The 57,671-nt window shown below is 67.4% G+C and carries 47 protein-coding genes (1 of these 47 running past the window's edge); 21 read left to right on the forward strand and 26 right to left on the reverse strand.

Going from position 1 to position 57,671, the window contains the following annotated elements:
• Nucleotides 1–1,318: sensor domain-containing protein (locus A5645_RS13735; protein WP_065129894.1), on the forward strand; the 1,318-nt coding region annotated here is incomplete at its 5' end.
• 7 nt (nt 1,319–1,325) lie between these two features.
• Here the strand turns inward: A5645_RS13735 and abmR are convergent.
• Nucleotides 1,326–1,904, reverse strand: a complete 579-nt coding sequence (gene abmR, locus A5645_RS13740; RefSeq protein WP_065129895.1) for an ATP-binding transcription factor AbmR — start codon at nt 1,902–1,904, stop codon at nt 1,326–1,328.
• Nucleotides 1,905–2,168: 264 nt separating this feature from the next.
• Nucleotides 2,169–3,293 carry an adenylate/guanylate cyclase domain-containing protein gene (locus tag A5645_RS13745; protein ID WP_253866999.1) on the reverse strand — a complete coding sequence of 375 codons (1,125 nt, stop codon included), beginning with the start codon at nt 3,291–3,293 and terminating at the stop codon, nt 2,169–2,171.
• Between the two features lie 42 nt (nt 3,294–3,335).
• Here A5645_RS13745 and A5645_RS13750 point away from each other — a divergent pair, with 42 nt between their 5' ends.
• Entirely contained in the window at nt 3,336–3,836 is a 501-nt protein-coding gene (locus tag A5645_RS13750; RefSeq protein WP_065129949.1) for a DNA-deoxyinosine glycosylase, read from the forward strand.
• On the opposite strand, the gene A5645_RS13755 is transcribed toward A5645_RS13750, so the two are convergent.
• Complete coding sequence (locus A5645_RS13755) at nt 3,837–5,225, reverse strand: amidase (protein ID WP_065037773.1); 1,389 nt, start codon at nt 5,223–5,225, stop codon at nt 3,837–3,839.
• Between the two features lie 55 nt (nt 5,226–5,280).
• Between A5645_RS13755 and A5645_RS13760 the strand changes: the two genes are divergently transcribed.
• Together A5645_RS13760 and A5645_RS13765 are read left to right on the forward strand one after the other, a co-directional pair.
• On the forward strand, nt 5,281–5,709 hold the full coding sequence (locus A5645_RS13760) for an HIT family protein (protein ID WP_065037772.1): 429 nt from the start codon (nt 5,281–5,283) through the stop codon (nt 5,707–5,709).
• Nucleotides 5,710–5,843: 134 nt separating this feature from the next.
• Nucleotides 5,844–9,806 (forward strand): bifunctional diguanylate cyclase/phosphodiesterase, encoded by a 3,963-nt coding sequence (locus A5645_RS13765; protein WP_065129896.1) that lies wholly within the window; start codon nt 5,844–5,846, stop codon nt 9,804–9,806.
• On the opposite strand, the gene A5645_RS13770 is transcribed toward A5645_RS13765, so the two are convergent.
• From A5645_RS13770 to A5645_RS13780, 3 genes are read right to left on the reverse strand one after another with little or no spacing between them, the layout of a single operon-like run.
• Complete coding sequence (locus A5645_RS13770; protein WP_065037770.1) at nt 9,807–10,838, reverse strand: LLM class flavin-dependent oxidoreductase; 1,032 nt, start codon at nt 10,836–10,838, stop codon at nt 9,807–9,809.
• Nucleotides 10,839–10,897: 59 nt separating this feature from the next.
• On the reverse strand, nt 10,898–12,028 hold the full coding sequence (locus A5645_RS13775; RefSeq protein ID WP_065129897.1) for an FAD-binding protein: 1,131 nt from the start codon (nt 12,026–12,028) through the stop codon (nt 10,898–10,900).
• Nucleotides 12,029–12,043: 15 nt separating this feature from the next.
• Entirely contained in the window at nt 12,044–12,871 is an 828-nt protein-coding gene (locus A5645_RS13780) for a uracil-DNA glycosylase (protein WP_065129898.1), read from the reverse strand.
• A 72-nt stretch (nt 12,872–12,943) separates the two neighbouring features.
• Here A5645_RS13780 and tap point away from each other — a divergent pair, with 72 nt between their 5' ends.
• From tap to A5645_RS13800, 4 genes are all read left to right on the forward strand, one after another.
• The gene (tap, locus tag A5645_RS13785) at nt 12,944–14,203 is read left to right on the forward strand and encodes a multidrug efflux MFS transporter Tap (protein ID WP_065129899.1); all 1,260 of its coding nucleotides are present in this window, start codon (nt 12,944–12,946) and stop codon (nt 14,201–14,203) included.
• Between the two features lie 10 nt (nt 14,204–14,213).
• Entirely contained in the window at nt 14,214–15,581 is a 1,368-nt protein-coding gene (locus tag A5645_RS13790; RefSeq protein ID WP_065129900.1) for an FAD-binding oxidoreductase, read from the forward strand.
• Between the two features lie 103 nt (nt 15,582–15,684).
• Nucleotides 15,685–16,920, forward strand: a complete 1,236-nt coding sequence (locus tag A5645_RS13795) for a cytochrome P450 (RefSeq protein WP_065129901.1) — start codon at nt 15,685–15,687, stop codon at nt 16,918–16,920.
• The gene (locus A5645_RS13800; protein WP_065129950.1) at nt 16,920–17,540 is read left to right on the forward strand and encodes a TetR/AcrR family transcriptional regulator; all 621 of its coding nucleotides are present in this window, start codon (nt 16,920–16,922) and stop codon (nt 17,538–17,540) included. Before A5645_RS13795 ends, A5645_RS13800 begins: the two co-directional genes overlap by 1 nt.
• 48 nt (nt 17,541–17,588) lie before the next feature.
• Here the strand turns inward: A5645_RS13800 and A5645_RS13805 are convergent, their stop codons facing one another.
• From A5645_RS13805 to A5645_RS13825, 5 genes are read right to left on the reverse strand one after another with little or no spacing between them, the layout of a single operon-like run.
• Nucleotides 17,589–18,860, reverse strand: coding sequence for a lysine N(6)-hydroxylase/L-ornithine N(5)-oxygenase family protein (locus A5645_RS13805; protein WP_065129902.1), 1,272 nt, complete (start codon nt 18,858–18,860; stop codon nt 17,589–17,591).
• Nucleotides 18,847–19,653 (reverse strand): GNAT family N-acetyltransferase, encoded by an 807-nt coding sequence (locus A5645_RS13810; protein WP_065129903.1) that lies wholly within the window; start codon nt 19,651–19,653, stop codon nt 18,847–18,849. Before A5645_RS13810 ends, A5645_RS13805 begins: the two co-directional genes overlap by 14 nt.
• 38 nt (nt 19,654–19,691) lie before the next feature.
• Nucleotides 19,692–21,221 (reverse strand): DHA2 family efflux MFS transporter permease subunit, encoded by a 1,530-nt coding sequence (locus A5645_RS13815; RefSeq protein ID WP_081288345.1) that lies wholly within the window; start codon nt 21,219–21,221, stop codon nt 19,692–19,694.
• Nucleotides 21,222–21,263: 42 nt separating this feature from the next.
• The gene (locus A5645_RS13820; protein ID WP_065037764.1) at nt 21,264–22,406 is read right to left on the reverse strand and encodes an acyltransferase family protein; all 1,143 of its coding nucleotides are present in this window, start codon (nt 22,404–22,406) and stop codon (nt 21,264–21,266) included.
• On the reverse strand, nt 22,406–24,121 hold the full coding sequence (locus A5645_RS13825) for a DEAD/DEAH box helicase (RefSeq protein ID WP_065129904.1): 1,716 nt from the start codon (nt 24,119–24,121) through the stop codon (nt 22,406–22,408). Before A5645_RS13825 ends, A5645_RS13820 begins: the two co-directional genes overlap by 1 nt.
• 72 nt (nt 24,122–24,193) lie before the next feature.
• Between A5645_RS13825 and A5645_RS13830 the strand changes: the two genes are divergently transcribed.
• Together A5645_RS13830 and A5645_RS13835 are read left to right on the forward strand one after the other, a co-directional pair.
• Nucleotides 24,194–24,781 carry an LppP/LprE family lipoprotein gene (locus A5645_RS13830; RefSeq protein WP_065129905.1) on the forward strand — a complete coding sequence of 196 codons (588 nt, stop codon included), beginning with the start codon at nt 24,194–24,196 and terminating at the stop codon, nt 24,779–24,781.
• Between the two features lie 41 nt (nt 24,782–24,822).
• The gene (locus A5645_RS13835) at nt 24,823–28,224 is read left to right on the forward strand and encodes a TM0106 family RecB-like putative nuclease (protein ID WP_065129906.1); all 3,402 of its coding nucleotides are present in this window, start codon (nt 24,823–24,825) and stop codon (nt 28,222–28,224) included.
• A gap of 8 nt (nt 28,225–28,232) precedes the next feature.
• On the opposite strand, the gene A5645_RS13840 is transcribed toward A5645_RS13835, so the two are convergent.
• The gene (locus tag A5645_RS13840; protein ID WP_253867001.1) at nt 28,233–30,014 is read right to left on the reverse strand and encodes an MFS transporter; all 1,782 of its coding nucleotides are present in this window, start codon (nt 30,012–30,014) and stop codon (nt 28,233–28,235) included.
• Nucleotides 30,015–30,174: 160 nt separating this feature from the next.
• On the opposite strand from A5645_RS13840, the gene A5645_RS13845 reads away from it, so the two are divergent.
• The 4 genes from A5645_RS13845 (at nt 30,175) to A5645_RS13860 (ending at nt 36,669) form a co-directional block, all read left to right on the forward strand.
• Nucleotides 30,175–30,930, forward strand: a complete 756-nt coding sequence (locus tag A5645_RS13845; RefSeq protein ID WP_065037759.1) for a hypothetical protein — start codon at nt 30,175–30,177, stop codon at nt 30,928–30,930.
• 128 nt (nt 30,931–31,058) lie between these two features.
• On the forward strand, nt 31,059–34,781 hold the full coding sequence (locus tag A5645_RS13850) for a multifunctional oxoglutarate decarboxylase/oxoglutarate dehydrogenase thiamine pyrophosphate-binding subunit/dihydrolipoyllysine-residue succinyltransferase subunit (protein ID WP_065129908.1): 3,723 nt from the start codon (nt 31,059–31,061) through the stop codon (nt 34,779–34,781).
• A gap of 154 nt (nt 34,782–34,935) precedes the next feature.
• On the forward strand, nt 34,936–35,769 hold the full coding sequence (locus A5645_RS13855) for an SDR family NAD(P)-dependent oxidoreductase (RefSeq protein ID WP_065129909.1): 834 nt from the start codon (nt 34,936–34,938) through the stop codon (nt 35,767–35,769).
• Nucleotides 35,770–35,838: 69 nt separating this feature from the next.
• Nucleotides 35,839–36,669: an SDR family NAD(P)-dependent oxidoreductase gene (locus tag A5645_RS13860; protein ID WP_065037779.1), complete on the forward strand. Its 831-nt coding sequence runs from the start codon at nt 35,839–35,841 to the stop codon at nt 36,667–36,669.
• Between the two features lie 3 nt (nt 36,670–36,672).
• On the opposite strand, the gene A5645_RS13865 is transcribed toward A5645_RS13860, so the two are convergent.
• From A5645_RS13865 to A5645_RS13875, 3 genes are read right to left on the reverse strand one after another with little or no spacing between them, the layout of a single operon-like run.
• Nucleotides 36,673–37,521, reverse strand: coding sequence for a glycine betaine ABC transporter substrate-binding protein (locus A5645_RS13865; protein ID WP_065129910.1), 849 nt, complete (start codon nt 37,519–37,521; stop codon nt 36,673–36,675).
• Nucleotides 37,518–38,714 carry an NAD(P)-dependent malic enzyme gene (locus A5645_RS13870; RefSeq protein ID WP_436405499.1) on the reverse strand — a complete coding sequence of 399 codons (1,197 nt, stop codon included), beginning with the start codon at nt 38,712–38,714 and terminating at the stop codon, nt 37,518–37,520. The genes A5645_RS13865 and A5645_RS13870 overlap by 4 nt, the downstream gene beginning before the upstream one ends.
• 50 nt (nt 38,715–38,764) lie before the next feature.
• Entirely contained in the window at nt 38,765–39,754 is a 990-nt protein-coding gene (locus A5645_RS13875) for a malate dehydrogenase (protein WP_065037754.1), read from the reverse strand.
• 189 nt (nt 39,755–39,943) lie between these two features.
• Here A5645_RS13875 and corA point away from each other — a divergent pair, with 189 nt between their 5' ends.
• Nucleotides 39,944–41,044 (forward strand): magnesium/cobalt transporter CorA, encoded by a 1,101-nt coding sequence (gene corA, locus A5645_RS13880; RefSeq protein WP_065129952.1) that lies wholly within the window; start codon nt 39,944–39,946, stop codon nt 41,042–41,044.
• Nucleotides 41,045–41,131: 87 nt separating this feature from the next.
• Here the strand turns inward: corA and A5645_RS13885 are convergent, their stop codons facing one another.
• From A5645_RS13885 to A5645_RS13910, 6 genes are all read right to left on the reverse strand, one after another.
• On the reverse strand, nt 41,132–41,719 hold the full coding sequence (locus tag A5645_RS13885; RefSeq protein ID WP_065037753.1) for a suppressor of fused domain protein: 588 nt from the start codon (nt 41,717–41,719) through the stop codon (nt 41,132–41,134).
• Nucleotides 41,716–42,888: an ABC transporter ATP-binding protein gene (locus A5645_RS13890; RefSeq protein ID WP_065129912.1), complete on the reverse strand. Its 1,173-nt coding sequence runs from the start codon at nt 42,886–42,888 to the stop codon at nt 41,716–41,718. The genes A5645_RS13885 and A5645_RS13890 overlap by 4 nt, the downstream gene beginning before the upstream one ends.
• Before the next feature lie 4 nt (nt 42,889–42,892).
• Complete coding sequence (locus tag A5645_RS13895) at nt 42,893–43,717, reverse strand: carbohydrate ABC transporter permease (RefSeq protein ID WP_065129953.1); 825 nt, start codon at nt 43,715–43,717, stop codon at nt 42,893–42,895.
• A 4-nt stretch (nt 43,718–43,721) separates the two neighbouring features.
• Nucleotides 43,722–44,603 carry a carbohydrate ABC transporter permease gene (locus A5645_RS13900; protein ID WP_065129913.1) on the reverse strand — a complete coding sequence of 294 codons (882 nt, stop codon included), beginning with the start codon at nt 44,601–44,603 and terminating at the stop codon, nt 43,722–43,724.
• Nucleotides 44,600–45,940, reverse strand: coding sequence for an extracellular solute-binding protein (locus A5645_RS13905; RefSeq protein WP_081288347.1), 1,341 nt, complete (start codon nt 45,938–45,940; stop codon nt 44,600–44,602). The genes A5645_RS13900 and A5645_RS13905 overlap by 4 nt, the downstream gene beginning before the upstream one ends.
• Before the next feature lie 69 nt (nt 45,941–46,009).
• Nucleotides 46,010–46,525: a YflT domain-containing protein gene (locus tag A5645_RS13910; RefSeq protein ID WP_036357647.1), complete on the reverse strand. Its 516-nt coding sequence runs from the start codon at nt 46,523–46,525 to the stop codon at nt 46,010–46,012.
• 117 nt (nt 46,526–46,642) lie between these two features.
• Here A5645_RS13910 and A5645_RS13915 point away from each other — a divergent pair, with 117 nt between their 5' ends.
• From A5645_RS13915 to A5645_RS13935, 5 genes are all read left to right on the forward strand, one after another.
• A complete protein-coding gene (locus tag A5645_RS13915) occupies nt 46,643–47,107 on the forward strand; it encodes a DUF4190 domain-containing protein (protein ID WP_065129954.1) in 465 nt (154 codons plus the stop codon).
• 51 nt (nt 47,108–47,158) lie between these two features.
• Nucleotides 47,159–48,466 (forward strand): magnesium transporter MgtE N-terminal domain-containing protein, encoded by a 1,308-nt coding sequence (locus A5645_RS13920; protein WP_065037749.1) that lies wholly within the window; start codon nt 47,159–47,161, stop codon nt 48,464–48,466.
• Complete coding sequence (locus A5645_RS13925; RefSeq protein ID WP_065037748.1) at nt 48,463–48,969, forward strand: DUF1003 domain-containing protein; 507 nt, start codon at nt 48,463–48,465, stop codon at nt 48,967–48,969. The genes A5645_RS13920 and A5645_RS13925 overlap by 4 nt, the downstream gene beginning before the upstream one ends.
• A gap of 115 nt (nt 48,970–49,084) precedes the next feature.
• Nucleotides 49,085–50,569: a lytic transglycosylase domain-containing protein gene (locus A5645_RS13930; RefSeq protein ID WP_065129915.1), complete on the forward strand. Its 1,485-nt coding sequence runs from the start codon at nt 49,085–49,087 to the stop codon at nt 50,567–50,569.
• Between the two features lie 51 nt (nt 50,570–50,620).
• Nucleotides 50,621–51,766, forward strand: a complete 1,146-nt coding sequence (locus A5645_RS13935) for an Mrp/NBP35 family ATP-binding protein (RefSeq protein WP_065129916.1) — start codon at nt 50,621–50,623, stop codon at nt 51,764–51,766.
• Nucleotides 51,767–51,864: 98 nt separating this feature from the next.
• On the opposite strand, the gene tatB is transcribed toward A5645_RS13935, so the two are convergent.
• The 4 genes from tatB to sigE form a co-directional block, all read right to left on the reverse strand.
• Nucleotides 51,865–52,269 (reverse strand): Sec-independent protein translocase protein TatB, encoded by a 405-nt coding sequence (tatB, locus tag A5645_RS13940; RefSeq protein WP_065129917.1) that lies wholly within the window; start codon nt 52,267–52,269, stop codon nt 51,865–51,867.
• Nucleotides 52,270–52,375: 106 nt separating this feature from the next.
• Complete coding sequence (gene htrA / locus A5645_RS13945; RefSeq protein WP_065037744.1) at nt 52,376–53,890, reverse strand: serine protease HtrA; 1,515 nt, start codon at nt 53,888–53,890, stop codon at nt 52,376–52,378.
• A gap of 150 nt (nt 53,891–54,040) precedes the next feature.
• Nucleotides 54,041–54,433 carry an anti-sigma E factor RseA gene (gene rseA / locus A5645_RS13950; protein ID WP_065037776.1) on the reverse strand — a complete coding sequence of 131 codons (393 nt, stop codon included), beginning with the start codon at nt 54,431–54,433 and terminating at the stop codon, nt 54,041–54,043.
• Nucleotides 54,434–54,586: 153 nt separating this feature from the next.
• On the reverse strand, nt 54,587–55,291 hold the full coding sequence (gene sigE / locus A5645_RS13955; protein ID WP_414467446.1) for an RNA polymerase sigma factor SigE: 705 nt from the start codon (nt 55,289–55,291) through the stop codon (nt 54,587–54,589).
• A gap of 278 nt (nt 55,292–55,569) precedes the next feature.
• Here sigE and A5645_RS13960 point away from each other — a divergent pair, with 278 nt between their 5' ends.
• Nucleotides 55,570–56,247, forward strand: a complete 678-nt coding sequence (locus tag A5645_RS13960) for an O-methyltransferase (protein WP_065037742.1) — start codon at nt 55,570–55,572, stop codon at nt 56,245–56,247.
• Between the two features lie 17 nt (nt 56,248–56,264).
• Here A5645_RS13960 and A5645_RS13965 read toward each other — a convergent pair whose 3' ends face one another.
• Nucleotides 56,265–57,671, reverse strand: partial view of a PPE family protein gene (locus tag A5645_RS13965; RefSeq protein WP_065129918.1) — the 3' portion only. It continues 708 nt past the right edge of the window; only the last 1,407 of its 2,115 coding nucleotides appear in the window; its start codon lies beyond the right edge, outside the window; its stop codon occupies nt 56,265–56,267.

Below are 57,671 nucleotides of genomic sequence, written 5' to 3' on the forward strand. Positions count from 1 at the left end.
GTTTTCCAACGACGAGGTCACCTACCGCGCCGACATCTACGCCCTGGCCTGCGTGCTCTACGAATGCCTCACCGGCGGACCGCCGTACCGCGCCGACAGCGCCGGAATGCTGGTGACGGCGCACCTGATGACCCCTGTCCCGCAGGTCAGCACGCAGCGCGCGGGCATCCCCAAGGCCTTCGACGCGGTAATCGCCCGCGGCATGGCCAAGAACCCCGAGGACCGCTATTCCAGCGCCGGAGACCTGGCCCTGGCCGCTCACGAAGCGCTGAGCGACCCGGACCAAGATCACGCCGAGAAGATCGTTCGTCGCAGCCAGGAAGCCACGCTGCCCACCCCGCCATCGGCGGGCTCGCCGCCCACCATGGCGGCAACCATGGCGGCTCCCCAGCCGCCGCCCGCGCCGGCAAGCATGCCGCAGTACGGGCCGGGCCAGTCCGGACCGTTGCCGCAGCAGCACCCATCCGGACCGCCCGGCTGGGGGCCCGCAAGCGGCCCGATTCCCAGCGCGAGCCAGCCCCCACCCCCGCCGCAGTATCAAGGCGGCGGCTGGGGCGGCGGCCCGCCCGGGGCGCCGGTACCACCGCAACATTCCGGCCAGTCGTGGCAACAGGGCCAGCCCACAAAAAAGCGCAATCCCTGGCCCATCGTCGCCGCCGTGGCCGTCGTGCTGGTCCTGATCGTGGGCGGGGTGGGCATCTGGATCGCGAATCAGCCGGACGACAAGCCGAAGAAAAAGCCCATCTCCGAGGAACGGCTGAGCTCGCTGCTGTTGAGCGCATCGGAAATCAACTCCGTGATGGGCTCGGCGACGATGACACCCGGCAAAGCCATCACCACGGTGGACAACACCGCGATGACCCTGTCGATCCCGGACTGCCAGGGTGCGATGTACACCAGTCAGGGCGCGGTGTACGCCGGCAGCGGCTACACCGGACTCCACGGGCTGGTGTTGTCCGAGCCCGGCGACGACTACGACCACTGGGTCAACCAGGCCACGATCAGCTTCCCCACCGCCGCAAAGGCCGAGGCTTTCATGGACACCTCGCTGGGCAAGTGGAAGAACTGCGCCGGCAAGACGGTCACGGTCACCAACAAGGGCAAGACCTACCGGTGGACGTTCCACGAGGTGGACGGCGCGCCCCCGGAGATCAGCGTGCTGGATGTCCAGGAGGGCGCCAACGGGTGGGAGTGCCAGCGGGCGATGGCGGTGGCCAACAACATCATCATCGACGTCAACGCGTGCGGGTACCAGATAACCGATCAGGGCCACCGGATCGCCGACAAGATCGTCGCGAAGGTGGACAACGAGGATTAGGCGACCGCTAGCCGGACAGGTCGGGGCCTTGCGCCCGCAGGTCGTCGACTGCGGACATCGCGCTGCGCAGCTTGGCCAGCCATTCCTCGGTGTGCTCGCCGACCAGCTTGACCGACCACGCGAGCGCGTCGGCACGTGATCGGGCGACGCCGGCGTCTACCAGTGTGTCGAGCACCTGGCGTTCCGGTTGCTTGAGTCGCGTCATGACCGGAACCGCGATGTGGGTGAACAGAATCCGCTTGCCGCCGACCTCGACTCCCCAGGACACCTTCCGCCCGTAGCGGTCCTGGGCCTCCTCGGCGATGGCCATCCGCTCCGGGCGGGTGTCCTCGCGGAATCGCGATACCCGGCCCTCGGCGCGGGCGGGACTCTCGTCGCCCGCGGCGCCCTCTGTGGCCGGCACCGCCGCTAATTTGCCGACCACCGTGATTTCCTCCCGGTCGACGATCACGGTCGGGTCCCCGTCGAACCAGCCCTCCGGCAGCCGTCCGGCGAACCAGTCCGCTGCATCGCCGGCGTCGGGTTGCTCTGCTTGTTGCCAGCCGCCGGGGCGTCCGCCGCGCCGGCCGTGGTGATGAATTTTCATGATTACATGATTACATGATTACATCCATTACAGAAGAATGTTCGCCGCCGGCGAATCCACGCCGTCCACGGTCCCATCGCCCACCGTTGGCCAACCGTTGCTATCGGGCCAGCACAGTTGTATTTTTGGTAGCGAAGCAGGCCCGGAAGCGACCGAATCTAAAGAGCCGGAAGACGGGTAAAAACCGGCCGCGTCAGACCCGCGTAAGACGGAGTCAGCAACGCCCCGCAGAGTCGCGCCGGGCCTGCCCATGTGTGCAGGCGGTCAGCCTTCGGTCCCTCGCCGGACCCGGTAGAGCTTCGATTCGCCCTTGATCCCTTTCAGGCGCCGACCGCCGGCGAACGACCACTCGAAACCGGCGTCATCGCCCTGCGCTTCCAGGGCATCCTTGACCGATTCGGCGACGAGCACCGTGCCGGGCCGGGCCGCGCCGGTGACCCGGCTCGCCGCATTGACCGGACTGCCGAACCAGTCGCCGGCCCGGCTGACCGCCATGCCGGACGCGGCGCCGGCTCGCAGCCGGGGAAAGGCGTCGTCGGTATCGACCACCTCGACCAGCTTCAAGATCGCGTCCAGCAGGGGCGCCGGATCCGGGCAGATCAGCATCACCGCGTCGCCGATGGTCTTGATGAACCGCACCGGCGGTGTGGTGAGATCGCGGGCCAGGTCGGCCAGGCGGCCGGCGAGCTGACCCAGCTCCTCGGCCGAGACCGCCTCACCGAGCTTGGTGAATCCGACGAGGTCGGCGAAGGCGACGGTGACCGGGCGGGCGCCCGGCAGCGGCTTGCCGGCCGCGCGCTCGCCGGCATTGACCGCTTCGGTCTCCATCATGTGGCGCAGGTGCAGCAGCAGCATCTCGTGCATCATCGGGCCGAGCAGCGGCGCCAGCGCGCCGACCAGCACCTTGGATCCCTGCGCGATCTGCACCTCCGTGGCGCCGGGTCGCAGGATGGTCGCCAGCGCGGCGTATCGCATGACCTCTGCCGCGTGCGAAAGCCCGTCGGACAGGACCCGCACGACCGCGAGCACTTGTTCGGGATCCACCCCCAGCTCGACGAACCGCTGGGCGTAGGCGGCGGCCTCACCGTCGGCGCGCATGTGAACCGCTGCGTCCGGGTCGTCCACACTGGCCAGGCCGACGGCCCGCTGGACCCGCTGCAGCAATTCCAAATCGATGCCGTGCCGCTCGCTGATCTCGCGCGCCGACACGTAGGTGCCGTCGTCGCCGAGCAGATGCCGAGACGCCAGCAGTAGGGGCGGGTTGGCGCTCCGGATCTCCTCAGCGGTGATGCCCTGCTCGAGCAGCCACTTCACCAGCTCCGCACGCTCGGCGCGGGCCGAGCCCTCCAGGCCCTCGAGGAGGTCGTCGATGTTCGGGTGTTCCGCCACCTGTCCCACGTTAGAGTGCCCGCCCGTCATCATGTGGAGGTGATGGAGACACCGTTGCTGCAGGGACTGCCGCCGGTCATCGACACCGACGCCGGCCTGCTGATCCTGGGTTCTTTTCCGAGTGTTCGTTCGCTGGCAGCCGGTCAGTACTACGCCAATCCGCGCAACGGGTTTTGGCCGATCGTTGCCGAGGTTCTCGGATTCGACTGCGCCGCAACTTATTCCCGGCGCCTGGCGGTATTGCAGACGCACGGTGTGGCCTTGTGGGACGTGTTGCACAGCTGCCGCCGCGCCGGTAGCGCGGACTCCGCGATCGACCCGAAGAGTCTGGTGATCAATGACTTCGGCGCGTTGTTCGCCGAACACCCGGCGATCACCCGGGTGTACTTCAACGGCGCGAAGGCTGCCGCCCTCTTCGAGAGGCTCGTACGGATGACCCCGCCGGGGGTCAGTTTCGTGCGGCTGCCATCGACCAGCCCAGCGAACGCGATCCCGAAGGAACGAAAGCTGGCCGCCTGGAGGGTGATCGGCCAAACCGGCTGATCAGGACACCGGCGGGCGTCGGTGCACCCAGGGTCGGGCGGCTTCGATCTGCGCGGACAACGACAGCAGCGTGGCCTCGTCGTAGGGCCGGCCGACCAGTTGCACCGACATCGGGAGCCCTTCGTCGTCGAAGTCCCATGGCACCGACGCGACCGGTTGTCCGGTGAGGTTCCAGATCTGTTGGTACGGAACCCGTTGCGCCACAAGCATCAGCGTCGACACGCCACCGCGGCGCTGGTAGGCGCCGATCCGGGACGGCCCCGTCGCAGTGCCCGGCGTGATGACGACGTCGACGTCTTCGAAGATCGATTGAATGCGGGCATTGAGCCCCGCCTCGGCGTTGCGCAGGGCCGCCATCCGCCGATCGGAGAAGAACGAGCCGAGGTGCGCGATGGCGCGGGTGCGCTTTTCGAGCAGCTCCGGATGGGCCTGCGCGTCGGCGTCGTCGCAGATGCCCCGAAGAAATCGGGGCAGATAGTTTGCGTACAGCGAAGCGGGATAGTGCGGATCCCGGATGACCACCTCGTGTCCGAGATCGCGCAGCAAGGCGCCCGCTTGTTCGACAGCTATGAGCTGCGCCTTGCCGACCCTGACCGGCAACGGCGTCGGCACCTTGGTGCTCAACGCAATTCGCAACTGGCCGGGAGGTCGGGTAGCCGCGGCGGCAAACTCCCCTTCCGGACCGGGCACCGTGCTGGTCGCATCCAGGATCAGCGCCGCATCCATCACCGATCGCGCGAGCGGGCCGTTGACGCTCAAGCCCTGCCACGCGCCGTCGTGCGGTTCCAGCGAGATCCGGTCCCGGTGCGGCTTGAGCCCGAACAACCCGCACCACGTGGCCGGGATCCGAATGGAGCCACCGCCGTCGGATCCCAGCGCCACCGGAGCCAGACCGGCCGCGACCGCCGCGGCGCTACCGCCGCTACTGCCCCCGGGGGTACGACGAAGATTCCACGGGTTGCGGGTCGCCCCGAACGTCATCGACTCGGTGAACGGCATGATCATCAGCTCCGGCACGGCGGTCTTACCGATGATCACCGCTCCCGCGGCACGTAGCCGGCGGACCACCTCGGCGTCGTCGGTCACCGGTGGGCCGTGCGCTGCACTGCCGTAGGTCGTCACCTCACCGGCGACGTCGACGTCGTCCTTGATCGCGATCGGCACCCCTAGCAGCGGCCGCCGCTCGCCGGCGTCGATGCGTCGCTGGGCGATGTCGGCTTCGCGGCGAGCGCCGTCGTAGCGCACCACGCGGTAGGAGCGGAGTTCGCTGTCGAGCCGCTCGATCCGTTCGAGGTAGACCTCGAGTAGCACCGGTGCGGTGATTTCACCGTCCGCCAGCATGCGCGCCTGTTCGGCGGCGCCGGCGAACGCGAGATCGCTAGGGTCCACTGCCGCAGCGTATCCCGCCCAGCCGGGACGCCCGCACGGCCCGTACCGTGGCGATATGTCCTGCGTTTTCTGTGCGATCGCGACCGGCGAGGCCCCGGCCATCCGAATTTTCGAAGACGACGGCTACCTGGCGATCCTCGACATCCGACCGTTCACCCGAGGACACACGTTGGTGGTGCCCAAGAAACACAGCGTCGACCTGACCGACACCCCGGCCCAGACGCTGGCCGGCATGATCACCATCGGCCAACGGATTGCGCGGGCGGCGCGCGCCACCGAACTGGCCGATGCGACGAACATCGGGATCAACGACGGCCGCGCGGCCTTCCAGACCGTGTCGCACATTCACCTGCATGTGCTCCCCCGGCGCGAGGGTGACAAGCTCTCGGTCGCCAAGGGGTTGTTGCTGCGCCGCGACCCGGACCGGGAGGAAACCGGCCGGATCCTGCGTGAGGCGCTTGCCGGCATCGACGCCGGCCAGTAGCCGATCCGGGCGCCGGATCCGTTGCCCGTAGTAACGCCAGACGGTCGAGCAGCGGTTTATCCTGAGTGGACGCGCGGTGAAGCTTCCCTTCTACTTCGCCTAGGCGTGCACTGCGTGCGAGCTGGAGCGGGGTAATGAAGCGCTGGACGGGACGACCGCGCCCGCTCTCCGGGCTGGCCCCAGGGACCGTTTGGGCCGTCGTCGCCGGATACGGTCTGGCGGCGGCGCTAGTGGGTGCTTCGTCCTGGTTCGGTTGGCACGGCCCGTATGCGACCCGGCCGGTCATCGGAGTCGTGACGGTCATCGGCTTGGCGTTCGCCGCCGGATGCGCCGCGCTGGCGGCCCGTCACGCGCAGGGCCGTCGCCGCGCCGGCTGGCTGGCCATGTCGGTGGCTCTCGCCGGGTGGGCGGTCGGTGAAGTCATCTGGGCGGTCTATGACGTGCGACCGGAAGTCGACCACGCCAGCCATCCGGCATCGGCCGAGATCGTGCTGCTGCTGTACCCGGTCGGGGCCTTCACATCGTTGCTGTTGCTCTCCGGTCCCGTCGGCCACAATCTGCGGCGACTGTTCCTCGACGGCGTCATCGTGGCGACGTCGCTGTTCGTGGCGTCCTGGGTGTTCGTCCTGGACCGGTTGTTGCGCGAGGGGAGCACTTCCGGGCTGACCACTCTCGTGCACATCTTTGCCGACGTGTCCCTGATGACGACGGCGATCCTGGCGCTGTCCCGGGGCCGTCCCGGCGGGCGACTGAGCGTCAACCTGGTTGCAGGCGCGGTCGTCACCATCGGTGTCGCCGACATCTTGGTGGTGTTCCAGACCGGGGTGGGCAGCTACCACACCGGCGAATTGGTCGACGTGACCCGGGTGGCCGGGTTGGGCATGCTGGCACTGGCCGGACTGATCAGCGTCAACGAAACTCCCACTGCCTCGGCGCAGGAGACCTCCTCACGGTTACGCCTGTGGTTGCCGTACATCCCGGTGCTGCTGGCGGCCGCGGTCGGGTTGGGCCACGCGCTGCGCCTGATGCGGCACGGGCCGCTGCTGATCGGGGCGGGAATCCTGGTGGCTGCGGTGCTGGCCCGTCAGTTCGTGGTGCTGGTGGAAAACCAGGGCCTGCTGGCCGAGGTGGCCCGGGAGGCCTTCCGGGACAGTCTGACCGGCCTGGCCAATCGCGCCAACTTCCTGCACAAGCTGGAGCAAGCCGTCGCCCGTCGCGGCACGGATGCCGCGCCCATCGCGGTGATGTGCCTGGATCTGGACAATTTCAAGTCGGTGAACGACGCACTCGGCCACCCGGCGGGCGACGAGCTGTTGGTGCGGGTGGCGGGGCGGTTGACGACCGCCTTGGGTGAGGCCGGCACCGTCGCGCGGTTGGGCGGAGACGAATTCGCCGTGTTGATCGAGGGTCCCGTCGAGGACGCCCAGGCCGCGGCGCAGCGGGTCCTGGAATCCTTCGAGGCGCCGATAGTGATCGACGGTGTCCCCTTGGCGGTCCGGCCGAGCATCGGGTTCACGATGGCCGCCACCGAATCCAGTTGCACCGTGGACGAATTGTTACGGCACGCCGACCTGGCCATGTACGCGGCCAAACGTGAGGGCGGACAATGTATCCGCAGCTTTGTGCCGGATCTGCCGCTGCCCTATGCGCTGCCCGAACTTGCCGGATCGGCGGACTTCAAAAGCAACCTCGAGAACGAATTCGACAGCGGCCGGATTCACCGGGGCGCCTTCGGTGCCGCGACCAGCTCGGCGAATATCACCGCACTCGCGCGCACCATCAGGCCGCCCACACCGGCACCCAGGCATACTCCCGACCAGCCGCCCAGCGTTCGATGGCCACCGGTCTGGGTTCGGATTTCGTTGGTGTGCTTGGCGATCGGGGTGATCGTTTTCGCACAGTCCTGCCTCCCGGACCCGCGCGCCGATCACAGCCCGTTCTTCGCCAACGTCTTGTACCCGGGGATGAACGTGTTCGCCGCGGCATTGATCGCGATCCGCGCCTACCGGGTCAAGGCGGACCGTGCGGCATGGACGGTCATCGCGATCGGCATGGTGTGCTCGGCGCTCGGTGACGTCCTGTATGTCAGGTTTGTGCCGGACGGGCAATCCCCGTCCATCGCAGACCCGGCGTATCTGGCCTTCTATCCGCTGGCCTATATCGGTCTGCTGTTGCTGATGCGGACCCGCCTCAAGCGGGTGCCCCTCCCGGTCCGCCTGGACTCGGTGGTGTGCGGGTTGGCGATGGCCGCGGTGGCCGCGGCGTTAGCCGCCGGACCCATCCACGCGGCCACGGTCCGGGCCCCTGCCACCGTTCTCGTCGGCCTGGTCTATCCGTGGGGTGATCTGGTGCTCACCGCCCTGGCGGCGGGGATGCTGCCGATCCTGGGTTGGCGCAAGGAATTTCGCTGGGGCCTGCTGGTTGCCGGGTTTCTGATGATCGCGGCCGCGGACACCGCGTATCTGTTCGAGACCTCGGCCAGCGATTACCGGGTCGGCACCATGCTCGACGCTTTCTGGCCCGCCTCGTCGCTGCTGTTGGCAACGGCCAGCTGGGCGCCTTGGTCATCGGTGCCACCCCTGCCCAGACGCGGACTGGGTTCCTACGTCACGCCGGTGACGTGCACCGTTGTCGCACTTGCCGTTACGGCTGTGGGCCGGCATTCCGCGATCGCGCCGACACTCGCCGCGCTGAGCCTGGTCGCGGTCGCCGCCCGGTTCTCGGTGACCTTCCGCGAGGTGAGCATCCTGGCAGAGACACACAAGCAGGCCATGACCGACGAGCTGACCACCCTGCCAAACCGGCGCTCGCTGGCCACCGCGCTGACCGAGGTGCCCGTCGATGCACCGGCGAGCCCGATCGTCGGACGGACTGTCACCCGGGCGCCGGCTCGTCGCGCGCTGTTGTTGTTGCAGCTGTACGAGTTCGACGAGATCAACGATACGGTCGGTTACCACTTCGGCGATGAGCTGTTGTGCCAGATCGCTAATCGGCTGTCCCACAACGTGCGTCGCGACGATCTCTTGGCCCGCGCCGGTGACGATGAGTTCGCGGTGCTGCTCGCCGAGGGTGCGGACCTGATCGCCGCCCGCGCACAGGCCGGCCGGTTGCTGGAGGCGTTGAGCGAGCCATTTGCGTTGGACCCGATGACCGTTCAGGTCGACGGGCGGATCGCGATCGCGCTCTACCCCGACCACTGCGATCATCCGCAGGAGCTGCTGACCCGCGCCGAGATGGCGCTTCCGCACGCCAGGTCGGCCAAAAGCAAGATCGCCGTGTACGACTCGGCGTTCGAGCTGTACCGCGACAACGACCCGAACCTGATCGAGGAACTGCGCGCCGCGCTCGTCGAAGGCACCGAGCTGGTCTGTCACTACCAGCCCAAGATCAACGCGGCCGATGGCAGTGTGCACAGCGTCGAGGCGCTGTTGCGCTGGCACCATCCCAGCCGCGGGTTGCTGCTACCGGAGGAGTTCCTGCCGGCGGCCGAACGCGCCGGCCTGATGCGCAAGGTGGCCAACCGGACCGTCAACCTCGCCCTCGAGCAGGCCCGCGCCTGGCGTGAGCAGGGCATGCCGCTGACCGTCGCGGTGAACTTGTCCACGACGAATCTGCTCGACCTCGACCTGGTCGGCACCGTAGAGCAGCTGCTGCAGACCCACGGGCTGCCCGCCGACGAGCTGATCATCGAGATCACCGAGAGCACGCTGGTCGACTCGGCGCGATCCCGCAGCACCGTCGCCGCGCTGCAGCGCCTGGGAGTCCGAATCTCGTTGGACGACTACGGCACCGGCTGGTCTTCGCTGGCAAGACTTCAGGACGTTTCGGTCGACGAACTCAAGCTCGACCGCATCTTCGTGGCACGGTTGGCCCACGATCCGCGTTCGGTGGCGATCGTGCGGTCGACGGTGGCGCTGGCGGCCAGCCTCGGCGCGGATCTGGTGGCCGAGGGAGTCGAAGACGATTCGACGCTGCGTGCGCTGCGGCAGTACGGCTGCACAATCACCCAGGGGTTCGTCCACAGTCCGCCGCTACCGGCGGAGGATTTGCAGCGCTGGATCCGCACGCACGCACCGGCTGTGACACGGACCGACTAGCTAGAACAGCTCCTTGGCCAACAGCTCCAGCGTCGCCACCCGGGCCGGGGCGGTCGCGGGATCGGTGCCGCGGCGAGCCGACGCAACCGGGTGCACCATCACCTCGTCGACGTCGAACCGTTCGGCGAGGGCCCGTAGCTGTTCGGCGGCCTCAGCCGGCGAGCCGACCACGGCCCGCGCCAACCCGCTGTCCACGATGTGCTGCTGCGCGGGTGTCAATCGTTCCAGCTGAGCGTCCTCGACGAGCTGCACCGGACCCAACGGTTGCCCGGTCCGCAGCCGGGCCATCATCTGCAGGTTTGGCAGCATCAATTCGGTTGCCTCGTCCCGTGTTTCGGCGACGACGGCGTTGACCGTCAGGAAAGTCACCGGCTCGGAGGCCAGGTCGCTGGGCCGGAAATGTTTGCGGTAGTGCTCCAGCGCCTCCTCGGTGCCCCGGCCGGAGAAGTGGTGGGCGAACACGTATGGCAGCCCCTTGGCGGCGGCCAGCTGCGCGGAGTACATCGAGGATCCCAGCAGCCACAGCCGGGGTTCGCTGGCCGCGGCCGGGGTCGCCTTGAGGGTGTAGTCCCCCGAGCGCAGCGGCACCCGCACACCGCGCGTGCCCATCAGGGCAACGACGTCGTCGAGGTAGGCCGGGAAGTTCTCGATGTCGCGATCGTCGCGACCCCCTCGCAGCGCGTACGAGGTGACCGGGTCGGACCCGGGCGCGCGACCGATGCCCAGGTCGATACGACCGGGCGCGGCGGCCTCCAGCAGCGCGAACTGTTCGGCCACCGCCAACGGCGCGTGGTTGGGCAGCATTACTCCGCCCGATCCGAGCCGTAGGTGGTCGGTCTGCGCGGCGAGGTAGGCGATCAGTACCGGCGGGCTGGTGGCGCCCACCGAGGGCATGTTGTGGTGCTCGGCGACCCAGTAGCGCGTGTATCCCAGCCGGTCGGCGGTCTGCGCCAGCGACACAGTGGCCGCCAGCGCGTCGGCGGTCGACTGGTCGGAGCGCACCGGGACCAGATCAAGAACTGAAAGACGCACGCAAACACCAACAACTTTGCCCGCGAGAAGCTTCCCGGCCCCGCCTTGCTAGTTGAGCCTCAGTAGTTGAGCGGGGCGATCGAGGTGATGATGAGTTCGAACTGTTCCTGCGAAATGGGCGCCCCACCGGGAATGTTGTCGCTCGCCAGGAACTGGGTGCGCTCAGCGTAGCTGTGGAACCGCTTGAAGTAATTGGTGAAGGCCAGACCATGGTCGAGCAAACCGCCGTACCTGGCCACCTTGAGCTCGCCGGCCAGAATGTAAGCCCCCAGCAGGGCCACGCTGGTGCCCTGCCCCGCCAACGGCGAACAGCAGTAGGCCGCATCGCCCACCAACGCCACCCGGCCGATAGACCAGTGATCCATCACGATCTGCGACATTTCGTCGAAATAGAAGTCCGGCGCCGAGCGCATGTACTCCAGCAGTTGCGGACGCACCCAGCCGTCGTCGGCGATTCGCCGTTCCACCTCGGCGAACTGGGCCGGGGTGTCGCGGTAGTCGATCCGCAGCTCGGTGTCCATGAAGCCCAGCATCGCGCGGGCCTCGGTGTTGTCCCGCGCGCTGTAGACCCCTGCCATGCTGGTGTCGCCGTAATGCCAGGTCTGCCAGTAGTCCAGGTCCAGGAAATTGGGCACGGTGAAGATCGCTGCGAACGTCCCCAGCCTCTTGATGAATCGCTCTTCGGGGCCGAACACCAGCCGGCGCACATTGGAATGCAGGCCGTCTGCCCCGATGACCAGGTCGAAGCTGGCCGCGGGAGCGCGCTCGAAGGTCACCTCGGCCGCTGGACCGAGATTCTCGATCGCGGTGATGGTGTCGTCGAAGATGAACTCGGTGGTTGACCGGCACGCCTCGTACAACAATTCGACGAGGTCGTCGCGCAGCAACTCGATGTCGGGATTGTTGATCGGTCCGCCCGTCGGCGTGGATTCGGTGTCCCGGGACAGCTCGTTGCCGTCGCGGTCCACCACCGAGGCGCCCCGGATCCGCGTCTTCTTCCCTTCGGCCGCCGCCAGCAAACCCATGCGGTCCAGCACCGTGAGCGCCGGACCCCGCACGTCGATAGCCTGGCCGCCCGGCCGCAGCCCCGGGTGGCGCTCCACCACCGTCACCGAATAGCCGTTTTGGCCAAACCAATACGCGGCGGTCAAGCCCGCGACACTGGCGCCGGACACCAAGATGCTTGTCAAGACGCGACCCCGTCCCTAGCCGATTCCCGCAAGCTGCTTCGCCTCCCGGAAGATGTCGTCAAGCATTGCCGGAGTCAACCTACCGGTGAACATATTTTGCTGGCTCGGGTGGTAGCAGCCGAGCAACCGCACGCCGGAGGGCAGCGGCGCGACCACCCCGTGGCCGAACTTCGGCTTGCGCACTCCGGCGGCCACCGGCAGGCCCAGAGCTACCTGCCAGCCGAAGCCGCCGAGCGCGACGATCACCCGGACATGCTCGGACACCAGGTGCCATTCGGCCGCCAGCCACTGCGAGCACGTCGTCCGCTCGGCAGGCGTGGGGGCGTTCGCCGGCGGGGCGCACCGAACCGGCGCCGATATCCGAATGTTGTTGGCCGACAATCCATCAGCCGCGTCAACGCTGGTCGGCTGATTCACCAGGCCGGCGCGGTACAGCGCCGCATACAACTGGTCGCCGGACCGGTCACCGGTGAACATCCGTCCGGTCCGGTTGGCGCCGTGCGCGGCGGGCGCCAGCCCGACGATGAACAACCACGGCCGCTGCGACCCCCAACCCGGCACCGGACGTCCCCAGTAGGGCTGGTCGAGGAACGCCCGGCGTTTGACGACGGCGACCTCCTCACGCCAGCTGACCAGCCGTGGACATGCTCGGCACACGCTGACCATCGCGTCGAGTTCGGCGATCGACCGTGCCTTGCGCGCGAGCGCGCCGACCTGTGCCGCGTCGGCCGCGACCGGGGTACGGTCGGTCGCCAGGTCACCCGGCCAGCCGCTGCCGGGGGCGACCGGCGAACCGAATGCCTGGCCGGTATTCGGATGCTTGAGCACACGAACATCCTGCATTCCGAACGGGACCGCGCAAAAAATCGGTGGTTCGCGCTTCGGGTTTGGCGCTACATTCAGCCGCGATATCCCATGAGAAACACCAGCCGAGCGCCGGCCTTGCTGATCCTGTTCGCCACGCTGCTGTCGTGCGCGGGCAATGGCATTTCGCTCGTCGCGTTTCCCTGGCTGGTGCTGCAGGGTCAGGGCAGTGCCGGGCAGGCGTCGATCGTGGCCGGTGCGACGACGTTGCCGCTACTGTTCTCGACGCTGATCGCGGGCACCGCGGTGGACTACTTCGGCCGTCGCCGGGTGTCGATGGTTTCCGACGCGCTCTCGGCCGCATCGGTGGCGGCCGTCCCGCTGGTCGCGTCGGCATTCGGGGTGGAAGCGGTGAACGTGGCTGTGCTGGCCGTGCTGGGCGCCTGCGGCGCGGCGTTCGACCCGGCCGGGATCACGGCCCGTCAGTCGATGCTGCCCGAAGCGGCGGTCCGGGCGGGCTGGTCGCTCGATCGCATCAACAGCGTCTACGAAGTGATCCTCAACGTGGCGTTCGTAGTGGGTCCGGGCTTCGGCGGCCTGATGATCGCCACGGTGGGTGGCGTCACCACGATGTGGGTCACCGCCGCGGCATTCGCGTTGTCCATCCTGGCGATCGCGGTGCTGCGCCTTGAGGGCGCCGGCCGGCCACACCACGCGACGCGGCCGCAGGGGCTGGTGTCCGGGGTGGCCGAGGGGTTGCGTTTCGTGTGGAGCCTGCGGGTGCTGCGGGCGCTGGCACTGATCGACCTGACGGTGACGGCGCTGTACCTGCCGATGGAAAGCGTGCTGTTCCCCAAGTACTTCAGCGATCGGCAGCAACCGGCGCAGCTGGGCTCGGTGCTGGTGGCACTGTCCATCGGCAGCCTGCTCGGCGCGCTCGGCTATCTGCTGCTCGCGACCTACCTGTCGCGCCGCACGATCATGCTGACGGCGGTGCTGAGCTTCGGCACCGCCACGGTAGTGATCGCATTGCTGCCGCCGCTGCCGGTGATCCTGGTGCTGTGCGCGCTGATCGGGTTGGTCTACGGACCGATCCAGCCGATCTACAACTACGTGATGCAGACTCGCGCGCCGCACCATTTACGCGGCCGGGTGGTCGGAGTGATGACGTCGATGGCCTACGCCGCCGGCCCGTTGGGCTTGCTGCTGGCCGGTCCGCTGACCGATGCGGCGGGTATACAGGTGGCGTTCTTCGCGCTGGCGCTGCCGATCCTGGTCGCCGGACTGATCTGTATCCGGGTGCCGTCGCTGCGGGAACTGGACCGCGAGCCGGAGTTCGCAGCCGAAACTCCCACCTCGGCAAGGGACTAGCATCGGCCCGGTGAACGCGGATCTACTGGCCGGCCTGATAGCCGAGCTACCCGAGGGGATGGTGGTCACCGATCCCGCGATCACCGACGGTTACCGCCAAGACCGTGCGCTGGACCCGGCGGCCGGGAAGCCGCTGGCCGTGGTGCGCCCGAACCGCACCGAGGAAGTGCAGGCCGTGCTGCGCTGGGCGTCGGCCAACAGGGTGCCCGTGGTGACCCGTGGCGCCGGCAGCGGACTGTCCGGCGGGGCAACCGCGGTGGACAACGGCATCGTGCTGTCGACGGAGAAGATGCGCGACATCACCGTGGATCCGGTCACCCGCACCGCCGTATGCCAGCCGGGACTGTTCAACTCCGAGGTGAAGAAGGCCGTCGCCGAACACGGCCTGTGGTACCCGCCCGACCCGTCCTCCTACGAGATCTGCAGCATCGGCGGCAACATCGCCACCAACGCCGGCGGGCTGTGCTGCGTCAAGTACGGCGTCACCACCGACTACGTCCTGGGCATGCAGGTGGTGTTGGCCGACGGGACCGCGGTGCGGTTGGGCGGGCCGCGCCTGAAGGACGTGGCCGGGCTGTCACTGACGAAGCTGTTCGTGGGTAGCGAGGGGACGCTGGGCGTGGTCACCGAGGTGACGCTGCGGCTGTTGCCGGCGCAGAACGCGTCCAGCATCGTGGTGGCCAGTTTCTCGTCGGTGGAGACTGCCGTCGACGCGGTACTCGGGGTCAGCGCCCGGCTGCGCCCGTCGATGCTGGAGTTCATGGACCAGGTGGCGATCAACGCGGTCGAGGATCACCTGCGGATGGACCTCGACCGCAACGCGGCGGCCATGCTGGTCGCCGGATCCGACGAGCGCGGCCGCGCCGGCAGCGACGACGCCGAGGTGATCGCCGCGGTTTTCGCCGAAAACGGTGCGACAGAAGTGTTTTCCACCGACGATCCGGACGAGGGCGAGTCCTTTGTGGCGGCGCGGCGGTTCTGCATTCCGGCGGTCGAGGCCAAGGGCTCGCTGCTGCTGGAGGACGTCGGGGTGCCGTTGCCGGCGCTGGGCCAGCTGGTCACCGGCATCGCGCGCATCGCCGACGAGCGGGACCTGATGATCTCGGTGATCGCCCACGCGGGAGACGGCAACACCCACCCGTTGCTGGTGTTCGATCCCGCCGATGCCGCCATGGCCGAGCGCGCGCAGTTGGCGTACGGCGAGATCATGGACCTGGCCGTTGGGCTGGGCGGCACCATCACCGGCGAACACGGCGTCGGCCGGTTGAAGCGGCCGTGGCTGGCCGACTACCTCGGGCCCGAGGTGATGGACCTGAACCGGCGGATCAAGGATGCGCTGGACCCGTTGGGCATCCTCAACCCCGGGTCGGGGATCTAACTCCTCGCCCAGCGTGCATTCCGCGACGCTTCCGCGGCGTGTCGCGTCGCGGGCCGCACACTCGACCGTTGACATCTAATGGCATCTGTCGTAGCAATAAGACATGACGTCCACATTGTCTCACCCGGTTCGGTTTCAGCTCGCCACCGCCGAGACGTGGTCCGAACCCTGGCCGATGTACCGGGCGCTGCGTGATCACGACCCGGTGCACCACGTAGTGCCGCCGGGCCGCCCCGAACACGACTACTACGTGCTATCGCGGCACGCCGATGTTTGGGCGGCCGCGCGCGATCACGAGACGTTCTCGTCGGCACAAGGTTTGACGGTCAATTATGGCGAGTTGGAACTGATCGGGCTGCAGGACAACCCGCCCATGGTGATGCAGGACCCACCCGTGCACACGCAGTTCCGCAAGCTGGTGTCCCGTGGTTTCACTCCGCGGCAGGTTGAGGCAATCGAGCCGAAAGTGCGCGAATTCGTCGTGGAGCGGCTCGAGAACATCCAGGCTCGGGGTGCCGGCGACATCGTCACCGAGTTGTTCAAACCCCTGCCGTCGATGGTCGTCGCGCACTATCTGGGTGTGCCCGAGGAGGATTGGGCGCAATTCGACAGCTGGACCCAGGCGATCGTCGCGGCGAATACCGCCGAGGGCGGCATCGCGGCTTCATTGGGAACGGCGGGCGAGGCCGTCGGGACGATGATGGCCTATTTCACCGCGCTGATCGAACGGCGCCGGACCGAGCCCCAGGACGACACCATCTCGCACCTGGTCGCGGCCGGGATGGGCGCCGACGGCGACGTCGCCGGCATCCTGTCGATCCTGGGGTTCACGTTCACAATGGTGACCGGCGGCAATGACACCGTCACCGGAATGCTCGGCGGCTCAATGCCATTGCTGCACTCACGGCCCGACCAGCGCCGGCTGCTGGTGGACGATCCCGGCCTGATCCCCGACGCGGTCGACGAGCTGCTCCGGCTCACCTCGCCGGTGCAGAACCTGGCTCGCACGACCACCCGTGACGTGACCATAGAAGGCACCACCATTCCGGCCGGGCGCCGGGTGTTGCTGCTGTACGGGTCGGCCAACCGGGATGAGCGCCAATACGGCGACAACGCCGCCGAACTCGACGTCACCCGCCGGCCACGCAACATTCTCACGTTCAGCCACGGCGCCCACCACTGCCTGGGTGCCGCAGCGGCGCGGATGCAATCCCGGGTGGCGCTGGGCGAATTGCTCTGCCGCTGCCCGGATTTCGAGGTCGATGTGCCTGGCATCGTGTGGTCGGGCGGGCCATACGTCCGGCGGCCGTTGTCGGTGCCGATCAGGGTGCCGGGCTGATGCCGGGTGATTGGCTCGCCGAGCGCCGCACCGAGGTCGCCGCTGACCGCATCCTCGACGCCGCCGAGGCGCTGTTCACCGAACGCGACCCGGCATCCATCGGCATGAACGAAATCGCCAAGGCCGCCGGATGTTCCCGCGCGACCCTGTACCGGTACTTCGAGAGCCGCGAGGCGCTGCGGATTGCGTACGTGCACCGGGAGACGCACCGCATCGGCCGCCAGATCCTGCAGCGGATCGACGATGTGCGGGACCCGCACGAGCGGCTGATCGCCAGTATCACCGAGACGTTGCGTGCGGTTCGCGACAGTCCGCCGCTGGCGGCGTGGTTCGGCGCGGCCCGACTTCCAATCGCGGGCGAACTGGCAAGTCACTCCGACGTCATCACCGCGGTGGTGGCTTCATTCCTGGGTTCGTCCGGTCCCGACGATCCGGCCGCCGTCGAACGGCGGGCCCGCTGGGCGGTACGGGTGATCATCTCGCTGTTGATGTTTCCCGGTGCGGATGAGGCACAGGAGCGGGCGATGATCGAGGAGTTCGTGGCGCCGGTAGTAGCGCCGAGCTGGGGGCACCTCCCGCGTCCGGGGCTACGCGAAAGCCCCTATTCGGTGCCAGAATAGGGGCTTTCGCGTCTGCTCGCGCAGGTGGCCGGCCGGCCCGGCTGGAGCTCAGCTGGCAGCGCGGGGGCCGCGTGCGATGCCGCGCGCCGGAGCGAACGCCGCCGCGATCTCCCCCGCTCGCACCGCGACATTGGACAGCAGCGACGACGCGAGGCCGTGCGTGTGTTCGACCGAACCGTTGAGGAAGATGTCGCCGGGCGCGCCCGACTTCGCCACCAGCCGGTAGTCCCGGGTGACGGCGGGCCGCCCAGTGGAGTCGAACTCGTAGCGACTGGACAGCTCACCCAAAAAGCCCCGAATATCCAGCGGGGCGTAGCCCGTCGCGTAGATCACCGCATCGCAGTCCAGGGTCTCCTGCTCATGGCTGACCAGATGCGTGATGGTCAGCAGCACGCCACCGGCATATTCCTGGGCCGCAATGGCCTCAGACGCGTTATGGATGATCAGCCGCCGTTCGCCGCTGACCCGTTCGGCGTATTCGCGCGAATAGAGGTCCTCGATCAACTCCAGATCGACCGCCGAGTAGTTGGTGGAGCGGTGATAGTCGAGCAGACGCTTGCGTAGCGGCTCATCGGCCGCATAGAAGTCCTCGACGGCCGACGGGTCGAAAATCCGGTTGGCATAGGGATTGTCGTCGGCCTGGCTGTAGCCGTAGCGGGCGAAAACCGCACGCACCTCGGCATCCGGATATTGCCGATGCAGGTAGCCGACCACCTCCGCGGCGCTCTGCCCGGCACCGACCACCGCGAATCGCCGGAAGGCCGCCTGCCCGAGCCCGGCGAGTCCGTCGAGCAGCTTGTGACTGTGCCACTGTCGTGCCGTCGCGGCCACCCCGTCCGGCAACACGGGCTGCAGGCCGGTACCCAACACCAGTGCCTCCGCCCGGATCACCCAGTCGGAGGCGGTCCGAACCACGAAACCGGTTGCCTCGGCGCCGACTTCGACGACGCGCTGACCGTAACGCACATCGGCCCCATCCTGGGCCGTAACCCGGGCCGCCGCCCACTCCAGATAATCGTGGAACTCCAGCCTGCTGGGAAACAGCGTGTGTCTGCCGATGAATTCGACCAACCGGTTCTGCTCGCTCAGATAGTTCACGAAGGTGAAATCGCTCTGCGCGTTACGCAGTGTGACAAGGTCTTTGAGGAACGGCACCTGCATGCGGGCACCGGGCAACAACATTCCGCGGTGCCAGCCGAATCGTTGCTGCGCTTCGGCGAACACCGCGCGCGCACCGCGCTCGGCGAACGCGATGGCCAGGGCGAGATTAGACGGTCCGAAACCGATGCCGAGTAGATCCGTTCGCTCAGGAGTGGACATGCGCGCGGGTCAGCCGTTCCAGGTACCGTTCGTGCATCATCGACCGATTGATCAGCACCACGAAGTCGGCCATGTCGAAGTCTGGATCGTAAGATGGCTCGCCACAGATCATTCCGCCGACCCGCAGCGATCCCTGCACCATCGGCGGAACCCGCACCCGCCCCGGGTCGGGTAACTCGTCGAGGCTCAAACCGTTGACCCGCACCGGGTTTCGCGGAGTCACTCGGTATTGCGGCGGTGCCGGCCGGACTCGGAACGCCGTGTCCCGGACACCGCGCACCAATGCTCCACGCGGCCCGCCGCCCTCCATCCGGACCGACAAGCACCCGACACCCCACTCGTGGCCGGTGATCTCCTGGTAGCGCAGGATCCCAGCCCACAGCAAACCCATCACCGCGCCGTTGCGATGGTCGGCGTGCACGCTGGCCCGGCCGAGTTCGACCAGGCTGGAACGCAATTCGTTCACACCGCCGATGTCGAAGATCGTGTCGGCGAAGATCCCACCGGCCGCCTTGGCGCCGTCGGGCGGCAGCAACCGGTAGCAACCGACCACCTGCCCGGTCGCGGCGTCCTTCGCCAGCAGGTGGTCGCTGTATGGATCGAATTGGTCGACGTCGATCATCTGCCCGGTCAAAGGCCCGCGGATGGCCTGTGGCAGCGTCGCCCCCATCTCTTCGGCAAAAGTCTGATAGCGCAACCGTTGGGCGGCCTCGATGTCGGCCGGATCCGTCGAGATCACCACGCTGTAGCGGCCGGTATCGGTCGCCGGAATCAGGATCGCGTCACCCAACATGGTATTGCGAAGACTACCCCGCAGCTACGCTCAGCAAATCAGGAATCCGCCGCCGGACCGGACCCGTGCTCCCGCCGCGCGCCGATGCCGATCAGAACCGCGGCGACCACGGCCGCCACAGTTGCGGCGATCGCCGCGGCTGCCAGGGCGGCTTGCATGCCGTCGGCGCTGGCCTGGCGGGCAACGCGCGCGATCGCCGGCAACGCCGGCCGCAGGCTATCCGGCAGGTAGTCGAGTACCCGAAGGCCCGCACCCGCCGACAACCGGTCGACGAGTTGCGCAACGCCGGCCTGGCTGCCGCCGCGTATTGCGCCCAGGCCGTCAGTCGCCGAGTCGGCCGCGTGCCGGCTGAACAGCGCACCCAACCCGGCGACCCCGGCCAGGATGCCAACCTGGCGAACGGTGCTCACCGCGCCGGTTGCCATCCCGGCATCGGCGTCCGGCACGAATTGCAGTGCGATGTCTGACGTCAACGCGAACAACCCGCCCAGCCCGAGGCCGGCCACGATGGAGCCGGCGATGAAGTGGGTCCACTCGGTGTCCGCGGTGACACCGGTCATCAGCCACAGACCGGCCGCGATCAGGATGACCCCGGCGGGTATCGACATCCAGGCCGGGAAGAAGCGGGCGGCGGCCATGGCCAGCGGGGCACCCAGCACGCAGGCGACGGTCAGCGGTAGCGCCCGCAGGCCGGTCTGAAAAGGGCTGTAGCCCAATGTGTTCATCAGGTACAGGGCCAGGTAGTTGGTCGAGGCGATCAGCGTTCCGGCCGCGGCGAAAGCGGCCAGTGACACCCCAGCGAAGCCCGGTCGGCGCACCACCCGAAGATCCAGCATCGGCGCGCCCACCCGCGATTCCCACCAGCCGAAGAACAACAACCCGACCAGACAGCCCGCACCGAGGATCACGATCAGGGGGTCGGTCCAGCCGCGGTGGTTGCCCTCGATCAACACATAAACCCCGGCGAAGAGGGCCGCCGAGAACACAGTCGTGCCGATCAGGTCGAGCGGGCGGCTCTGTGCCGCTTGGGTTTCCGGGACGAAACGCACCGCGAGCGCCAAGGCCAATATACCGATCGGCAGATTGATCAGGAAGATGGATTCCCACCCGAACGCACCCACCAGCGCGCCGCCCAGCAGCGGCCCGACAGCAGCGGCGGCGCCCATCACGCCGCCGTAGATTGCGATCGCGATGCCCCTGCTCCGCTGTTCGGGGAAGGCTGCACCCACCATCGGCAGTGACACCCCGAGCAGCACCGCCCCGCCCGCGCCCTGCACCGCCCGCGCCAGGTTCAGCGAATCGATGCTGCCGGCCAAGGCGCAGCCCGCCGACGCGACCGTGAACACCACCATGCCGATCAGGTAGAGCCGGCGGCGGCCAAGCCGGTCGCCGAGGGTGGCAGCGGTCAGTAGCAGCCCCGCCATCGGCAGCGCGTACGCATCCACTACCCACTGCAGCCCGCTCAGTTCGGCATCCAGCGAGGCCTGGATGTTGGCGAGGGCCGCCGAGACGATGGTCATGTCGAGCAACAGCATGAACACGGCCAGGCAGACGGCGGTCAGGGTCAGCCGCGGATGAACCGAGGTGCCCGGCTCCCCGGCAGACACCGGCTAACCGTCCCTGACGCGGGTCAAGCGATGCAGCAGCCAGGCCAGCGGGATGGTGACCACCAGCGTCGCGACGAACAGGTAAAGCATCGGTCCGGTGTAGACGTGCGCCCGCACGATGTAGACCATCGCGAATTCCATCGTCACCAAGTGGATCAGGAAGATCTCATAGGAGATTTCACCAAGCCATACCATCGGCCGGCTGGCCAGCAGTCGCGAGTACCAGCCGCGATCCCCCAACCCGAGCGGCGCTACCGCCAGCGTGGCGATCACCGCGTAGAAGCAGGTCTTCCACAGCGCCTCGGGCAGCGACGCCGGCGAGGTGGTGGGCGCACCGGCGATCGGGGTGGAAACGATGAAGTAGCAGACGACGGCGAGCGGGATGGCGACCGCCGCGTAGCAACGCACCTCCATCGCTTGCAGCACGGCCAGCAGCATGCCGCCCAGGAACCAGGCCAGATACGTCGGCAGCCACAGCCGTGCGCCGTCGGGAAAGAAGTGGTCGGTGTGCACCAGGACCAGCCAGCCCGGGCTGATCAACGTCAACGCCGAAATCGCGGCCAGCAGCAACTTCGGTTGCCACCGACGCCGGCAGATCAGCACCAGCAGCACGTATGCCAGCAGCGGCAGCACCACGTAGAAGGCCGCTTCGACCGCCAGGCTCCACATCTGGGTCAGGCCCTGGTGCAGATACTTGCCCAGGTAGCCGTCGGTGTAGATCTGGGTCAGGGTGAGGTTGCGGATCAGGCCCAGCAAGCTGTGCCCGGGATTTGGTCCCGCCTCGCGGTAGTGATAGAGCACGTAGGCGAACAGCACGGTGAGGACGTAGGCGGGCATGATGCGCCGAACCCGGTGCCAGGCATAGCGTTTCACCGACGGCCACGGGCTGCCTGTGGCGGCCGATTTAACCCAGGGGCGAAACAGCAGGAAACCGGACAGCACGAAGAAGATCGGCACGCCGATCTCCATGCGGGCACCGACCAGGCCCCAGTAGCCGTGGGTGTACTTGCCGGTGGTGTAGGCGGCGTGGGTACCGACGACCAGCAGGGCGGCGACGGCACGGACGCCGGTCAGCGATGCGACCCGATCGACGTGCGAGGTCTGCTCGAGACCGCCTTGCGCGTCTCGTTCTTCGGAAAGGGTCATCAGCTGTGTTTCCGGCGTGGTCTGCCGCCGGCCTCGCGGGGCGTTCGGCGATTCGGCTTGTCGGAGCTGCGATCGGGCCGCAGATTGATCAGCACACCCGAGATACGGGTTTGCTCAAGCTTTTTCAATGTCGCTGTGGGTAGCTTGACCGGAAGCTCGACCAGGGAGAAGTCGGGGCCGATGGCGATGTGCCCGAAATCGCTTCGGTGCAGACCGCCTTCGTTGGCAATGGCTCCGACGATCGCACCGGGTCCGATCTTGTGCCGTTTACCGACATCGATCCGGTACGTCGTGAAAGGCCTTGTCTGTCTCGGTTTTTCGGGCCGGTCCCGGCGCTGGTCGCGGTCGCGGGAGTCCCGTCGTTCCGGGGGCGGGTCGGGCGCCAGCAGGAACGCCTCGCCGTCGCGGGACTGCAACGCCAGCGCCGCGGCGATGTCGGCCATCGGCACGTCGTGCTCACGTTCGTAGTCCTCGACGAGCCGGCGGAACAACTCGATTCCCGAACCGCCCAGCGCCTCGGTGATGGAATCGGCGAACTTCGCCACCCGCTGGGCGTTGACGTCCTCGACGGTCGGCAGCGGGGTCTCGGTGAGTGCCTGGCGGGTGGCCTTCTCGATTGCCTTGAGCAGGTGGCGTTCCCGCGGCGAGACGAACAACAGCGCGTTACCCGAGCGCCCGGCCCGGCCGGTGCGCCCTATCCGGTGCACGTAGGACTCGGTGTCGTGTGGGATGTCGTAGTTCAGCACGTGCGAGATCCGCTCGACGTCCAGGCCGCGGGCCGCGACATCGGTGGCGACCAGGATGTCCAGCCTTCCGTCACGCAAGGCTGCAATGGTGCGCTCGCGCTGGCCCTGCGGGATGTCACCGTTGATCGCGGCCGCCGAAAGACCCCGGGCGCGAAGGCGTTCGGCCACCTCCTCAGTGGCCTGCTTGGTTCGCACGAAAACGATCATCGCCTCGAAAGGCTCGACCTCGAGCACGCGGGTCAGTGCGTCCATCTTGCGCGGCCCGGCGACCTGGATATAACGCTGCGTAATGTTCTCGGCCGTCGCGGTTTTGGCCTTCGAGGTCACTTCCAGCGGGTCGTGCAGATACTTCGTGGTGATTTTGCGGATGGCCGGCGGCATGGTCGCCGAGAACAGCGCCACCTGCTTGTATTCCGGGGTTTCGGCCAGGATCCGGTCAACCTCTTCGGCGAAACCCATGGTGAGCATCTCGTCGGCCTCGTCGAGCACCAGGTAGTCCACCCTCGACAGGTCCAGCGTCCCGCGTTCCAGATGGTCGATTACCCGGCCGGGGGTCCCCACCACCACCTGTGCGCCCCGGCGCAGGCCCGCCAACTGCACCCCGTAGGACGCCCCGCCGTAGATGGGGAGCACATTGAGCCCTCGCAGGTGCGCCCCGTAGCGGCTGAACGCCTCTGCCACCTGCAGGGCCAACTCACGGGTGGGCGCCAGGACGAGCGCTTGGGTGAGCTTGCTGGTGACGTCGATTCTGGACAGGATGGGCGTCGCGAAGGCCGCCGTCTTGCCGGTACCGGTCTGCGCCAGGCCGACGACGTCCGACCCAGCCAGCAGGGCCGGGATGGTCGCGGCCTGGATGGCGGTCGGCGATTCGTAGCCGACGTCAGCGAGCGCCCGCACCACATCCGGATGAATATGCAGGTCGGCGAAGGTCTCGGGGTGCGTCTCGGACGCGTCATCAAGGTCAGCCATCGGACTTTGAAGTCTAGAGCGTGCCGAAGAGGTGGCCGTGCCTGCGGCACGCGCGGGACGGGCCACGGTACCGTGCCCGGTGTGTGGTTGCCCCCTAGCCATGCCGCGCCACTGGCCGCCTTATCAGCAGTGGCATTGGCCGTGGCGTTAGCCGGATGTGGTTCCGGAGATTCGACAGTTGCCAAGACGCCGCAGGCCACCAAGCCGCCGACAACCGCGCCAAGCACGTCGAACGCGCCGTCCTCGGTAGCTGCCCCGCCCCCGAGCGGCGCCCCGCCGCCTGATCCGTGCGCGGTCAACCTGGCCTCGCCGACGATCGCCAAGGTGGTTTCCGAACTACCGCGGGACCCGCGCAGCCAGCAGCCCTGGGATCCGGAGCCGCTGGCCGGCAACTACAACGAGTGCGCACAGCTGTCGGCGGTGATCATCCGCGCCAACACCAACGGTGGCAATCCGACCACCCGGGCGGTGTTGTTTCACCTCGGGAAGTTCATCCCGCAGGGTGTGCCCGACACTTATGGGTTCACCGGGATTGACCCCTCCCAGAGCACCGGAGACACCGTCGCGCTGACGTCCGCAAATGCCGTTGGCCTGAGCAGCATGGTGAGGCTCCGATGGAACGGCAGCGGGGTCGAGCTGATCGGCAACAGTCGCGGCTGAGTACCGGCTGCTTGTCACACCCCTGCCCTACAGTTGCTGCTGTGTTCGTCACCGACGGCAGGGTCATCTACAGCGCATCGGACCTCGCGTCCGCAGCGCGGTGCGAATACGCCCTGCTGCGAGGCTTCGATGCCAAGCTGGGTTGGGGCCCCGCGGCGCCCACCGATGATGAAATGCTCGTTCGCACTGCGGCTCTCGGCGATGCACACGAACGCCGCCGGCTTGACCGGCTGCGCGCGCAGTTCGGCGGTGAGGTCGTGGTCATCGGCCGGCCCGCCTTCACGCCTGCCGGGCTGACGGCCGCCGCGGCGGCCACTCGGCGGGCCATCGCGGACGGCGCCCCGGTGGTGTACCAGGCGGCGATGTTCGACGGCCGGTTCGTGGGTTTCGCCGACTTCCTGGTCCGCGACGCCGATCGATACCGGGTCACCGACACAAAGCTGGCCCGCTCGGCCAAGGTCACCGCGCTGTTGCAGCTGGCAGCCTACGGTGACGCGCTGACCGCGGCGGGCGTGCCGATCGCCGGCGATGCCGAGCTGGAACTCGGTGACGGCAGGGTGGTGCGCTACCGGCTGGACGAGCTGATCCCGGTCTACCGGTCCCAACGGGCTCGGCTGGAACTGCTGCTCGACGAGCACTATGCGGCAGGGCGCGCGGTGCGTTGGGACGACGAGAGGGTGCAGGCCTGTTTCCGTTGTCCACTGTGCGTGGAGCAGGTGCGGGCGGCCGACGATCTACTACTCGTCGCCGGCATGCGAGTCACCCAGCGGGAGAAGCTGATCGAGGCCGGTATCGGCACGGTCCGGGAGCTCGCCGAGCACACCGGCACCGTACAGACCATGTCGGCCAGCGCATTCGGAAAGCTATCCGCACAGGCCAAGTTGCAAATGCTGCAGCGGGCCACCGGTAGGCCGCAGTTCGAGGTCGTCGACCCGCAACCGCTGGCCCTGCTGCCCGAGCCGAACCCGGGTGACCTGTTCTTCGACTTCGAGGGTGACCCGCTGTGGACCGCAGATGGCCGGCAATGGGGACTGGAATATCTATTCGGTGTGCTGGAGGCCGGACCGTCCGGAGCCTTCCGCCCGCTGTGGGCCCACAACCGCAATGACGAACGCGCCGCCCTCACCCAATTCCTGGCGCTGGTCGCCAAGCGCCGCCGCCGCTATCCCGACATGCACATCTACCACTACGCGCCTTACGAGAAGACTGCGCTACTGCGGCTGGCCGGACGCTACGGCGTCGGTGAAGACGAGGTGGACGACCTGCTCCGCAACGGTGTCCTGGTTGACCTTTATCCGTTGGTACGCAGGAGCGTTCGAGTAGGTGCGGAATCCTTCAGCCTCAAGGCGCTGGAGCCTCTGTATATGGGCGACCAACTGCGCTCCGGTGATGTCACCACCGCCACCGACTCGATCACGTCCTACGCACGGTACTGCGAACTGCTGGCCGAGGACCGCGCCGACGAGGCGACCACCGTCCTCAAAGAGATCGCCGAATACAACCACTACGACTGCCTGTCGACCCGCAAGCTGCGGGACTGGCTCGTCATCCGCGCCTTCGAATCCGGCGTTACGCCGCTGAGCGTGCAACCGGTTCCAAAGCAGGACACCATCAAGGACCAGGACCAGCTCGCATCGTCGTTGCGAAAGTTCACCGGCGACGCGGCCGTCGATGACCGCACTCCCGAGCAGATGGCGGTAGCGCTGGTCGCCGCCGCCCGCGGCTATCACCAACGCGAAGACAAGCCGTTCTGGTGGTCACATTTCGACCGGTTGAACTACCCCGTGGACGAGTGGTCGGACAACACCGATGTTTTCGTCGGCGAGGCGGCCGTCGACGTCGACTGGCACACGCCCCCGCGGGCCCGCAAGCCGCAGCGGCGGGTGCGTCTGACCGGCGAGCTGGCGCGCGGCGACCTCAACAGGCATGTGTACGCGCTGTACGAGCCGCCCGCTCCGCCGTCCATGACCGACGATCCCGAGCGCCGGGCGGCAGCGCACGCCGATGTCATCGAAGTCGACGACCCGAGTTCACCCAGCCAAGCCGTCATCATCGAACGAGCGGGCAAGGACGGCAACACTTTTGACCAGTTGCCTTTTGCGCTCACCCCCGGCGCGCCGGTACCGACGAAGCCGTTGCGGGCATCGATCGAAACGACGGCGCAAGCCGTGGCCGCCGAGTTGCCCCGACTGCCGCGCGCCGCCCTGATCGACCTGCTGCTGCGCCACGCCCCACGCACCCGCCACGGGGCACTGCTGCCGCGCAGCACCGACACCGTCGCGGACATCACTGCGGCAACGCTCAGCCTGGACTCGTCCTACCTGGCGGTGCACGGACCACCCGGCACCGGCAAGACGCACACCGCCGCCCGAGTGATCAACCGACTGGTCACCGCCCATTGCTGGCGTGTCGGTGTGGTCGCGCAGTCACACGCGGTGGTGGAGAACGTTTTGGGCTGCGTGATCGAGGCCGGCCTGGACCCAGCGGTGGTCGCCAAAAAGGGCGGCGATCGGGCCACTGTGCGTTGGCAGCAGATCGACCATACCGCCTACCCGGCCTTCATCGCCGACCATGCGGGCTGCGTAATCGGCGGCACCGCTTGGGATTTCGCCAACGGCACCCGGGTACCACCGGGCAGCCTGGACCTGCTGGTGATCGACGAAGCGGGCCAGTTCTGTCTGGCCAACACCATTGCGGTGGCGCCCGCCGCGCGCAATCTGTTGTTGCTGGGTGACCCGCAGCAGTTGCCTCAGGTCAGCCAGGGCACCCACCCCGAACCGGTCGACATCTCCGCCCTGGAATGGTTGGTCGACGGTCAGCGCACGCTGCCCGACGAACGCGGGTACTTCCTGGACCGCTCCTACCGGATGCATCCCGACGTGTGCGCCGCGGTCTCGGCGCTGTCGTATGAGGGCAGGTTGCATTCCCACACCGCCCAGACCGCGGCCCGCCACCTGGCCGGGTACCGAGCTGGGGTGCAAGTGCTTTCGGTTCGCCACCAGGCGAATTCGATCGAGAGCCCCGAAGAGGCGGCGGCCATCGCGGTCGAGATCGAGCGGATTCTCGACCGCCCGTGGACCGACGAGAACGGCACCCGGCCGCTGAAAACATCGGACGTCATGGTGCTGGCGCCCTACAACGCACAGGTGAAACGGATCCGAGACCAGCTGTCCTCGGCCCACCTGCACGGCGTCCGCGTCGGCACCGTCGACAAGTTCCAGGGTGGACAGGCACCGGTGGTGTTCATCTCCATGACGGCTTCGTCGATCGAGGATGTACCGCGCGGAATCTCATTCCTGCTCAACCGAAATCGGCTCAATGTCGCGATCAGCCGGGCACAGTATGCGGCGGTGATCGTGCGATCGGAAGTGCTGACTCAATATTTGCCCGCTACCCCGGCGGGGCTGGTCGACCTGGGCGCGTTCCTTGCGCTTACCGAGTAAGGGCGACGTCAGCCCGACCAGTGCCAGCCGTCGGAATCGTCGGGATCCGGCTGCCCGTGGTAACCCCCGACCGGGCGATACCGCGGCTCGTCATGCAAGTGCGAGCCGTTGTGGGCCGGCCTGACCGGATCAGACAGCGCGGTGCGCCCGGTCGCCACGGGGGCGGCGACGCGCGCGTAGCGGACCCGCGTCACCACGGGGTCGTCGTCCGCGCCGTCGGGCAGCGAAGGACCGGCGACCGGGTCGCGCTCCAGGATGTATTCGACGTATTCGTCGTCGTCGTAGCCGTCGTCCGGGTCCGCACCAAGCGCGTAGCCGGCCAGGTTGTCCGCGGATCCCTTCGCGCCGACCAAGAACAGCGCGGCGACGATCCCGAACAGCGCGATGAACGCCGGCAGCAGCATCGACTGAGCCATCGCGGCCGAGAACGGCTCGCGCAGGAACTCCGGCAGCTGCAGGCCCGCGTCCTCACTTGCCGAGGTGGCTGAGGTGGCCGCGCCGAGCGGCATCTCGGCGCTGATGCACGCCGTCATGAAGGCGGCCATGCCGGCGCTGCCGAGCACCGCGCCTAGCTGCCGGGTGGCGTTGTAGACCCCCGACCCCGCGCCGGCCTGCTCCGGTGGCAGGTTGCGCGTCGCGGTGGCGGCCAGCGGCGACCAAACGAAGGCCATGCCCACACCCAGCGTGATGAACGGCAGCACCAGCCGCCAGACCGGCGTGCCGGGCTCCAATTCGAACGACAGCCAAGTCATCGAGACCGCCAGCGCCGAGAACCCGAAACCCAGCACCGGCACCGGGTGGGTCTTGTCGATTATCAAGCCGACCAGGGGCGCAAGCAGACCGCTGCTGATCGCCACCGGCGCCAACAGCAGCGCCGAACGGGTGGGCGACAGCCCGCACACCGACTGGGCGTAGAAGGTCAGCGGCAGCATCATCGCCGTCGACGCGAACGAGATGATGCCAACCCCGATGTTGCACAGGCTGAAATCCCGGTCGCGGAACATGTTGAGCGGGACCAGCGGTGCCCGGTGGTTGACCGCCTGCCAGTAGATGAACACCGACATGAAGCCGGCGCCGGCGACGAGCACCGCCCAGATCCACGGCGCCCAGTCGGCCGACTGACCTTCCTGCAGGCCGAACACGAGCAGGAACATGCCCGCCCCCGACAGGGCGACGCCGATCAGATCGAACCGCTGGGTGCGCACCGGCAGTTCCGGGACAAGCCAGATCGCCAACGCCAACGCGAGGACGCCGACCGGCACGTTGACGAAGAAGATCCACTGCCAGCCCAGGCTGTCCACCAGCAACCCACCGGCCAACGGCCCGACCAGGCTGGCGACGCCCGCGGTGGCGCCCCACATGCTCATTGCCGACCCCCGGCGCTGGGCCGGGAAGATCCGGGTGATCGTCGACAAAGTCTGGGGGGTAAGGACTCCCGCGCCGATGCCCTGCACCACCCGTGCCGCGATCAGCATGCCCGCGCTGCCCGACAGCCCGCACCACACCGACGCGAGGGTGAAGACCACCAGCCCGATCAGGTACAGGTTCTTCGGGCCGAACCGGTCACCCAGCCGCCCGGCGATTAGCAGTACCACCGCGTACCCCAGTAGATAGGCGCTGGTCACCCAGACCACGGTGCTGTAATCGATCCGCAGCGCGGTCATGATCGTCGGATTGGCAACGGCGACGATGGTCGAGTCGAGCATGATCATGAAGAAGCCGAGCATCATCGCCCAGAGCGCGGCCCACGGCTTCCCGGCAAGGCCGTCACCGGCCGCCCGACTGCTCATGTACCGCACCGCACGCATTATTCCCGTTTGCTGATCGGCCGCGCTCTTCGGCCGCACGGAAAGCGCCGTCGCAGCCGGTTTGGGGGAAGGCCTTCGGGCCGGCACGAATTTTGCTGGACGCGCGTTAGCCTGAAGAGAAGCCATCCCCAAGAGAGGCACCATGAGCGCTCGACGAAACAAGTCGCTACCCGACTCGCAGGAGGCCGGCGGCAACGGCAAGCCCAAACGGTCGACCCGGGCTCTGGCGCAGGTCATCGAACGCAGTTCGCGCGTTCAGGGCCCGGCCGCCGAGGCCTATGTGGCGCGGTTGCGCCGCGCGCACCCCGCCGCCAGCCCGGCCGAGATCGTCGGCAAGCTGGAGAAGCGCTTCCTGCACGTGGTGACCGCCAGCGGCGCCGCGGTCGGCGCCACCGCGACGTTGCCCGGTATCGGCACGGTGGCCGCATTGTCCGCGGCCGCCGGTGAGACCGCGGTGTTCCTGGAAGCCACCGCGCTGTTCGTGTTGGCGTTGGCTTCGGTGTACGGCGTTCCCCTCGATCATCGGGAGCGGCGCCGCGCGCTGATCCTGGCGGTGCTGGTCGGGGACAACAGCAAGACAGCGGTGGCCGAACTGATCGGCGGCGGGCGCACCACCGGCGGCTGGGTGTCGGAAAGCATGGCTTCGCTGCCGCTTCCCGCGGTCTCCAAGCTCAACACCCGGATGTTCAAGTACTTCGTCAAGCGCTTCGCCCTCAAGCGCGGGGCATTGATGTTCGGCAAGCTGATGCCGGCCGGCATTGGAGCGATCATCGGCGCGATCGGAAACCGCATGGTCGGCAAGCGGCTGCTGCGCAACGCCCGATCCGCGTTCGGCCCGGCGCCGGCACGCTGGCCGGTCACCCTCCACCTGCTGCCCAGCGTGCAGGACGCCAGCTAGTTGGTCTTGCTGGCGAACGGCGGTCGAAGCGCTAGCCTTTATGGGTCCGAACTGACGGTGTGAGGCGCGCCCCGGTTTCGGGATTGCAGGACTCGAGACGAACAGAAGAATTGAGGCGAACAGCGGCCGTGGCCAACATAAGTTCACCATTCGGGCAAAACGAGTGGCTGGTCGAGGAGATGTACCGCAAGTTCCGCGACGATCCCTCATCGGTCGACCCGAGCTGGCACGAGTTCTTGGTCGACTACAACCCCGAACCGGGCGGCGACTCGGGGCAGGCCGAATCCAAGCCCGCCCCCAAGGCCGAGCCTGCCCCGAAGCCCGCGGCGGCCGCCGTTGCAGAGAAGCCCGCGCCGCCCGACCCCGTCAAACCCGCCAAGTCGACCGCGGCCGGAAACGGAGCTCCCGAGCCGGTGGCAAAGCCTGCCAAGGCGCCCACTCCCCCGCCCGCCGAGGGCGACGAGGCGCAGGTGTTGCGGGGCGCGGCGGCGGCGGTCGTCAAGAACATGTCGGCCTCGCTGGATGTGCCGACGGCGACCAGTGTGCGTGCCATCCCGGCCAAGCTGCTGATCGACAACCGGATCGTCATCAACAACCAGCTCAAGCGGACTCGTGGCGGCAAGATCTCGTTCACCCACCTGCTTGGCTACGCGCTGGTGCAGGCGGTCAAGAAATTCCCGAACATGAACCGGCACTTCGCCGAGGTGGACGGAAAGCCGAACGCGGTCACCCCGGCGCACACCAATCTGGGCCTGGCCATCGACCTGCAGGGCAAGGACGGCAAGCGTTCACTGGTCGTGGCCGGCATCAAGCGGTGTGAAGAGCTGCGGTTCGCCGAGTTCGTCTCCGCCTATGAAGACATCGTGCGGCGTGCCCGCGACGGCAAGTTGACCGCCGAAGACTTTGGCGGCGTGACGATTTCGCTGACCAACCCCGGGACCATCGGCACCGTGCACTCGGTGCCGCGGCTGATGGCCGGCCAAGGCGCAATCATCGGTGTCGGCGCCATGGAGTACCCCGCCGAGTTCCAGGGGGCCAGCGAGGAGCGGATCGCCGAACTCGGAATCGGCAAACTGATCACCCTGACGTCGACCTATGACCACCGGATCATCCAGGGCGCGGAATCAGGCGACTTCCTGCGCACCATCCACCAGATGTTGTTGTCCGACGCATTCTGGGACGAGATCTTCCACGAGCTGAGCATCCCGTACCTGCCGGTTCGCTGGAGCACCGACAACCCGGACTCCATCGTCGACAAGAACGCCCGCGTGATGAACCTGATCGCGGCCTACCGCAACCGCGGCCACCTGATGGCCGACACCGACCCGTTGCGCCTGGACAAGACGCGGTTCCGCAGCCACCCCGATCTCGAGGTGCTCACCCACGGACTGACCCTGTGGGACCTGGACCGGGTGTTCAAGGTCAACGGCTTCGCCGGGGCCGAGTACAAGAAGCTGCGCGACGTGCTCGGGTTGCTGCGCGACGCGTACTGCCGCCACATCGGTGTGGAGTACACCCACATCCTCGACCCCGAACAACTGCGCTGGCTGGAAGAGCGGGTCGAGACCAAGCACGTCAAACCGACTGTGGCGCAACAGAAGTACATCCTGAGCCGGCTCAACGCCGCGGAGGCCTTCGAAACCTTCCTGCAGACCAAATACGTTGGGCAGAAGCGGTTCTCGCTGGAAGGCGCGGAGAGCGTCATCCCGATGATGGACGCCGCGATCGACCAGTGCGCCGAGCACGGCCTGGACGAAGTGGTGATCGGGATGCCACACCGCGGCCGGCTCAACGTGCTGGCCAACATCGTCGGCAAGCCTTACTCCCAGATCTTCAGCGAGTTCGAGGGCAACCTGAACCCGTCGCAGGCGCACGGCTCCGGCGACGTGAAGTACCACCTGGGCGCGACCGGCGTGTACCTACAGATGTTCGGCGACAACGACATTCAGGTGTCGCTGACTGCCAACCCGTCGCACCTGGAAGCCGTGGACCCGGTGCTCGAAGGCCTGGTGCGAGCCAAGCAGGATCTGCTCAATCACGGCTCGAGCGACACCGACGAGGCGAAGGCATTCTCCGTCGTGCCGCTGATGCTGCACGGGGACGCGGCATTCGCCGGCCAGGGCGTGGTCGCCGAGACGCTGAACCTGGCCAACCTGCCGGGTTACCGCGTGGGCGGCACCATCCACATCATCGTCAACAACCAGATCGGGTTCACCACCGCTCCCGAGTACTCCCGGTCCAGCGAGTACTGCACCGACGTGGCCAAGATGATCGGCGCGCCAATCTTCCATGTCAACGGCGACGACCCCGAGGCGTGCGTGTGGGTGGCGCAGCTGGCTGTGGACTTCCGGCAGCGGTTCAAGAAGGACGTCATTATCGACATGCTGTGCTACCGCCGGCGTGGCCACAACGAGGGTGACGACCCGTCGATGACGAACCCCTACATGTACGACGTCGTCGACAACAAGCGCGGCGTCCGCAAGAGCTACACCGAAGCCCTGATCGGCCGCGGCGACATCTCGCTCAAAGAAGCTGAGGACGCACTGCGCGACTACCAGGGCCAGCTGGAACAGGTCTTCAACGAGGTCCGCGAGCTGGAGAAGCACGGCGTCGGGCCCAGCACATCGGTGGAAGCCGACCAGATGATTCCGGCGGGCCTGGACACCTCGGTGGACAAGGCGTTGCTGGCCCGGATCGGCGACGCTTTCCAGGCGCTCCCCGAAGGGTTCACCGCGCACTCACGTGTCCAGCCGGTGCTGGACAAGCGGCGGGAGATGGCTTATGAGGGCAAGATCGACTGGGCGTTCGGCGAGCTGCTGGCGCTCGGCTCGCTGGTCGCGGAGGGCAAGCTGGTCCGGTTCTCCGGGCAGGACACCCGCCGCGGCACCTTCTCGCAGCGGCATTCGGTGATCATCGACCGCAGCACCGGCGCGGAGTTCACGCCCCTGCAGTTGCTGGCGGTCAACAAGGACGGCAGCCCGACCGGCGGCAAGTTCCTGGTGTACGACTCGCCACTGTCGGAATACGCGGCCGTGGGCTTCGAATACGGCTACACGGTAGGCAATCCGGACGCCGTGGTGCTGTGGGAGGCGCAATTCGGCGACTTCGTCAACGGCGCGCAGTCGATCATCGACGAGTTCATCAGCTCCGGCGAGGCCAAGTGGGGCCAGCTGTCCACCGTCGTGCTGCTGCTGCCGCACGGGCACGAGGGGCAGGGCCCCGACCACACCTCCGGCCGCATCGAGCGGTTCCTGCAACTGTGGGCCGAGGGTTCGATGACCATCGCGATGCCCTCCACCCCGGCCAACTATTTCCACCTGTTGCGCCGGCACGCCATGGACGGCGTGATGCGCCCGCTGATCGTCTTCACCCCGAAGTCGATGTTGCGCAACAAGGCCGCGGTGAGCGACATCAAGGAGTTCACCGAGATGAAGTTCCGCTCGGTGATCGAGGAGCCGACCTACGACGAGGGCGACGGCGACCGCAGCAAGGTCACCCGAATCCTGTTGACCAGCGGCAAGATCTACTACGAGCTGGCGGCCCGCAAGGCCAAGGACAAGCGGGATGACATTGCGATCGTGCGCCTGGAACAGCTCGCGCCACTGCCGCGGCGCCGGCTCGACGAGACGCTGGACCGCTACGACAACGTCAAGCAGTACTTCTGGGTGCAGGAGGAACCAGCCAATCAGGGCGCGTGGCCGACGCTGGGCCTCACCCTGCCCGAGGTACTGCCCGACAAGCTGAGCGGGATCAAGCGGATCTCGCGGCGCGCAATGTCCGCGCCGTCGTCGGGTTCGTCCAAAGTGCATGCGGTGGAGCAGCAGGAGATTTTGGACACGGCTTTCGCTTAGCGGTTGCAGCCCCGCCCCGTTCGCATCCGCGAGCGCGCGTGCCTGCACGGCGACGCGTTGGGTGGCCTGCAGCGGGCCCTCGTGCGGTGACCAGCCGGCGCCACCGGCGGTCCGGCTAGCCTCGATCACGATCGCAAGACAAGGGAGGGCTTTCATGGAGGGTTTCGCCGGAAAGGTCGCGGTGATTACCGGCGCCGGATCAGGCATCGGTCGGGCGCTGGCCATCGAGCTGGGGCGCTCGGGCGCCAGCCTGGCCATCAGCGACGTCGACACCGAAGGGCTCAAAGAGACCGAGGAGAAGCTCAAGGCCATCGGCGCGCCGGTCAAGGCGGACCGGCTCGATGTCACCGAACGCGAGTCCTTCGTCGCCTACGCCGACGCGGTGAACCAGCACTTCGGCAAGGTGAACCAGATCTACAACAACGCCGGCATCGCACACAGCGGCGACATCGAGCTCTGCCACTTCAAGGACATCGATCGGGTGATGGACGTCGACTGGGGTGGCGTGCTGAACGGGACCAAGGCGTTCCTGCCGTACCTGATCGAGTCCGGCGACGGACACGTCATCAACATCTCCAGCGTCTTCGGCTTGTTCTCGGTGCCGGGACAGGCGGCGTACAACGCTGCCAAGTTCGCCGTCCGCGGCTTCACCGAGGCCCTGCGGCAGGAAATGATCGCCGCCGGCCACCCGGTCGGCGTGACCACGGTGCACCCTGGCGGCATCAAGACGGCGATCGCGCGTAATGCCACCGCCGTCGAGGGCCTCGACGCGGCGGAGATGGCCAAAGCGTTCGACAAGAAAATGGCCCACACCAGCCCCGAACGAGCCGCTCAGATCATCCTGGGCGCGGTGCGTAAGAACAAGGCCCGGGTGCTGGTCGGAGCCGACGCCAAGGTCTTGGACATCGCGGTTCGGTTGACGGGTTCCGGATACCAACGGGTGCTCGTGCCCGCGCTCACGCGCTTGCTACCGCCCTCACAGCGCTGAGGCGCCGTAAATGAGACCACCGGTACCGGTTAACCTCTCTATCGAGGCAACACGAGGGAGAAGGTGGTCATGGAGGGGTTCGCCGGCAAGGTAGCCGTCGTCACCGGGGCAGGTTCGGGCATCGGCCAGGCGCTCGCCCTTGAGTTAGGAAAGTCCGGTGCCAGCCTGGCGATCTGCGACATCGACCTCGAAGGTCTGGCCGAAACCGAACAGCAGCTCAGGGCGATCGGCGCACCGGTCAAGGCGGACCGGCTCGATGTGACCGAACGCGAACGCTTCCTGGCCTACGCCGACGAGGTGGCCGAGCACTTCGGCAAGGTCAACCAGATCTACAACAATGCCGGCATCGGCCACACCGGTGACGTCGAAGTCGAACAATTCAAAGACATCGAGCGGGTGATGGACGTCGACTTCTGGGGCGTCGTCAACGGCACCAAAGCATTCCTGCCGCACCTGATCGCCTCCGGCGACGGGCACGTGATCAACATCTCCAGCGTGTTCGGATTGTTTTCTGTCCCAGGCTATTCCGCGTACAACTCGGCCAAGTTCGCCGTCCGCGGCTACACCGAGGCGCTGCGCCAGGAGATGCGGCTGCACGGCCACCCGGTCGGAGTGACCACGGTGCACCCGGGCGGCATCAAGACCGCGATCGCCCGCAACGCCACGGTGGCCGAAGGCCTGGACCGCGACGAGCTGGCCCAGCTGTTCGACAAGCGGCTGGCCAACACCAGCCCCAAGCGGGCCGCCAAGATCATCCTGCAGGCCGTGCGTAAGAACAACGCCAGAGTGCTGGTAGGCCCGGACGCCAAGGCGCTGGACCTGATGGTCCGGATCGCCGGGTCTGGTTATCAGCGGATCACCGAGCTGTTCATGAGCCAGCTGGTGCGCAAGAACCACTGACCTTCAACGCCCCAGTGGGTGCTCCGCCAGCCAGCCGTCGGCCACCACCTGCGGGGCGGCGCCCTCGCCCACCTTGCGGCGCATGTTCGCCAGCGTGGCGGTGTCGAGCACCCCGGCGACCTCGTTGATCGCCAGCAGCTGGCGGGTGCGCAACGCGTTGCGGCGATACAACGGCACCACGTTCTCGGCCTGAATGAGCGCGGATTTGCTGCTGTCGGCCAGCGCGATCAGGTCTGACGGTATGCCCGGGTCAGCGGTGGTGGCCCAGGCCGCCGTCACCTCGCCGGTCCTCAGTGCCGCGAATAGCGTTGCGTCATCCGGGAATTCGCGCGGCACCGGCATCCGGCAGGAACCCACCGTGGCGGGGGGCCGCCAACCCCGGACGATGCCCACGGTCAATCCGTCGCAATGCCCGGGCAACAGGCTCAGATCGCTGCCACCCCAAGCCCCCGAGGTCGTCGGCGTCACCACCACCGTCGGTTTGTCCTCGGCGGCGGTCGCGTAGTCGCCGGCGGCCACGCCCTCGGGAAGCGCCGCGTTCATCGCCTGGTACACCTCTTTGTCGGACAACGCCGTCGCGCCGGGCTGCAGGCTGCGCAGCGTCGTGCCGGTGTAGGCGGGGACGACCATGAAATCACCCGCGTCCAATTTCTTAATCGGGTTCTCGGCGGTGTCGGCCCGCGTGGGAAACCCGTACGACCGCAGGGCCGAAACATACACGGCCGCAAGCAGTCTCGCATCGGCGCCCGGAGTGGATCCGACCACCAACTCGGGCTGGCGGTCCGCCGACGAGCAACCGGCCAGCACCAGCACCGCGCTGAGCACCGCGGCGGCCAGCCTGCCGATGTTCACTCCCAGTCGGAGGATTCCGCGGCCAGCGCCACCGCCCTGGCGACCGCGACGCCGACGCGCCGGTCCAGTGGACTCGGTACGATCCGGTCGATCGCCAGGTCGTCGCTGGCCACCGAGTAGATCGCCTCGGCGGCGGCCACCATCATCTTCTCGGTGATCCGGCGCGCCCCGACGTCCAGCGCACCCCGGAAAATCCCTGGGAACGCCAGCACATTGTTGATCTGGTTGGGGAAGTCGCTGCGACCGGTGGCCACCACCGCCGCATGCCTGGCCGCCACCTCGGGATGGATCTCCGGGTCCGGGTTGGACAGCGCGAACACGATGCCGCCGGGCGCCATGGTGGCGATCAACTCTTCGGGGACCACTCCCCCGGACACCCCGAGGAACACGTCCGCGCCGTCGAGCGCCTCGACCAGGCCGCCCGTGCGACGATCAGGGTTGGTGCGCCGCGCCAGGTCCATCTTGACGTTGTTCATGTCGTCCCGGCCGGTGTGCACGATGCCGCGGGAGTCAAGCACCGTGATGTCCGGAACACCCATCGCCAGAAGCAGTTTGGCGCACGCGACGCCGGCCGCACCGGCACCGGAGACCACCACCCGCAGCGAGGACATGTCCCGGCCGATCACCTTGGTGGCGCCCATCAGCGCCGCGAGCGCGACCACCGCCGTACCGTGCTGGTCGTCGTGCATCACCGGGCAGTCCAGCGCCTCGATGACCCGCCGCTCGATCTCGAAGCAACGCGGCGCCGAGATGTCCTCGAGGTTGACGGCGCCGAACGTCGGACGCAGCCGCACCAGCGTTTCGACGATTTCGTCGGGATCCTTGGTGTCCAGCACGATCGGAATTGCGTTCAGCCCGCCGTATTCCTTGAACAGCGCGCACTTGCCTTCCATCACCGGCAGCGACGCCGCCGGCCCGATGTCCCCGAGGCCGAGGACGGCGCTGCCGTCGCTGACGACCGCGACCAACCGGTTCGCCCAGGTGTAGCGGGCGGCCAGGGTGTGGTCGGCGGCGATCGCGCGGCTGACCTGGGCCACGCCCGGTGTGTAGGCGATGGACAACGAGTGCTGGGTGTCCAGCGGTGCCGTCGGGCCTACGGACAGCTTCCCGCCCACGTGCGCGTCGAAGATCTCCTCGTCGGTGATCACGACCTGCGCATTCGACTCACGGTCGCGCTCCGTTGCTTGAAGCATTTGTGACACGGCCCCCAGGGTACTGGCCGGTCCGAACTGCCCCTAATCTGCTAGATCAGGCCCAGTTCGGTGACGGCATTGCGTTCGTCGACCAATTCGGCGGTGGTGGCATCAATGCGGCCGCGGGAGAACTCGTCGATCTCGAGTCCCTGCACGATCGACCACTTGCCGTCCTTGGTGGTCACCGGGAACGAGGAGACGATGCCCTCGGGCACTCCGTAGGAGCCGTCGGAGAAGACGGCCATCGACACCCAGTCGCCGTCCGGGCTGCCCAGCAGCCAGGAGCGGGCGGCGTCCACGGTCGCCGACGCGGCCGAGGCCGCCGAGGAAGCGCCGCGCGCGTCGATGATGGCGGCGCCGCGCTTTGCGACGGTCGGGATGAAGTCGTTCTCGATCCAGTCCTGGTCGTTGACCACCTCGGCGGCGTTCTTGCCGCCGATCTCGGCGTGGAAGATGTCGGGGTACTGGGTGGCCGAGTGGTTGCCCCAGATGGTCACCTTCTTGATGTCGGTGACGGCCGCGCCGGTCTTCTTGGCCAGCTGCGAGATGGCCCGGTTGTGGTCGAGGCGGGTCAGCGCCGAGAACCGCTCCTTCGGGATGTCCGGGGCGTTGCTCAGCGCGATCAGCGCATTGGTGTTGGCGGGGTTGCCGGTGACGCCGATCCGGACGTCGTCCGCGGCGACCTCGTTGAGCGCCTTGCCCTGGGCGGTGAAGATGGCTCCATTGGCTTCCAGCAGGTCGGCGCGCTCCATGCCCTTACTGCGCGGACGGGCGCCCACCAGCAGAGCCAGGTTCACGCCGTCGAAGATCTTGTTGGCATCCGCACCGATCTCGACGTTCGAGAGCAACGGGAACGCGCAGTCGTCGAGTTCCATCACGACGCCCTCGAGCGCCTTGAGGGCGGGCTCGATTTCGAGCAGACGCAGTTCGATCGGACGGTCCGGGCCCAGCAGTGAGCCGCTGGCCAGGCGGAACAACAGGCTGTAGCCGATCTGGCCGGCCGCACCGGTGACGGCGACCTTGAGAGGACTTGCGCTCACGTCGGTTCTGCTCCTTAAAGATCTTTTGGGTTCCGGGACGAAACTAGCGCACCGTCGACGCTGGGAAATTTTCGGTCCGCTGCGCAGCTGCGAATTACCTGCTGACCGCCACATCGAGCCCCTCGATGTGGTCGCAGGGCGCGTACCATTGCCACGGCCTGCAGACTTGCGCTGCGATCGGAGGTGGATGTGTTCCCTGGCTTTGACGCACTACCTGAAGCACTCAGACCGGTCGCCCGGCCCCGCCAACAGCACGTACACCCCGTTGCCAACCCGCCGGCCCAGACGCTGGTCGATTGCGGTGTCTACGTCGACGGCCGGCGGCTGCCGGGGAAGTACACCCCCGCCGAGGCGCTGGCCGAAGTCCGCGCCAGGGCTCCCGAGGCGCCCGAGGCATTTGTCTGGGTCGGGCTGCACGAGCCCGACGAGGCGCAGATGCAGCAGGTCGCCGACGTCTACGGCCTGCACCCGCTGGCGGTCGAGGACGCCGTGCACGCACACCAGCGGCCGAAGCTGGAGCGTTACGACGACTCGTTGTTCCTGGTTCTCAAGACGGTCAAATATGTGCCGCACGATTCGGTGACGCTGGCTCGCGAGATCGTCGAGACCGGCGAGATCATGATCTTCGTCGGCCACGACTTCGTCGTCACCGTGCGCCACGGCGAACACGGCGGGCTGCACGAGGTGCGCAAGCGCATGGACTGCAATCCCGACCATCTGCGCCTGGGCCCGTACGCGGTGATGCACGCGATCGCCGACTACGTGGTGGACCACTACCTGGATGTCACCGCGTTGATGGAGGACGACGTCGACACCATCGAGGTGGTCGCATTCGCCCCCGGCAAGAACATCGACGTCGAACCGATCTACCTGCTCAAGCGTGAGGTCGTCGAACTGCGCCGCTGCGTGGCCCCGCTGTCGGGTGCGTTCCAGCGCATGCAGATCGAGAACAAGGACCTGATCTCCAAGGAAGTGCGCCGGTACCTGCGCGACGTCGCCGACCACCAGACGCAGGCCGCCGAACAGATCGCCAGCTACGACGACATGCTGAACTCGCTGGTTCAGGCCGCGCTCGCCCGCGTCGGCATGCAGCAGAACATGGACATGCGCAAGATATCGGCATGGGCCGGCATCATCGCGGTGCCCACCATGGTCGCCGGGATCTACGGGATGAACTTTCACTTCATGCCGGAATTGGATTCGCGCTGGGGCTACCCCTCGGTGATCACCGTGATGGTGGTGATCTGTGTGGCGTTGTACTTCAGCTTCCGCAAACGCGGTTGGCTTTAGATCCATATCCCGGCTCGAATGTGAGGTTTACGACGCGGCGTCGGCATGTCGCGTCGCGAAATGCACACTCGGCGCGACTGGAACCGGTCAACGGGGCTGGGCCGCAGGACGAGTGGGATCAAGCACGTCGACTCCGTCGGTCTGCCAGGCCTGGCGCATCGCCTCGGCGCCCTTCAACCGCACCCAGGCCGCCTCGGTCGCCGTGATCGGTGTGGCGCTGAGGAATTGCACCGGGTCGCGGGGCGGATCCAGCGGCAGGTCGGCGATCTCGCTGCGACCCAGTAACACCGCGCTGAAGGGCACCCGGACCGACGGACTCGTCCACAGCGGCGAGCCGAGGTCGATCAGGGCATCGGGGACCAGCACCACACCGTCGACCGCGGGCGTCGCGGCCAGAACCGCGATGCTGCGCGCCAAACCGGTGGCAGGCTCGGGATTGCGCAGCGAGACAACGACTTCGGCTCGCGGCCCGCGATCGGGGTCGGCGACCATTTCGGTGGGATCCGTCATCGGGTAGCGCGAGCAACCCAGCGAGACGTAATGCACCACCCCGTCGGCGGAGAACCTCAGCACCTCGATCGGTTCGGCGCCCAGGAATGTCACACTCGCCGAAGCAGGTTCGGTGTCGAAGTGGTCGCGCAGGTGAGCGCGCACCCGATCCAGAATCTGCCTCACGTCGCGGCCGGCACGGTGAGGTTGACCCCCGAGTCCGCGTCGAAGACCGCTAGCTTGCGGGTGTCGAAAGCAAGCTCGACCGGTTCACCGATGGCGGCCTTGGACTCGGTGGGAACCCTTGCCACGAACTGGTTTTCGTTGACCTCCGATTCCGCGGCGACCTCGTCCAACCGCGCCGAGTGCACCTCGGGGCCGCCGGTGGTGAAGTACACGTATTTATCCGAGCCCAGTGATTCGACCAGATCGACATTGACCTGGAAAACCAGCGAACTGATGCGCTGGTACCCGTCGATCAAAGCGGCGTCGTGGATGTGCTCGGGCCGCACGCCCACGATGATGTTGTCCGGCTTGGGGTGCTCGCCGATCACCTGCTGCAGCTCCGGCGCCAACGTCAGCTCCCCGAACGGAAGTTCCAGGCCGATCGACGTCAACGTCGCGGGAAAGAAGTTCATCGCGGGCGATCCGATGAAGCCGGCCACGAACAGATTGGCGGGCCGCTCGTAGAGCTCGGTGGGCGTACCGATCTGCTGGGCGATTCCGGCGTGCATCACCACCACCCGGTCACCCAGCGTCATCGCCTCGGTCTGGTCGTGCGTGACGTACACGGTGGTGGTGCCCAGCCGCTTCTGCAGGCGGGCGATCTCGCCGCGCATCTGCACCCGGAGCTTGGCGTCCAGGTTGGACAGTGGCTCGTCCATCAGGAAAGCCTTGGGGTGACGCACGATTGCCCGCCCCATCGCCACCCGTTGCCGCTGACCACCGGACAATTGCGCGGGCCGACGTTCCAACAGCTCGGTCAGATCGAGGATCCGGGCGGTCTCTTCCACTTTCTGCGCGATGTCGGTTTTCGACATCTTGGCCAGGGTCAGCGGAAAGGCGATGTTCTGCCGCACCGTCATGTGCGGGTACAGGGCATAGGACTGGAACACCATCGCGATGTCGCGGTCCTTGGGCGCCTTCTCGTTGACCCGCTCACCGCCGATCCGCAGCTCGCCCGATGAGATGTCTTCCAGTCCGGCAATCATGTTCAGCGTCGTCGTCTTGCCGCACCCGGACGGGCCGACCAGGATCACGAACTCGCCGTCGGCAATGGTGACGCTGAGGTCCTGTACCGCCGTGTGACCGTCGGGGTAACTCTTGTTGACGTGTTCGAGCACAATCTCGGCCATCGCGCTATCCCTTCACAGCGCCAGAGGTCAACCCGGCGACGATCCGTCGTTGAAAGATCAGAACAAAGACAATGATCGGGATGGTGATCACCACCGCGCCGGCGGCGATCGATCCGGTCGGCTCCTCGAATTGCGAACTGCCGGTGAAGTTTGCGATCGCCACCGGGGCCGTGATGGCCGCCTTGGTGGCAGTCAGTGACAACGCCAGCAGCAGGTCGTTCCAGGCGAAGATGAAGACCAGAATCGCCGCCGTCACCATCCCCGGGGCGGCCAACGGCACGATCACCATCCGGAACGCCTGAGCCGGCGTCGCGCCGTCCAACTTCGCCGCCTTCTCCAGGTCCCACGGTATCTCGCGGAAGAACGCCGAGAGCGTATAGATGGCCAGCGGCAGCGCGAAGGTGATGTACGGCAGGATCAATCCCGGCCAGGTGTCGAAAAGCCCTATCGCGCGTTCGATGTTGAACAGCGGTGTCACCAGCGAGATCGCCGGAAACATGGTGATCAGCAGCGTCATGCCGACCAGCGCCCGCTTGCCCGGAAAGTTCAGCCGCGCAATCGCATACGCCGCCATCGCGCCGAGCGCCACCGCGACGGCCGTGGTGGTCAGCCCGATCCCGATGGAGTTGATCAGCGCCGAGCTGAAGAAGTCGCCGCGGAAGATGCCGCGGTAATTGTCCAGCGTCACCGACGACGGGATCAGCCTGCCGTCCTTCACCTTTGATGTCGGCTTGAGCGAAAGGCTCAGAATCCACAGCACCGGCAGCAGCGCGTACAGCACCACCAACGTGTCCACGACGACCCAGAATGTGGCGCGTCGCGTACCCAGCGATTCACCTGTCACCGGCGCCACCTCCCGGAGCCGCGGCGCCGAACAACTTGATGAAGACGATCGCGATCAGCCCGACGCACAGGAAGATCAGCACGCTGATCGCCGAACCCAGGCCCACGTTGAAACCCTTGAACAGGTTGTCGTAGCCCAGGATTGACACCGAACCTGTGTTGTTGTCCCCGGCGGTGAGCACGTAGATGTTGTCGAAAATGCGGAACGCGTCCAGCGTGCGGAACAGCAGCGCAACGACCACCGCCGGCTTGATGATCGGCAGGATGATCCTGGTCAACCGCTGCCACGGGTCCGCGCCGTCGACCTGCGCGGCCTTCAGCAGATCCTCGGGCACGAGCGCCAGCCCGGCCAACAGCAGCAGTGCCATGAACGGCGTCGTCTTCCACACCTCGGCCAGCACCACCACCCCAAGCGACGGAAGTTGTTGTGTCAGTGGGGCGCTCCCGTCGGGCAGCAGATTGGCCAGGTAGCCGGTGCCGGGCGTCCAGGCGTAATACCAGCTGTATGACGCGACCACCGTGACGATGCCGTACGGGATCAGCACCGCGGTGCGCACCAGCCCCTTGCCGACCATTGTCCGGTGCATCACCAGCGCCAGTGACAATCCCAGCACGAACTCGAGCGCCACCGACACCACGGTGATCCCTAGGGTGACACCCAGCGCGGTCCACCAGTACCGGTCGGTCAGGATCGTCTGGTAGTTGCCCAAACCGATGAACGCGGTGTCGTCGGGGGTGGCCAAGTTGTTGCGCTGCAAGCTCAACCACACCGCGTAGCAGATCGGGTAGGCCGTTACCGCCAGCATCAGGGTCACCGCGGGTGCGACCAGCAGGTAGGCCAGGCGACGCTCAGGGGTCAGCTGCAGATTCACGGCAGCAGTCCCTTGCCGTCAATGGCCTTCTGCACCTCGGCGGCCAGCGCGTCGGCGGTGCGTTCGGGGTCGATCGCGGTAATCGGGCTCAGCGCCGACGCCAGCCGGATCGACACCGCCTGGTAGGCGGGCGTCGCGGGCCGCACCGCCGCGTCGGTGAGCTGTTGGCGGATCGTGCCGTACATCGGGTACTTCGCCTGGAACTGCGGGTCGGAGTACAGCGAGGTCCGCACCGGCGGCAGCCCGCCCTCGACCGCGACATACTTCTGGTTCTGCAGGCTACGCAGGCAGCGGACGGCATCGAACGCCTCCGCGCGGTGACGGGTGGTGCCGGCCACCGCCAAATTCAGCCCGCCGATCGTCACCTTGGCCCGCTGCCCGGGCAGCACCCCGGGGTAGCGGGCAAAACCGAACACCTTCTGGCTCGCGGCGTAGGCGACCTGGAACTGTTCGTCGCTGGGCGCGAAGGCGCCGAAGCGGTTGATGCTGCCGGCCAATTCGCGCAGGCGGTCGAGCGGCAGGAACGGCACCCCGCCTTTCACCGCGTTCTCCAGCATCGAGGCCAGCACATAAGGCCAATTGACCTCCAGCGCGGCCTTGCCCTGTTCGACCGCCAGGCGCGCCCTGCCCTCGTCGCTGCGGGTGATGGACGGGTCGGCCCCGGGCGCGGTGGCTACCGATTTCATGATCCGCAACGCCGTCACGGTGGCGGCCCGGTGTTCGGGGGTGTCGGTCAGGGTGACGCTCTTCCCGTCCTCGGACAGGACCTGTCCGCCGGCGCTGGCCAACAGCGTGTTGAACCACACCACCAGGCCCTCGGCCTCGTTGGCCTGTACGGCGATCCAGCTCGGTTGCCCGGCCGCCTGCAGGCGCGTCGCCTCGGCGACCATGCCGGCCCAGTCGCGCGGCGGGAGCCGCACCAAATCCGTTCGATACCAGAGCAGTTGGGTGTTGGTGGTGACCGGCACCGCGTACAGCCGGCGCTTCCAGGTAGCCGTCTTGAGCGGACCCGGCAAGGTGTCCACGCTCGCGTCGCTCTCGGCCCGGCCAGCGGGGTCCGCAGCGAGCGGCAGTGCCCACCCGGCCTCGGCGAACTCTGCGGTCCACACCACGTCAATGCCCATCACGTCCAGGGTGCGGTCGTGCCCGGCCAGCCGTCGGGCCAGCTGGAGCCGCTGCTCGTCGGGAGATCTGGCCAGGCTCACGTGCTGGATGCGGTAGCGGCCGTCAGCCTGGTCGGTGCAACGCTGCGCCACCGCGCGGAATGTCGCGCCATCGGTGGCCGGCGTGTAAAGGCTGATCACCACTCCGCGAGCGACCGAACCGCAGGCGGGCATCGACGCGGCGATCAGCGCCGCCAACGCGGCCGTGCCCCACCGCCGCAGCCGCCGGCGAGAACCCACGGGTCAGATCGCCAAACGTGCCAGCAGATCTCGCGCCTTCTCCGCGTTCTGCGGGTCGCAGAGCACGTCGTAGCGGCCCGCCACGAGTTGCATGGTCGAACTGAAGTCCCGGGTACCGCGCGCCATGGCGTACGGCACCGCTGAGGTGATCAACCCGAAGAAAACCCCAGCGATCAGACCCGTGATCAGCGCGCCCCACGGATTGGGGCTGAAAAAGCCGAGCACCAACCCGATGAACAGCCCCAGCCACGCCCCGCTGAGGACTCCTCCGCCGAGGACCTTGCCCCAGCTCAAGCGGCCGGTGACGCGTTCCACCTGCATCAGGTCGACGCCGACGATGGTCACTTGCTGAACGGGAAATTGCTGGTCGGAGAGATAGTCGACGGCGCGTTGCGCCTCGGCGTAGGTCGGATACGAACCGACGGGCCAGCCTTTGGGCGGCGTCGGCAATGCCGGCACGTTTCGCCGGCCCCCAGCCCCGCCGGCTGGCGGTTGTCCCGATTGGAATGGGCTAGTCATCGATCCTCATCTTTCTCCTGCCTCGGCCATCGTTACACCTCGGCAACCGAAATGCACTCTCCGGGCTGCGGATTTGACCTGGGCGGGGGTGCCTGACCGTAGGCTACGTTGATCACCATGACAGCGCCCGGCGGCTCCTCCGGCGAGTACGAACGACCCGCTGAGCAGCCGATCTACGACTCGCCATGGGCCGTGCCGGGGGCCCCGCCACCGGGTCCGCCGCCGCTGGATTACCCGCCGGACGGCGCGGCCGGTTACCCGCTCCCATATCCACCTCCCATGCCGCCCCCGTACGGCGGCTACCCCGGCGGCTATCACCCAGGGTGGGAGTACGCCGCCGGGTACGGCACTCGGCGTTCGGGGATGAACACCATGGCGATCACCTCGCTGGTCGCGAGCATCCTCGGCGTCTTCTGCTGCGTCGGTTCGATAGTCGGGGTGGTGTGCGGCAACGTCGCCCTCAGCCAGATCAAGCGGACGCGCGAAGACGGCCACGGCCTGGCCGTCGGCGGCATCGTTATCAGCGTCGTGACCCTGCTCTTCTACCTCTTCATCCTGGGGCTGGGCGTGATCGGCGCCTGACCCCTGCCGCCCGAACCTGCCGACTCGCACCGGGCTGCCTACGCTTTCCTCATGGGTTCGGTCAACAGGGTGTACGTGGCGCGGCTGCCACGGATGATGGTGTTAGGTCCACTCGGCGAATCCTTCGGGCGGGTGCGCGACGTGGTGATCAGCATCAGCATCGTGCGCCAGCAACCCCGCGTCCTGGGGCTGGTCGTCGACCTGGCGACCCGCCGCAGCATATTCATCCCGATCCTTCGGGTGGCCGCCATCGAGCCCAACGCCGTGACGCTGAACACCGGCAACGTCTCGCTGCGCCATTTCGAGCAGCGGCCAGGTGAAGTGCTGGCCATGGGTCAAGTGCTGGACACCCCGGTGCGGGTCAACGATCCGGACCTGCCGGAGCTGGCCGGATTGGACGTGGTGGTCACGGACCTGGGTATCGAACAGACCCGAACCCGGGACTGGGTGGTGACCAGGGTCGCCGTCCGCACCCATCGACGACTGAGGCGGCGCGGGCCGGTGCACGTCGTGGAGTGGCAGAACGTGCACGGCCTGACGCCTTCGGCCCTGGCCATGCCCGGGCAGGGTGTGGCGGAGCTGCTCGAACAGTTCGAGGGTCGCCGCGCCGTCGACGTCGCCGACGCCATCCGCGGGCTGCCCACCAAACGCCGGTACGAGGTGTTCAAGGCTCTCGGCGACGAGCGGCTGGCCGACATCCTGCAGGAACTGCCCGAATTGGACCAGGCCGAGGTGCTGTCCCAGCTGGGCACCGAGCGCGCCGCGGACGTGCTGGAAGAAATGGATCCCGACGACGCCGCCGACCTGCTGGGCACGCTGAACCCCAGCGACGCCGAAGTGCTGCTGACCCGAATGGATCCCGACGATTCCGACCCGGTGCGCCGGCTGCTGAAGCACTCCCCCGACACAGCCGGCGGTTTGATGACGTCGAACCCCGTGGTGCTCACCCCGGACACCTCGGTGGCCGAGGCGCTGGCCCGGCTGCGCGACCCGGACCTGAGCCCGGCGCTGGCGTCGATGGTGTTCGTCGCGCGTCCCCCGACGGCCACCCCGACCGGACGCTACCTGGGCTGCGTGCACCTGCAGCGGCTACTGCGCGACCCACCGGCCGAACTGGTCGGCGGAATCGTCGACAATGATCTGCTGACCCTGACCCCGGAAACGCCGCTGGGCGCCGTGACGAGGTATTTCGCGGCGTACAACCTGGTGTGCGGGCCGGTGGTCGACGACCAGAACCACTTGCTGGGCGCGGTCACCGTTGACGACCTGCTGGATCACCTCCTCCCGCATGACTGGCGGGTGGACGTGCCGCAGCTGGATCCGGCGGGCCGGCCGCCCCGGGGCGGAGGAGCGCTGTGAGCAACTCAGCTGCGCCGCGACGGCTGTACACCCCGCGGACCTCGCGCCGGTTCACGCCGCGGTTGGATCCCGAGGCCGTCGGGCAGATCACCGAGTCGATTGCCCGCTTCTTCGGCACCGGCCGCTATCTGCTGCTGCAGACGGTGTTCGTGGTGATCTGGATCATGCTCAACCTGTGGGCCGTGCACTGGCGCTGGGACCCGTACCCGTTCATCCTGCTCAATCTGGCTTTCTCCACCCAGGCGGCGTATGCGGCGCCGCTGATCCTGCTCGCCCAGAACCGCCAGGAGAACCGCGACCGAGTCGCATTGGAGGAGGACCGCCGCCGCGCGGCCCAGACCAAGGCCGACACCGAATATCTGGCCCGCGAGCTGGCCGCCCTGCGGCTGTCCATCGGCGAGGTGGCGACGCGCGACTACCTGCGCCACGAGCTGGAGAGCCTGCGCACCCTGCTGACCGAGCTGCAGGACGGCGCCGATCGGCGGGCTAAGAAATCCAGCTGAGAACCAACTCGGCCATTGCGCAACTCCCGTTACGAGAGTTATGTATGGTGATCTAGTTCACGAAGCTAACAAGAGGTCAGTTTCCCGGCGGCTCACTTGAATTGAGGACGGTCAGGTGCGAATAGGGGGACGCTGGGGTGCTAACCCGGTTGTCGCGAAGGTGCGGCAGCAGGCACTCGGCGTGACGCTGAAGCCGGTTTTCGGGCTTGCGGTGATTTCCCCGTTGATCCTGGCGAGTGCGGTCGGCGCTACGGCTCCCACCTTTCACGGCAAGAACCAGCCGCTGCGCACGGCCATCACCCCGGTGGCAGCCGTCGGCCCGGCCCCCAAGGTCGACCTGTCCCGGCCGACCGTCATCTCCGTCCAGCGGGTACCCACCAGTTTCCACGTCGCGGCGGCCACCTCCTCCGCCCCGCCGCCGCCGACGATCGTCAATTCGCCTGGCACCCTTGGCATTCCGATCATGGCGCTGTCCGCATACCGCAACGCCGAGCAGAAGATGAACGCCGCGGCACCGGGCTGTGGCGTGAGCTGGAACCTGCTCGCCGGGATCGGGCGCATCGAGTCGATGCACGCCAACGGCGGCGCCACCGACGCGCGCGGCACCGCGACCAACCCGATCTACGGTCCCGCGCTGGACGGCACGCTGCCCGGCAACGAGGTGATCGTCCAGAGCAACCAGGGCAACCGGGTGACCTACGCCCGCGCCATGGGTCCGATGCAGTTCCTGCCGGGCACCTGGGCGCGGTACGCCGTCGACGGTGACGGTGACGGCGTGCCCGACCCGCAGAACCTGTTCGACGCGACCTTGGCCGCGGCCCGCTACCTGTGCAGCGGCGGTCTGAATCTGCGGGATCCGATGCAGGTGATGGCCGCGATCCTGCGCTACAACAACTCGATGTCGTACGCCCAGAACGTGCTGGGCTGGGCGGCGGCCTACGCCACCGGCGTGGTCCCGGTCGACCTGCCACCGATCACCGGGCCGCCCCCGCCGATCGGCGATGCGCACCTCGAACATCCGGAGGGCCTGGGCCCGAACCTGCCGCTGAACGTCAACGGCCTGGGCGGCAACGACCCGATGCTGCAGCACATCCCGCTGATCGACTTCGGGCAGCCGCAAATCATCTCGCAATACCCGCAGTTGCCACAGCAATCGCCGATGTGGCCGTGGCTGCCGCCCGCGCAGCTGCAGCCGCCGCAGCCGGTGGTGACGCCGGGATGCACCCTGATCTGCCTGAGCTCGCAATCCCCCGAGTCGGCGCCACCGGGGATGGCACCCCCGATACCGAATGGGCCACCGATACCCAACGGCGGCATCGTCCTGGCACCGGCCGCTCCGCCGGCGGCACCGCCTTTCCCGGACCCGTTCGCGCCGTCGCCACCGTTTGCGCCGCCACCGCCGGCTCCGATCGGTCAACCGCCGGCCGCACCGGCCCCCGCGGTGCCATCGCCCGCAGCGCCGGCGCCCCCGGCCGCACCGGCCCCCGCGGCTCCGGCGGGCCAGCAGCCGCCCAACGGATCACCGACACCCAAGCCGGCGGGCCCGCAGCAGCCCAGCGCACCGGCGCCGGGCGAACCGGTGCTCGCCCCGGTCAGCTGAGACCGACCGGCCTGAGCTGGCGCCGGTCCGCGCCGCCTACACTCGGCGGTGATGTCTGAAACCCACCACGACGACCTGACCGCGGCCATCCGCGCCGCCCTGGGCAAAGTCGTCGATCCCGAATTGCGACGCCCCATCACCGAACTGGGGATGGTCAAGAGCATCGACGTCGAACCTGGCGGCGGCGTGCACGTCGCGATCTACCTGACCACCGCGGCCTGCCCGAAGAAGTCCGAGATCAGTGAGCGCGTCACCCAGGCGGTCGCCGATGTCCCCGGCACCGGTGCGGTGCGGGTCAGCCTGGACGTGATGAGCGACGAACAGCGCACCGAGCTGCGAAAGCAATTGCGTGGTGACGCAGCCGAACCCGTCATCCCATTCGCCCAGCCCAGCTCGCTGACCCGCGTCTACGCGGTGGCCTCGGGCAAAGGCGGAGTCGGCAAATCCACCGTCACGGTCAACCTGGCCGCCGCGATGGCTGCCCGCGGGCTGTCGGTCGGGGTGCTCGACGCCGACATCCACGGCCACTCCATCCCCCGCATGATGGGCACCACGGACCGGCCCACACAGGTCGAGTCGATGATCCTGCCGCCGATCGCGCACGACGTGAAGGTCATCTCGATCGCCCAGTTCACCCAGGACAACTCCCCGGTGGTGTGGCGCGGACCGATGCTGCACCGCGCGCTGCAGCAGTTCCTGGCGGACGTCTACTGGGGCGACCTGGACGTGCTGCTGCTCGACCTGCCGCCGGGTACCGGCGATGTCGCGATTTCGCTGGCTCAACTACTTCCCAACGCCGAAATCTTGGTGGTGACGACGCCGCAGGCGGCCGCCGCCGAGGTCGCCGAACGCGCAGGCAGCATCGCGATCCAGACCCGGCAGCGCATCGTGGGTGTGGTGGAGAACATGTCCGGCCTCACGCTGCCGGACGGCACCACGCTCCACGTGTTCGGCGAGGGCGGTGGTCGGCAGGTAGCCGAGCGGCTGTCCCGTGCGGTCGGCGCCGACGTGCCGCTGCTGGGTCAGATTCCGCTGGATCCCGCGCTGGTGGCCGCCGGCGACGCCGGCGTACCCGTGGTGCTCAGCACCCCTGACTCGGCGGTGGGCAAGGAATTGGCCCGCATCGCCGACAGCCTGTCGTCGCGGCGGCGTGGTCTGGCGGGCATGTCGCTCGGTCTCGACCCCACACGCCGTTAGGTTGCGCGAGCGCTATTTCACGTTCGCTGCGTCGCCGAACGTGGGTCTTACGCGCCGGAGGAGTCCATAGGCCCCACGCTCGGCGGCCAGCCGCGCTCTCAGGTGGCGTCGGTATCGAACGGAGTGCGCTCGGGCGCGGACGGCGAGGCATTCTCGGCAGCCGGCTCCTGCGCCGGCGTCGGCGGCGCAGGGGTGTTACTGGTCGGCTTGTCGAAGTTGCCGGTGAAGATCGAGTCGTCGCCGTCGAGCAGGTGCTTGGTCAACGCCGCGCGCGGTGTCATCCCCCGCAATTTCTGCAGTTCACCGAGCTGGCCTCGCAGGTCGTCGAATTCCGGGCCCATGTCCTCGCGCAGCTGATTGGACACGCCACTGAGGTAGTCGCGCGCCTGCCGCAACGCACCCGCCGTCCAGCGAATGGCCCCGGGCAGCCGCTCTGGCCCAAGCACCACCAGCCCGACCACCACGAGGACGAGCATTTCTCCCCAGCCGATGTTGGCGAACATCAGATCGCAGCGTGATGACCCGCTGCGCCCGGCTGCGCCGCGCTTGCTCTCATCAGGGTCAGATGGTGATGACCCGCTGCGCCCGGCTGCGCCGCGCTTGCTCTCATCACGGGCTCGTATCGGGATCGGGTTTGACCGTCAGCGTCACATGCCGACCGTCGCGGACCACCTCGATCGGGGCGTCCTGGCCGATCGTCAGCTGCCGCGTTGCCACGACCGCCTCGTCGGAGTCGGCGACGTTGCGGCTGCCGATCTTGACGATGACGTCGTTCTCCAGGATTCCGCCCTTCTGAGCGGGTCCACCCGCCTTGACGTTGGCCACCTGCGCACCGGATGCGATCGCGTTGCTCACCGAACGGGTGCTGATGCCCAGCGTGGGATGCAGGATCTTGCCGTCCTTGATCAGCGTCTGCGCCACCAGCTTCATCTCGTTGACCGGGATCGCGAAGCCCAGCCCGCTGGCGCTGTCGGACAGCGACTTGCCGGCGGTGTTGATGCCGATCACCTGCGAGTCCATGTCGATCAGCGGACCGCCGGAGTTGCCGTGGTTGATCGACGCGTCGGTCTGCAGGGCGTCGATGACGGTGTCGGTGTCTGAACCTTCGCCGGACAACGGGACGGGCCGGTGCAGCGCGCTGATGATGCCGTGCGTGACTGTGCTGCGCAGGCCCAGCGGAGCGCCCGCAGCCAGCACTTCGTCGCCGACTCGCACCTTGTCGGAGTCACCGAGCCGGGCCACGCTCAGGTTGTTCACGTTGTCGACTTTGAGCACCGCCAAGTCGGTCTTCGGGTCGCGACCGACCAGGCTGGCAGGCACTTCCTTACCGTCGTTGAACACCACCGTGGTCTTGAACTGGCTGGGATTGTTGGCGGCTTCGGAGATCACGTGATTGTTGGTGACGATGTAGCCGCGGCCGTCGATGACGACGCCCGACCCCTGCATGCCTTCCTGGTCGCTCTTGGACTCGATGGTCACCACCGAGTCGGCGACTGCGGCCGCGACCCGGGTGAACCGGCCGGCCGGCTCCTCGGCGTTGCCCGCGGTCGACAGCGTCACCTTCGAGGTGGTGAACGCTTCCACGACTTCCGCGGTCTTGCGGCCGATCACCCCACCGATCACACCGATGACCAGGGCGATCAGCAGCAGCACCGCCAGGGCCAGGTAAGAGACCCTGCCGCCGAACAGAACGTCGCGCACACCGAGTTTGCCGCTGTGTTTCAGCTCCCCGTGGCTGACCTGCGGGGGTAGCGCCGGGGTGCCCAGCGCAGCGGCGGCTCCGGGGTCGCGCCACGGGTCATCGGGTTCGTCGTGCTGGTCGCCGTTCTTCTCGCCCGCCAGCGCGCTGGCGTCGATGGGGTGACGTTGCAGCGTCTCGGTGCCGCCGAACGGGCGGCCGAAGGCCTCTTCCAGCACCGGGTCGGCAGGTTTGTCGTGCGGCCGGAATTCGGACTGTTCCTGAAACTTCTGTGGCCGCACCCGCTCGGCCACGAAGGAGCCTTGCTGCCCGGCCGGACGCCCGAACGCTTGCCGCGAGGCGGGATCGACCGGCGGACGATAGATGGGCCGCGGCGCCAGCCGTTCGGTGTCCTGGCCGCTGTTCTTGCCTTCGTCGGAGGTCACGGTTCCTCTTCTAGATCCATTTCGAGCCCGATACCGGGCCATGTGCGCAGCGACACACCGGCACGAGGTTGTTCGTCCACCCTAGTATCCACGGATCCCGGACGGTCGACATGAACGCGCGCGCAGCCCGCCGGGGGCGCAAAAGTCAAGCTAGCGGCGCTTCCGCTGTTCACGTGCGTCGGGCTCGGCAAACGCGTCGGACAGCGAGGGCGCATCTTCGTGCGGGTGATGCGGAATCTCGGACAGCAACCCGAGCAGCGAACTGGGAATCCGGACGGGGTGGGAGTCGCGCAGTGCCGCGCGGGCGCGGCTGTGGTCCTCCACCTCGGCAGCGCACTGGGGGCACAGGGACAGGTGGTGCGCGGCCCGCAGGTGCGCGTTCATCCGCAGCTCGCCGTCCACGAAAGCGGCGATGGCCTCTATGGACAGATGCTCGGTGGACCCGAAGCGGCGCGGCGCACCTATCGGCGCATCACTTTGCGACGCGAACTGGGTAGGAAGCCAGGAGAACGCGCGCCGAAACACTTGCCCCCGGTCGGCCATCACCAGCTCCCTTCGCGCCTTTTCGAGCCATGGATATTTCGAATGTAGCGCGACGTTGTGCCTGATAACCATGTTCTGCCTTCAAAACCCGGGTATTTGGGACCAGTTGGCAACCATGCAGTGGCCATTCGATGATTCGGCCACTCAGGTCGCTTAGCTGGCCGACCTCAACACGCGGTCCTCGGGACGCAGCCCGTGTTCGGGGTGGGCGGCCAGGTAATCCCGCAGAGCCTGACGCCCGCGGTGGATGCGGCTGCGGACGGTCCCGAGCTTGACGCCCAGCGTGGCACCGATCTCCTCATAGGACAGGCCCTCGATGTCACACAGCACGACCGCGGCGCGGAATTCCGGCGGCAGCGAGTCCAGCGCGGCCTGCAGGTCCGGCCCCAGCCGGGAGTCGTGGTAGATCTGCTCGGGGTTCGGCTCGTCGGCCGGCACGCGATCGTAGTCCTCAGGCAGCGCCTCCATCCGGATACGTGCCCGGCGGCGGACCATGTCGAGGAACAGGTTGGTGGTGATGCGGTGTAGCCAGCCTTCGAACGTGCCGGGCTGGTAGTTCTGGACGGACCGGAAAACCCGGATGAACGTCTCCTGTGTCAGGTCCTCCGCGTCGTGCTGGTTGCCGGAGAGCCGGTAGGCCAGCCGGTAGACGCGGTCGGCGTGCTGGCGCACCAATTCGTCCCAGGACGGCATAGCCGCCTTGTCCCCGGTCGCGTCGAAAATCGCTGTGCCCAGCAGCTTGTCGGCCGGCTCAGCCCAGTCGTCGTCGCGCACCTGTTGGGGGTGAGACATGGTGGTGGTGCTCACGGTGGTGGTGTTCACTTCCTTCTGCTTGTTCCTGACACCCAGGATCGGCATTTCCTCACTCTTCGAAACACGGAGATGCCATTCCGCATTCCCGTCGTCTTCACCCCACAGCGCGCCGCGTTCCATAGAACTCACCGTTGCCTACCCGTGTGTGGGCGAGGTAGGAGCAGTCTGAGCTTTGGCTGAGAAACCATACTGTTATCTGCGTTATCCAGCGCATTTTGCTTGTGCAATAAGACCCGTCGCGCCTCGGCGGCCGGGCGCGTCGCCCTCGGCTCCACCGGGCGCGCCTGAAGGACGACCACACCCGTTCGGCATACTCTGCGGACATGGACGGCACCCCGACATCCGGTTCCAACACCCGCGGTGAGGCGACCCACAGCCGGGCCGAATCACTGGTGTCGCACGCCGAAGAGTCGATCTCCGAGGACGAGATCCTGGCCGGCGCCCGCGAACGGGCCGTCGACAGTGGTGCGGGCGCCGTCACACCCGCGGTTGGCGCGTTGCTGAGCATGCTCGCCAAACTCAGCGGCGGCAAGGCAGTCGCGGAGGTCGGCACCGGCGTGGGCGTCAGTGGACTGTGGCTGCTGTCCGGCATGAGCGACGACGGCGTCCTGACCACCATCGACATCGAACCCGAATTCGTCCGGCAGGCCCGGCAGGTGTTCGCCGAGGCGCACATCGGGCCGTCGCGTACCAGGCTGATCAGCGGCCGGGCCCAGGAAGTGCTGACCCGGCTCGCCGACGAGTCCTACGACCTGGTGTTCATCGACGCCGACCCGATCGACCAGCCCGAGTACGTGGTGCAGGGCGTGCGACTGCTGCGCTCCGGCGGGGTCATCGTGGTACACCGGGCCGCGCTGGGCGGCCGCGCCGGTGACCCCGGCGCCCGCGACGCCGAGGTCGCCGCGGTGCGCGAGGCTGCCCGGCTGATCGCCGAGGACGAGCGCCTGACGCCAGCCCTGATCCCGCTGGGTGACGGGCTGCTGGCCGCGGTCCGCGACTGAGGCGCTGGGCGTGGGCGTTATCCGCGGTTGAAGAAGCCGGATTGGCCGGCGCCCGCGTTGAAGCCGCCGGAATCGGCGCCGGGTCCGGTGTTGCCGACACCCGAACTGTGCTGACCGGAGTTCAAGAAGCCGGTGTTGTAATAGCCCACGTTTCCGAAACCGATGTCGTGGTTACCGGCGTTGAAGAAGCCCACCTGCAAGCCGCCGGCTCCGCCGTTGAAGAATCCGGTGTTGGTGCCGGCGTCGCTGGCGTTGAAGAAGCCCACGTTGTCTTCGCCCCCGCCGGCATTGCCCCAACCCGAGCTGTACCCGCCGCTAGCCGAGTTGGACAGGCCCGAGTTGTAGTCGCCGAGGTTGAAGAACCCGGAGTTGCCGATCCCTGAGTTACCGAATCCCGAATTGCCGCTATAACTTGCGATCCCGCCGAAGCCGGTGTTGACGTCGCCGGCATTCCACAGACCCGTGTTGGTGTTGCCCGAATTGAACAACCCGGTGTTGGTGAAGCCGGTGTTGAAGAACCCGGTGTTGCCGGCCTCGCCGATGTTGCCCTGTCCGAAAACGGGATCGCTGCCGTTGCCGCCGGCGTTGAAGCCGCCGGTGTTGCTGATGCCGGTGTTCGACCACCCCACATTGCCGAAGCCGGCGTTGAACGAACCCACATTGTGATTGCCGGCGTTGAAGAACCCGACGTTGTGGCCGAACAGCGAGGTGCCACCGGAGTTGAAGGCGCCCAGGTTGCCGTTGCCGGCGTTCGCCAGGCCCATGTTGGTGCTGCCCGCGTTGAACGACCCGGTGTTGAAGCTGCCCGCGTTGAACAGACCGGTATTGGTGGAACCGCTGTTGCCGATACCGGTATCGGCCACACCCGAATTCAGCAAACCCAGGTTTTGGCTCCCGGTGTTGCCCAGGCCCCAGTTCGCGGTGCCCGAGTTGAACAGTCCGACGTTGCCGCTACCCGAGTTGAACAGCCCGACGTTGCCGCTGCCGGAATTGAAGCCGCCGAAGCCGATCTGATGGTCCCCGGTGAGGCCGATCCCGACGTTGCCGTTGCCGGTGTTCGCGAAGCCGAAATTGCCGTCACCGGTGTTGGCCAGTCCGAAGTTGAAACTGCCGTTGTTGCCCAGCCCGACGTTCCAGCCGACGTTGTTGGCGTTGAAACCGCCGATGCCGATCTGGTTGTTGCCGGTGAGCCCGATACCGATGTTGTTGTTGCCGACGTTGCCGAGGCCGATGTTGTCGAGGCCGACGTTGCCGATGCCGAAGTTGTTGCTGCCGAGGTTGCTGAGGCCGATATTGAAGGCTCCTGGGATACCGGCGACGGCGGTGGCCAGGTTTCCGTTGCCGAACCCGATGTTTCCGGTGCCGACGTTTCCGACGCCGACGTTGAACGAACCGATATTGCCCAGGCCGAAGTTGTAGGACGC

The sequence above is a fragment of the Mycobacterium asiaticum genome (assembly GCF_001673635.1).
GTDB classification, from domain to species: domain Bacteria; phylum Actinomycetota; class Actinomycetes; order Mycobacteriales; family Mycobacteriaceae; genus Mycobacterium; species Mycobacterium asiaticum_C.

Bases quoted from the DNA above. Each gene is read 5' to 3' on its own strand.
- abmR (WP_065129895.1), bottom strand. From the start codon at position 1,904: ATGAAAATTCATCACCACGGCCGGCGCGGCGGACGCCCCGGCGGCTGG.
- A5645_RS13750 (WP_065129949.1), top strand. From the start codon at position 3,336: ATGGAGACACCGTTGCTGCAGGGACTGCCGCCGGTCATCGACACCGAC.
- A5645_RS13760 (WP_065037772.1), top strand. From the start codon at position 5,281: ATGTCCTGCGTTTTCTGTGCGATCGCGACCGGCGAGGCCCCGGCCATC.
- A5645_RS13765 (WP_065129896.1), top strand. From the start codon at position 5,844: ATGAAGCGCTGGACGGGACGACCGCGCCCGCTCTCCGGGCTGGCCCCA.
- A5645_RS13780 (WP_065129898.1), bottom strand. From the start codon at position 12,871: ATGCAGGATGTTCGTGTGCTCAAGCATCCGAATACCGGCCAGGCATTC.
- tap (WP_065129899.1), top strand. From the start codon at position 12,944: ATGAGAAACACCAGCCGAGCGCCGGCCTTGCTGATCCTGTTCGCCACG.
- A5645_RS13795 (WP_065129901.1), top strand. From the start codon at position 15,685: ATGACGTCCACATTGTCTCACCCGGTTCGGTTTCAGCTCGCCACCGCC.
- A5645_RS13800 (WP_065129950.1), top strand. From the start codon at position 16,920: ATGCCGGGTGATTGGCTCGCCGAGCGCCGCACCGAGGTCGCCGCTGAC.
- A5645_RS13805 (WP_065129902.1), bottom strand. From the start codon at position 18,860: ATGTCCACTCCTGAGCGAACGGATCTACTCGGCATCGGTTTCGGACCG.
- A5645_RS13810 (WP_065129903.1), bottom strand. From the start codon at position 19,653: ATGTTGGGTGACGCGATCCTGATTCCGGCGACCGATACCGGCCGCTAC.
- A5645_RS13820 (WP_065037764.1), bottom strand. From the start codon at position 22,406: ATGACCCTTTCCGAAGAACGAGACGCGCAAGGCGGTCTCGAGCAGACC.
- A5645_RS13825 (WP_065129904.1), bottom strand. From the start codon at position 24,121: ATGGCTGACCTTGATGACGCGTCCGAGACGCACCCCGAGACCTTCGCC.
- A5645_RS13840 (WP_253867001.1), bottom strand. From the start codon at position 30,014: ATGAGCAGTCGGGCGGCCGGTGACGGCCTTGCCGGGAAGCCGTGGGCC.
- A5645_RS13845 (WP_065037759.1), top strand. From the start codon at position 30,175: ATGAGCGCTCGACGAAACAAGTCGCTACCCGACTCGCAGGAGGCCGGC.
- A5645_RS13855 (WP_065129909.1), top strand. From the start codon at position 34,936: ATGGAGGGTTTCGCCGGAAAGGTCGCGGTGATTACCGGCGCCGGATCA.
- A5645_RS13860 (WP_065037779.1), top strand. From the start codon at position 35,839: ATGGAGGGGTTCGCCGGCAAGGTAGCCGTCGTCACCGGGGCAGGTTCG.
- A5645_RS13870 (WP_436405499.1), bottom strand. From the start codon at position 38,714: ATGCTTCAAGCAACGGAGCGCGACCGTGAGTCGAATGCGCAGGTCGTG.
- A5645_RS13890 (WP_065129912.1), bottom strand. From the start codon at position 42,888: ATGGCCGAGATTGTGCTCGAACACGTCAACAAGAGTTACCCCGACGGT.
- A5645_RS13905 (WP_081288347.1), bottom strand. From the start codon at position 45,940: ATGCCCGCCTGCGGTTCGGTCGCTCGCGGAGTGGTGATCAGCCTTTAC.
- A5645_RS13910 (WP_036357647.1), bottom strand. From the start codon at position 46,525: ATGACTAGCCCATTCCAATCGGGACAACCGCCAGCCGGCGGGGCTGGG.
- A5645_RS13915 (WP_065129954.1), top strand. From the start codon at position 46,643: ATGACAGCGCCCGGCGGCTCCTCCGGCGAGTACGAACGACCCGCTGAG.
- A5645_RS13920 (WP_065037749.1), top strand. From the start codon at position 47,159: ATGGGTTCGGTCAACAGGGTGTACGTGGCGCGGCTGCCACGGATGATG.
- A5645_RS13935 (WP_065129916.1), top strand. From the start codon at position 50,621: ATGTCTGAAACCCACCACGACGACCTGACCGCGGCCATCCGCGCCGCC.
- tatB (WP_065129917.1), bottom strand. From the start codon at position 52,269: ATGTTCGCCAACATCGGCTGGGGAGAAATGCTCGTCCTCGTGGTGGTC.
- rseA (WP_065037776.1), bottom strand. From the start codon at position 54,433: ATGGCCGACCGGGGGCAAGTGTTTCGGCGCGCGTTCTCCTGGCTTCCT.
- sigE (WP_414467446.1), bottom strand. From the start codon at position 55,291: ATGCCGATCCTGGGTGTCAGGAACAAGCAGAAGGAAGTGAACACCACC.
- A5645_RS13960 (WP_065037742.1), top strand. From the start codon at position 55,570: ATGGACGGCACCCCGACATCCGGTTCCAACACCCGCGGTGAGGCGACC.